This is a genomic window from Rahnella sp. AN3-3W3, from assembly GCF_003263545.1.
GTDB lineage: Bacteria > Pseudomonadota > Gammaproteobacteria > Enterobacterales > Enterobacteriaceae > Rahnella > Rahnella variigena.
Window position 1 is genome coordinate 1 of sequence record NZ_JYDG01000022.1, and the last position, 44,050, is coordinate 44,050.

At 49.9% G+C, this 44,050-nt stretch carries 41 protein-coding genes; 24 read left to right on the top strand and 17 right to left on the bottom strand.

The window, feature by feature from the left end:
- The coding region (locus UC15_RS08385) for an Ig-like domain-containing protein (protein ID WP_157960972.1) at window positions 1-3,197 on the bottom strand (3,197 nt) is incomplete at its 3' end.
- An 82-nt stretch (window positions 3,198-3,279) separates the two neighbouring features.
- Complete coding sequence (locus UC15_RS08390; protein ID WP_112288036.1) at window positions 3,280-4,638, bottom strand: TolC family outer membrane protein; 1,359 nt, start codon at window positions 4,636-4,638, stop codon at window positions 3,280-3,282.
- A gap of 1,072 nt (window positions 4,639-5,710) precedes the next feature.
- Here UC15_RS08390 and UC15_RS08395 point away from each other — a divergent pair.
- The gene (locus UC15_RS08395; RefSeq protein WP_112288037.1) at window positions 5,711-6,295 is read left to right on the top strand and encodes a hypothetical protein; all 585 of its coding nucleotides are present in this window, start codon (window positions 5,711-5,713) and stop codon (window positions 6,293-6,295) included.
- A 111-nt stretch (window positions 6,296-6,406) separates the two neighbouring features.
- On the opposite strand, the gene UC15_RS08400 is transcribed toward UC15_RS08395, so the two are convergent.
- Window positions 6,407-7,021, bottom strand: a complete 615-nt coding sequence (locus tag UC15_RS08400; RefSeq protein WP_112288038.1) for a LuxR C-terminal-related transcriptional regulator — start codon at window positions 7,019-7,021, stop codon at window positions 6,407-6,409.
- Between the two features lie 678 nt (window positions 7,022-7,699).
- Entirely contained in the window at window positions 7,700-7,966 is a 267-nt protein-coding gene (locus UC15_RS08405; RefSeq protein ID WP_112288039.1) for a hypothetical protein, read from the bottom strand.
- A gap of 144 nt (window positions 7,967-8,110) precedes the next feature.
- Between UC15_RS08405 and UC15_RS08410 the strand changes: the two genes are divergently transcribed.
- Both UC15_RS08410 and UC15_RS08415 read left to right on the top strand, forming a co-directional pair.
- Window positions 8,111-9,001 carry a LysR family transcriptional regulator gene (locus UC15_RS08410; RefSeq protein ID WP_112288040.1) on the top strand — a complete coding sequence of 297 codons (891 nt, stop codon included), beginning with the start codon at window positions 8,111-8,113 and terminating at the stop codon, window positions 8,999-9,001.
- A 235-nt stretch (window positions 9,002-9,236) separates the two neighbouring features.
- A complete protein-coding gene (locus tag UC15_RS08415; RefSeq protein WP_112288041.1) occupies window positions 9,237-9,728 on the top strand; it encodes a hypothetical protein in 492 nt (163 codons plus the stop codon).
- Between the two features lie 56 nt (window positions 9,729-9,784).
- Here the strand turns inward: UC15_RS08415 and UC15_RS08420 are convergent, their stop codons facing one another.
- Window positions 9,785-10,999, bottom strand: a complete 1,215-nt coding sequence (locus UC15_RS08420) for an NAD(P)/FAD-dependent oxidoreductase (RefSeq protein WP_112288042.1) — start codon at window positions 10,997-10,999, stop codon at window positions 9,785-9,787.
- A 320-nt stretch (window positions 11,000-11,319) separates the two neighbouring features.
- On the opposite strand from UC15_RS08420, the gene pitA reads away from it, so the two are divergent.
- Window positions 11,320-12,825 (top strand): inorganic phosphate transporter PitA, encoded by a 1,506-nt coding sequence (pitA, locus tag UC15_RS08425; RefSeq protein ID WP_112288043.1) that lies wholly within the window; start codon window positions 11,320-11,322, stop codon window positions 12,823-12,825.
- 211 nt (window positions 12,826-13,036) lie between these two features.
- Here pitA and uspB read toward each other — a convergent pair whose 3' ends face one another.
- Window positions 13,037-13,372, bottom strand: a complete 336-nt coding sequence (gene uspB, locus UC15_RS08430; protein ID WP_112288044.1) for a universal stress protein UspB — start codon at window positions 13,370-13,372, stop codon at window positions 13,037-13,039.
- Between the two features lie 339 nt (window positions 13,373-13,711).
- Between uspB and uspA the strand changes: the two genes are divergently transcribed.
- The 3 genes from uspA (at window position 13,712) to UC15_RS08445 (ending at window position 15,076) form a co-directional block, all read left to right on the top strand.
- Window positions 13,712-14,152, top strand: coding sequence for a universal stress protein UspA (gene uspA, locus UC15_RS08435; RefSeq protein ID WP_014333460.1), 441 nt, complete (start codon window positions 13,712-13,714; stop codon window positions 14,150-14,152).
- 229 nt (window positions 14,153-14,381) lie between these two features.
- Window positions 14,382-14,675, top strand: coding sequence for an ADP-ribosyl-(dinitrogen reductase) hydrolase (locus UC15_RS08440; RefSeq protein WP_112288045.1), 294 nt, complete (start codon window positions 14,382-14,384; stop codon window positions 14,673-14,675).
- A 38-nt stretch (window positions 14,676-14,713) separates the two neighbouring features.
- Window positions 14,714-15,076 (top strand): hypothetical protein, encoded by a 363-nt coding sequence (locus tag UC15_RS08445; RefSeq protein ID WP_112288046.1) that lies wholly within the window; start codon window positions 14,714-14,716, stop codon window positions 15,074-15,076.
- 76 nt (window positions 15,077-15,152) lie between these two features.
- Here the strand turns inward: UC15_RS08445 and rsmJ are convergent, their stop codons facing one another.
- Window positions 15,153-15,899, bottom strand: coding sequence for a 16S rRNA (guanine(1516)-N(2))-methyltransferase RsmJ (gene rsmJ / locus UC15_RS08450; protein WP_112288047.1), 747 nt, complete (start codon window positions 15,897-15,899; stop codon window positions 15,153-15,155).
- 9 nt (window positions 15,900-15,908) lie between these two features.
- Complete coding sequence (prlC, locus tag UC15_RS08455) at window positions 15,909-17,969, bottom strand: oligopeptidase A (protein ID WP_112288048.1); 2,061 nt, start codon at window positions 17,967-17,969, stop codon at window positions 15,909-15,911.
- A 336-nt stretch (window positions 17,970-18,305) separates the two neighbouring features.
- Here prlC and UC15_RS08460 point away from each other — a divergent pair, with 336 nt between their 5' ends.
- The 6 genes from UC15_RS08460 (at window position 18,306) to gorA (ending at window position 25,212) form a co-directional block, all read left to right on the top strand.
- Window positions 18,306-19,616 (top strand): 6-phospho-beta-glucosidase, encoded by a 1,311-nt coding sequence (locus UC15_RS08460; protein ID WP_112288049.1) that lies wholly within the window; start codon window positions 18,306-18,308, stop codon window positions 19,614-19,616.
- Window positions 19,617-19,634: 18 nt separating this feature from the next.
- Entirely contained in the window at window positions 19,635-20,888 is a 1,254-nt protein-coding gene (locus tag UC15_RS08465; RefSeq protein WP_112288050.1) for a PTS sugar transporter subunit IIC, read from the top strand.
- Between the two features lie 27 nt (window positions 20,889-20,915).
- Window positions 20,916-21,953 (top strand): oxidoreductase, encoded by a 1,038-nt coding sequence (locus UC15_RS08470; RefSeq protein WP_112288051.1) that lies wholly within the window; start codon window positions 20,916-20,918, stop codon window positions 21,951-21,953.
- 89 nt (window positions 21,954-22,042) lie between these two features.
- The gene (locus UC15_RS08475) at window positions 22,043-22,771 is read left to right on the top strand and encodes a GntR family transcriptional regulator (protein WP_112288052.1); all 729 of its coding nucleotides are present in this window, start codon (window positions 22,043-22,045) and stop codon (window positions 22,769-22,771) included.
- 80 nt (window positions 22,772-22,851) lie between these two features.
- Complete coding sequence (locus UC15_RS08480) at window positions 22,852-23,694, top strand: 23S rRNA (adenine(2030)-N(6))-methyltransferase RlmJ (RefSeq protein ID WP_013573521.1); 843 nt, start codon at window positions 22,852-22,854, stop codon at window positions 23,692-23,694.
- Between the two features lie 165 nt (window positions 23,695-23,859).
- Complete coding sequence (gorA, locus tag UC15_RS08485) at window positions 23,860-25,212, top strand: glutathione-disulfide reductase (protein WP_112288053.1); 1,353 nt, start codon at window positions 23,860-23,862, stop codon at window positions 25,210-25,212.
- Between the two features lie 61 nt (window positions 25,213-25,273).
- On the opposite strand, the gene cho is transcribed toward gorA, so the two are convergent.
- On the bottom strand, window positions 25,274-26,125 hold the full coding sequence (cho, locus tag UC15_RS08490; RefSeq protein ID WP_112288070.1) for an excinuclease Cho: 852 nt from the start codon (window positions 26,123-26,125) through the stop codon (window positions 25,274-25,276).
- Between the two features lie 186 nt (window positions 26,126-26,311).
- On the opposite strand from cho, the gene UC15_RS08495 reads away from it, so the two are divergent.
- Entirely contained in the window at window positions 26,312-27,220 is a 909-nt protein-coding gene (locus UC15_RS08495) for a LysR family transcriptional regulator (RefSeq protein ID WP_112288054.1), read from the top strand.
- 20 nt (window positions 27,221-27,240) lie between these two features.
- Here UC15_RS08495 and UC15_RS08500 read toward each other — a convergent pair whose 3' ends face one another.
- From UC15_RS08500 to UC15_RS08520, 5 genes are all read right to left on the bottom strand, one after another.
- Entirely contained in the window at window positions 27,241-27,882 is a 642-nt protein-coding gene (locus tag UC15_RS08500) for a hydrolase (RefSeq protein ID WP_112288055.1), read from the bottom strand.
- A 295-nt stretch (window positions 27,883-28,177) separates the two neighbouring features.
- Window positions 28,178-31,096 (bottom strand): FKBP-type peptidyl-prolyl cis-trans isomerase N-terminal domain-containing protein, encoded by a 2,919-nt coding sequence (locus UC15_RS08505; protein ID WP_112288056.1) that lies wholly within the window; start codon window positions 31,094-31,096, stop codon window positions 28,178-28,180.
- On the bottom strand, window positions 31,093-31,461 hold the full coding sequence (locus UC15_RS08510; protein ID WP_112288057.1) for a hypothetical protein: 369 nt from the start codon (window positions 31,459-31,461) through the stop codon (window positions 31,093-31,095). Before UC15_RS08510 ends, UC15_RS08505 begins: the two co-directional genes overlap by 4 nt.
- Window positions 31,462-31,891: 430 nt before the next feature.
- Window positions 31,892-32,116, bottom strand: coding sequence for a helix-turn-helix domain-containing protein (locus UC15_RS26245; protein WP_112288058.1), 225 nt, complete (start codon window positions 32,114-32,116; stop codon window positions 31,892-31,894).
- Between the two features lie 65 nt (window positions 32,117-32,181).
- Window positions 32,182-33,114, bottom strand: coding sequence for a sugar-binding transcriptional regulator (locus UC15_RS08520; protein ID WP_112288059.1), 933 nt, complete (start codon window positions 33,112-33,114; stop codon window positions 32,182-32,184).
- Between the two features lie 233 nt (window positions 33,115-33,347).
- Between UC15_RS08520 and UC15_RS08525 the strand changes: the two genes are divergently transcribed.
- From UC15_RS08525 to UC15_RS08550, 6 genes are all read left to right on the top strand, one after another.
- Window positions 33,348-34,283, top strand: a complete 936-nt coding sequence (locus UC15_RS08525; RefSeq protein WP_112288060.1) for a tagatose-bisphosphate aldolase — start codon at window positions 33,348-33,350, stop codon at window positions 34,281-34,283.
- Window positions 34,276-34,872: an AAA family ATPase gene (locus tag UC15_RS08530; RefSeq protein WP_112288061.1), complete on the top strand. Its 597-nt coding sequence runs from the start codon at window positions 34,276-34,278 to the stop codon at window positions 34,870-34,872. The genes UC15_RS08525 and UC15_RS08530 overlap by 8 nt, the downstream gene beginning before the upstream one ends.
- Before the next feature lie 205 nt (window positions 34,873-35,077).
- The gene (locus UC15_RS08535; RefSeq protein WP_112288062.1) at window positions 35,078-35,521 is read left to right on the top strand and encodes a PTS sugar transporter subunit IIA; all 444 of its coding nucleotides are present in this window, start codon (window positions 35,078-35,080) and stop codon (window positions 35,519-35,521) included.
- 65 nt (window positions 35,522-35,586) lie between these two features.
- A complete protein-coding gene (locus tag UC15_RS08540) occupies window positions 35,587-35,889 on the top strand; it encodes a PTS sugar transporter subunit IIB (protein ID WP_112288063.1) in 303 nt (100 codons plus the stop codon).
- Between the two features lie 57 nt (window positions 35,890-35,946).
- Complete coding sequence (locus UC15_RS08545; RefSeq protein ID WP_112288064.1) at window positions 35,947-37,212, top strand: PTS sugar transporter subunit IIC; 1,266 nt, start codon at window positions 35,947-35,949, stop codon at window positions 37,210-37,212.
- Window positions 37,213-37,232: 20 nt separating this feature from the next.
- Window positions 37,233-37,538, top strand: a complete 306-nt coding sequence (locus tag UC15_RS08550) for a hypothetical protein (RefSeq protein ID WP_112288065.1) — start codon at window positions 37,233-37,235, stop codon at window positions 37,536-37,538.
- Between the two features lie 47 nt (window positions 37,539-37,585).
- Here UC15_RS08550 and UC15_RS08555 read toward each other — a convergent pair whose 3' ends face one another.
- Window positions 37,586-38,485 (bottom strand): LysR family transcriptional regulator, encoded by a 900-nt coding sequence (locus UC15_RS08555; RefSeq protein ID WP_112288066.1) that lies wholly within the window; start codon window positions 38,483-38,485, stop codon window positions 37,586-37,588.
- A 115-nt stretch (window positions 38,486-38,600) separates the two neighbouring features.
- Between UC15_RS08555 and UC15_RS08560 the strand changes: the two genes are divergently transcribed.
- Both UC15_RS08560 and UC15_RS08565 read left to right on the top strand, forming a co-directional pair.
- A complete protein-coding gene (locus UC15_RS08560) occupies window positions 38,601-38,783 on the top strand; it encodes a 4-oxalocrotonate tautomerase (RefSeq protein WP_095923902.1) in 183 nt (60 codons plus the stop codon).
- A 154-nt stretch (window positions 38,784-38,937) separates the two neighbouring features.
- Window positions 38,938-39,885 (top strand): DMT family transporter, encoded by a 948-nt coding sequence (locus tag UC15_RS08565; RefSeq protein ID WP_112288067.1) that lies wholly within the window; start codon window positions 38,938-38,940, stop codon window positions 39,883-39,885.
- A gap of 125 nt (window positions 39,886-40,010) precedes the next feature.
- Here UC15_RS08565 and msrA read toward each other — a convergent pair whose 3' ends face one another.
- On the bottom strand, window positions 40,011-40,553 hold the full coding sequence (gene msrA / locus UC15_RS08570; RefSeq protein ID WP_112288068.1) for a peptide-methionine (S)-S-oxide reductase MsrA: 543 nt from the start codon (window positions 40,551-40,553) through the stop codon (window positions 40,011-40,013).
- A 220-nt stretch (window positions 40,554-40,773) separates the two neighbouring features.
- Between msrA and UC15_RS08575 the strand changes: the two genes are divergently transcribed.
- Both UC15_RS08575 and UC15_RS08580 read left to right on the top strand, forming a co-directional pair.
- Entirely contained in the window at window positions 40,774-41,409 is a 636-nt protein-coding gene (locus tag UC15_RS08575; protein WP_095923905.1) for a carbonic anhydrase, read from the top strand.
- Between the two features lie 163 nt (window positions 41,410-41,572).
- Complete coding sequence (locus tag UC15_RS08580; RefSeq protein WP_112288069.1) at window positions 41,573-42,700, top strand: GNAT family N-acetyltransferase; 1,128 nt, start codon at window positions 41,573-41,575, stop codon at window positions 42,698-42,700.
- 8 nt (window positions 42,701-42,708) lie between these two features.
- On the opposite strand, the gene UC15_RS08585 is transcribed toward UC15_RS08580, so the two are convergent.
- Window positions 42,709-44,050 (bottom strand): ABC transporter ATP-binding protein (locus UC15_RS08585; RefSeq protein ID WP_112288071.1); only part of this gene is annotated, 1,342 nt, incomplete at its 5' end.

Below are 44,050 nucleotides of genomic sequence, written 5' to 3' on the forward strand. Positions count from 1 at the left end.
GCAGTGATATCCACCAGAACCGAACCGCTGACGCTGCTGCTGTTGCCCGCCACATCTTTCACCGTGGCATTCACGGAGTACGTGCCGTCGGTCAGCATCGAGGCGTCCGCCGCCGGAACTGAGGTGCTCCAGGTGCCGTCGGTGCCAACGGTCGCGGTGTAATCTTTGCCGTTCAGGGTGAGGGTTACCACCTGACCGGCTTCAGCCGTTGAAGTCCCGCTCAGCACCACATCCGCGCCCGCTTCCGCGCTGTTCAGCACATTGTCACCGGCGATGGTATTGATGGTGATGGCTGGAGCAACGGTATCAACCGTCACATCCTGAGCTGCGCCCACGCTGTTGCCCGCCGCATTGGTCACGCTGACGCTGACTGTCGCGTCACCGTCTTTCAGAGTGCGCATATCCGCAGCAGGAACTTTCACGCTCCAGCTGCCGTTGTCCTGCACGGTCGCGGTATAGATGTGGCCCGCGAAGTTCACGGTCACGGTCTGACCGGCTTCTACGTTTTGGGTCGAACCGCTCAGCGTCAGGTCTGCCGCTTTTTCTGCTGCGTTTATGATGTCGTCTGCAGCAATCGTATCAATCGCAATGGCGAGGCTGCTCAGATCAACGGTCACGTTACTGGAGATGGTCACAGAGTTGCCGGAGACATCAGAGCCGCTGACGCTTATGGCAATCTGACCCGCTGGCCAGTTCGCCACGTCCGCTGCCGGAACCGCCGCAGACCACGCGCCATTCGCGCCCACGGTCGCCTGATAATCGACGCCGTTGATGGTCACGGTGACCGAACTTCCTGCCGCGATATCGGTGCTGGTGCCGCTGATAATCTGGTTCTGCTGGATCTCGATGCTGTTGACGATATCGTCGCCAGCCACCGTATCAATGCGCAGACCCGGCAGACCGGCGTCGATATTGATCTCGCGATCGGCGCTGCCGGTGTTGCCGTGCTGATTAGTAACGCTGGCGGAAATTGTCAGGTCGCCATCGCCGAACTCTTTCAGGTCTGCGGACGGCACGCTGACGCTCCAGCTCAGGTCGTTCTGCACTGTCGTGGTATAGACATTGCCACCCACGGTGACAGTGACGACATCGCCCGCCGCCGCATTGGTGACTTTGCCGCTGATGGTCTGATCGGCGTCAATTTCAGTGGCATTAATAATGTCGTCGCCTGCCGTGACTGCAATGGTGACATTCGGCAGAACGGAGTCGACAACTACGTTGTGTGTGGCTGAACCGCTGTTACCTTCAGCGTCAGTGATGCTGGCGGAAAGGGTATAGGTTGCTTCGCCGAGTTTTGAAACATCGGTGGCCGGAACGGTGACCGTCCAGTTACCGCCGGATACGGTTCCGGTGTAGGTAATGCCGTTCAGCGTCAGGGTAACCGGCGTGCCATCGGTACTGTTGCTGGTCCCGCTGATTTCCAGCGCTTCGCCCTTTTCAATGGCATTAATGACGTCGTCGGTGGCAACGGTATTAATTGCCAGTTCCGGCACTTCTGAAGCAACCAGTACTGATGTTGACTGCGAGCCCGTGTTACCCGCTTTATCAGTGATGCTGACGTTGACTTCGTAACTGCCATCCGCCAGTGAACTGAATACGGACGCCGGTAAACCGACACTCCATGAGCCATCAGCCGCCAGCGTGGTTGTGTAAGTCTGACCATTGATGACCAGCGTCACGGTGTCGCCTGCTTCTCCACCGGTACTGGTGCCGCTGACGATTTGCGCCTGAGTTTGCTCTGCGCTGTTGAGGATATTGTCACCGGCGATGGTATTGATGGTGACGACCGGAACCGTGGTATCGACCAGTACATCGTGCGTGGTGGAGGTGCTGTTCCCCGCCGTATCGCTGACCGAGGCGCTGACAGTGACATTTCCGTCTTTGAGTACGCCCGCATGGGCAGCAGGGACATCCACCAACCAGTGACCATTGGCATCAACGGTTGCGCTGTAGGCGATACCGTTAAGCAGCAGCGTCACAACCTGCCCGGCTCCGGCATCCGACGTCCCGCTGAGCGTCAGTGGCTGACCTGCTTCTGCGGCATTGAGAATATCGTCTCCCGCGACAGTGTTAATCACCAGCGCAGGAGGATGGGTATCAACCGTTAAGGTCGAGCTGGAAGTAATGGTATTGCCCGCGCGATCCACGCCGCTGACCTGAACGGTATACACGCCGTCGGCAAGGGCCTGCGCATCCGCAGCCGGGACATTGACCGACCAGCTGCCGTCTGCCGCCACGGTGGTCTGCCAGCTTGAACCATTGAGGGAAACCGTCACGGTGGTTCCCGCGGCCAGATTCGCGCTTTGGCCAGACATGGAAACATCTGCGCCCGCTTCTGCGGCATTCAGCACGTTATCTCCGGCCAGCGTATCGACACTCAGTGACGCTTTTTCGGTCACGATGTTGAGCGTAATGGAACCCGCGCTGGTGCTGGAACCATTGCTTTCCTGAACCACAATGTAGGTATGAGATCCCGCAGACTGAGGCGCGAGCTGTGCCGTCCACTGTCCGCTGGCATCGACCAGCGTCGTCGCGATAATTTTTCCGCTGGCATCCACAATAGAAATTTCAGCCCCCGGATTACCGGTGCCGGTGAAAGTAGGACGCACGTCATCGGTCACAGCCTGATTGGCAAGAATGCCCTGGCTGTCACCCTGCGTATCCGTCACCAGGAAAGTTGGACGGGCGACTTCGACATCTTTCGTGTTATCAATGACTTTTGTTTTTTCGTCACTGCCGCCGCTGTGGCCCAGCAACGCACCCACGGCACCTGCACCCAGCACGCCAGCCAGCAAGTATGGCCATTCAACACTGACTTCCGTGGTGCTGAGCAGTAAAGGTTCGAGGCCTGCGAGGGGCGTTTCAACCGCATTAACCGTAAAGGCAGCTGTATCATGCGCCGCTGTTGCATCGGTGAAATTAATTTCGGTCAGTTGCTGATTTTCATCCTGGAAAACCAGTTTATTTTCATTATCCTGACCGATATTCTCAAAATATCCTACACAACGGATGACCGAGCCATCCTGCATATGAATAATCAGGTCATTACCGCTTCGTTCATAGCTGGCGACATTTTTCACCGAGTCATGAATAACCACGATGCCCGATTCATTCATTGCGAGTGCCGTATTTCCCTGGGCAGTGAATTCGTTCTTCAGCGACGTTTTGCGAGAGATAATATCTATGCTTCTGCTCATGATATTGTCCTTAATCCTTGTCTGTAATGTGAGGTGTTGTTTCAATGCTAAAAAACATTTTTGTTGTTGATTTAACTGCAGGTTATTTCAGATCGGGTAACGACTGTTTCTCGCCCTGACTAATTCCAAGCTGAGGCAATAAGTTATTTACCGCCGTCGTGTAATTAATCAGTGAATACCAGCTGTCGTATTTGGCGCTGACTTGTGAAAACTCAGCCTGGAAGACGTCCTGCTCTACGCTGAGTAAATCATTCAGCGTACGCTGGTTAAGTTTATATTCGCTTTTGTACACATCGCGCGAGCGGATGGAATCCTGCAACTGTGCTGCGCTGGCCTGCACCTGCCCTTCTGCACCCGCCCAGTTGGCATAAGCTACTGACGCTTTTTGCAAGATATCCAGCTTGGCCTGATCAACGAGCGTCGCAGCAATATTTTTGCGTCCTTCTGCCTGACTCACGCGTGCAGAAACGGCCCCGCCCTGATAGAGCGGCGCATCCACATGTAACTGGATTTGATTATTCCAGTACGGATTATTATTCGTTTCGTAACGCGTCCGGCTGGCCTGTAAACTCAGCGTCGGTAAATAATCCGATTTGGCTTTACTGACTTCATAAGAGGCAGATTCTTGCTGTGTCTGTGCAAATAAAACGGTAGGAATTTTCGAATAATCGATATTCTCCGGCACAACCGGATTATCAAAATCACTGGCGGTAAATGGCTGATAATATTTAGCCTTCACACCGGTCAGCGATTCTAATTGCGCTTTGGCCGCCGATAAACTCGCCTGATATTGTTTCAGCGTTGAACGCATCCCTGAAATACGTGATTGCGCCTGCAATACATCGGAACGGGTACTGAGTCCCGCGTCTGCACGTAATGAAGACATTCTTCTGACGTCTTCCAGGGCACGAATATTTTCCTCAACCGTGCGGGTGAGGTCCTGATATTTTAATACGTCCAGATACGCGGTAGCGGTTTGTTCGGCCACGTCAGACATTGTCGCCAGTAATTTATAGCGATAGCTTTCCTGCGTTGATTTCTGCTGGCTGACATTGGCATTTGTTTTGCCAAAATCATAAACCAGCTGAGAAAGCGTAAGACCATAGGCAGCCGCATTATTCAGGCTGTTAGAAAAATCCTGCTGGGTTGAGTTGCCGGTATTCGCCGTCAGACCCACCTGCGGATACCACGCACTTTGCGCTTCCCGGATCTGCGCCTGACCGATACCCAGCTGATAGGCTTGCTGCGTAACCGAAGGACTGCGAGAAAATGCCTGCAAGATAGTTGATTTCAGATCAACAGAATCAAGCCCTCTCATCGCAGGTGCGTTAGCCCACTCGTTGACATTTTCTGAAACATTTGCAAAGACCACGCCAGGGAATGTCAGTAACACCCCCAAAATGCTTAACGGTATGGCAATAATCTTAGACCACTTTTTCATCTGACACTCCTGTCATTATCCTTAGGGAGAACGTCCTCGTACAGCCATTGCACAGTCCTCCAGCCCCCTGTTTCCTGTGATTCCGGTCTCATTATTACAATCTTCGCGCTGCAGAAAAAGTGGTCAAAAATTACGTAAGTAAGCAGAAATACATTCACGAAGGTGGAAAAATCCTAATGCTTACATTCATTAGGTGAATGTGATTAATGTTATAAATCAGTATGTTGTTTTTAGTAAAAAAGGGAAAAATCTGATCGTCTGAAAGGCGGATTTACAGTGAAAATTGGCATCATTTTGATTGATAGCTTTACAAAACTCAGTCATATCTTAGGATAATTTGCAAAATCCTTACAAATAAATCCCTGTTATTTCCCCTTTAACAGGCATTCGTGACCGTAATCTGATGGAAAAGGAGAGAATAAAAACAAATTTTCACCTACAGATTAAAAGCAACATTTTATTAACAATAATTTAAATACAATGTAAAAACATCTTGCCGTCTCGCGCAATAATGATTAAACATCATCTGACAATCCTCCTTAAGTATTAGCCAACCGGTTATCGTCATTGCGAGATAAAATGGACAACCTTTGCAGAGATTTCATCCGATGTTCTTTCGAAAGTTTCATGAAACGAAAATTCATGGCCTTATCTGAAGGGCATTTTTTTGATGAGGTGATCTTCAAAACAACGATTTTAACGTCTGTTAAATCAGTTAAATTAGTAGTGAGGCGGGTCGCAGCCGGTTTCTTTTCTGGTGTCTATGAGTGTCAGTTTTTGTACATTAACTTAAGAATGTTTAAGTATTAAACGAAGAAATTAAAAATATTCCTAGATACGTAATCTATTTTGTCAGCAATAGAAAAAATACCATCTATTATCAGTCAGTTGCACTATGGGTTTCACAAAGTTTATTTACTTGATAATAAGATGATCATATTTGGTTACGTTGACGATTGCATTCTTACCCGATAGTATACCGGAAAGCTTATTTGGTAATAATAACGGAGATGTATTATCAGGTATACGCAATGATCTCTACGGAAGCCGATGCATTTAAAGGAATGGATTAATGATGCGCATTGCACTTATTGACTCATGCACATTGACATATGTAGGGTTAAAAAACCTCTTTTCTTTAATCCGCACAACTTCAGGTATTACGTTCAATCATATCAGTGCGGAAGATGCGCTGGATAAACATGCTGAAAACTTCGACGTTTATATCCTGGAACCAGGTGAGATCAGCTTCGAGTTTAATATTGATAAATTCATCTATAATTTAAAATCTAAAACACAGCAGGAAAGCAAAGTCATCATCTTCAGTGATAATATCATTGTTAACAGCAAGTTAGCTGACTTTTGCGTATGTAAAGAGAACTCATTCTCGAAAGTATATTTCTTCTTTGACAGCTTATTGAAACGGAAATACGACTCAATCAAACCTTTTCTTGAGGACTATTTGCTCAGTAAAAACGAAGTCATTCTGCTCCGCTGCCTGTCAAAGAACCAGCGAATGAAAAGCATTGAGAAAATCACGGCAATTCCAATTTCTAACCTTTATTACTACAAATACAGCGCGATGAAAAAGCTCGGTCTTAAAAGTACCAAAGAGCTGTTTCACTACCTTAATCGTGTGCTCAATCATTCTGTATGACAGCCGGGCCTCGGTATCTCATCTATAAAAAAAGCTATCGTTTATCGATAGCTTTTTTGCCTTATAAAGACGACTTTTCGAAGTATCCGGGTAAGAAAATCTGCGCCCTGATCACTGCATCAGATACTTGTACAAATCTATCGAATTTTTAAGCCCCAATTTTTTCATGGCATTTCGCTTGTGGGTACTGATCGTCTTACTGCTCTTCCCCATTTTTTGCGCTACACCCGAATTGGTCTTCATGCTTTTAATCTCACATAACACTTCGCGTTCCATTGAGGTCAGACACATTCTCGCCGGATGAAATACTTCATTTTTCTTTCTGTTTAAATAGGGGCTGATTGTCATCTGATAATTAAGGTCAACAACACCGGTAATGAGCATCTTTCTCAGCACCGTCAACTCTTCCTGTTCAGAGATGAGCATATCAATGTTCTCTTCAACCAGGCGTGTCAGTCTGTCGTATTGTTCAATTTTAGTGATTACAATGACGCGCGGTGGCTTGTATAAAAAACCCGTTCTCCGGATGAACTTAATCACAGAGTTGAAGTTTTCTACGTTATTATTTATCTCAATAATAATGCAGTCTACGCTCATGCCAATTCCAGATTCGTAGAACTCATTCAATGAAGAAAACAAGTTAACTTTTGAATTGACATGATTAAGGATCGACGAGAGCGTCAGCATCTCATAATAGCCAGAGTGGATAACAACTGTTTGTTTCATTTATCATTCCATTGGTAGTACTTTCCGTTGTAATTCTTTTCTGAGGAAAAATCCTAATCCTCCTAAACACGGGCTAATCTTAGTGAGGCTGTTTTGACATGTCGATAGCGAGGGGGTCTGGCGGGCGGACTTAGGAATTTTCTAAACTTATTAGATAAATCTGTAAAAAACCAAACAACTAAAAATTAAACACCAGCATTTAACATTTTTTTAGCATAAAACCCCAATCAGAAGTGATAAGTAGTCGCATTCTCTGTTTATATTTGCTTTCAACTATTTTTCCAGTCTGATTGACATGGATTACATCGCTATTATTTTGATGGAGAAAATGGCAAATAATCACCAATACTCAATGATCACTAAACATCTCGCTCTTTTTACTCATTTTGCTTAGGAATTTTCTAGTTTCTTAAGTGAAAAAAATCAGAAGGCAGGATTGATTAATTTTGAGCACAAAATAACAAATCTATTACCTCATCCAGGCGGTTCTGCCGTGAAAGTGATGGGGGTTCTGATATCGCAGGGGCTGAGGCGGGGTGTCTCACTGATCAGACAGAATGCAAAGGGCGCAGTAAAGTGCCCTTTGCATTCGAATACATTCACCAAATCAATTATAAGAACTACTTTTATACGCTTTGGATATTTTGGTTATCCTTTTGAAATAATTTTGTTCCACTTTTAATGAGTAAATTCTTTCCCTTCCAGTAATTCTTGCATTAGCCTTAACTCGTCCTTGTAGATATACCGCAACTGATTTCCATCAGAATAAATATCCTGGGCTCCCATGAAAACCAGACATGGGAATGACTCTGGCGCAGATTCAGAAAGGGCGATGTCCAATTCTTCATCAGTGAGAATCGAGGTATTCATAGGGTTATGGTTAATATTCAAATAATCTTCCACGAACCATTTTTCAAATGTTGGTTTATCAGTCAGGACTTTCATTACACCTTCTTTTCAATAGCACGGTAACGGGTGTTATTAGGCATTCCTCTGGGATAAGACACAATAGAGGTTTTTCGAAGTCGTGCTTTGAATTTTTTATATCACCTGAACTAAGTACTTGATCAAAAGAAGAATAACTGAAAAATGAACAATAAATTTGACTATAATCTCATCAAAACGCTGGTGCTGGTGTATGAAACCCGAAGCATGAGTAAATCCGCGCAAGCATTAGGAATATCATCGCCCACGCTGACCTATGCATTAAATAAACTCAGGGATTATTACGATGATCCCTTATTCATCAAATCTGTTAAAGGACTAAAAGCCACGCCGCTGGCTAACCAGCTTTATCCCTCCTTTAAAAATATTGATGAAGAAATATCCCATTCTTTGATGGTAAGTACTGAGGATCCCCCTGAAATTTCTAACGTTATTATCAGAACCAATACGATGATTGAATATTATTTGATTGATAAGTTATTAAAAAATAAAAAGTTTCCCAAGGAGTTAAATTTTACCTTTAATAACCGTATCATGCTGGAAGACCAGCGAAGTACCGCACTGGTATCAAGAGAAGTCGACATCGATATCGGCTCAGCCATCAGGCATAACCACTCGTTCATTTCAACAAAGATTGCTCAGTCACGGATCGTGGGTTTGTGTCGGAAAGGACATCCCCGTATAAAAAACCAATTGAGCGACAAGCAGTGGATGGCAGAAGAGCATATCGTTCTCAGCTCTGCCGAAACCAGCGCTTACCTTCCTGAGAAGCTGTACGGATTGTCTCATCAGAGGAATATCCGTTACAGATCTAACTCGCTGATTAATATGCTTTACTGTATTGAAAAAAGTGATGCTGTGATGTTCTTTCCGGCATTCCTGCTCAAGCACATCCCCGTACACTTAAACGTGCGCAATGTCGAAATCCCCTGGATGGAGGAAGATACTATTGATATTTATGCTTATATTCACAGTAAGGCGAAAAATGACGAGAGACTGGAATGGATTATCCATTTGCTGAAGGATAGAAAATAAATTATGACGGAGTCTGCTGTAAAATATCTTATAGCCTGGAGGCACCACTCGTAAAACTGGACATCAAAAAATCCGATCAATAATGAGCAATTCAGTTTACTAAAAACAATTTTCATTTAACTACATACAATTCTGGAGTGGAGCTTTTAAATTTTTGGCAGCTATTATGGTGTAATCATATATTCACTTCCAATAGGGTGAATTCAAACCTCCCTCAATTTATTAGAAGATTAATATGATTACAATTGAAAGAAGCATTCTCAGAAAAGGCCACATCGGTTTTAAAGTTGCTGCATACCAGCAGCTTGATCATATGCGTACGCTGCACTCATCCTTTCAGAGGGAAGCTGACTGGGCCGGATTTTACGTGGCCAAAACTAAAAATGTGGCGGCGGGATATCGTGTTGATTACCAGCATCCCTACGGGCATACGGTCACGCTTATCCATGATATGAAAGTGCTTATATGTAAAGGACCGGAACTGGAGAACTCAAGTATTACCGGTTTTGCTAAAGCCAGAATGATTATAGATGCCCTGCCAGAGGACATGAAAACATCTGTCATGAAACTGAACAGCCCCTTAATTCCCGCGCTGGGGAGGCTGGGATTTTGTTATCAGGGCCCTCATGATGATGAGGGTGGAATTGAAATCATCATCCCGAACAGGCTGATTGCGTTTGTGGCAATGCATGAGAAAATTGATTTTGGCGTTAACAAATACTTTTAATAAGACGAAAAAATGAGGAGCAGCTGGGAAAATTCTCCGACTGCTCAGATATCCATTTAGGGCTGATTCACTGCGAACGACCGCGCCACCAAATCTTGCGCACACGCCCACGCCGAACTCCAGGCCCACTGGAAGTTATACCCGCCGAGCCAGCCGGTCACATCCACCACTTCGCCGATGAAATACAAACCGGGGACTTTCGCCGCCGCCATCGTTTTAGATGACAACTCTTTGGTATCGACACCGCCGAGTGTCACTTCTGCCGTGCGGTAACCTTCGGTGCCATTCGGCTGCACCTGCCAGTTTTGCAGCTGTTCCACCAGTGCGGCCTGTTGCGGCACGTTAAGCTGTTTGAGCGTCACATCCGGAAGCTGTCCCAGCGTTTGCAAGCATTCGACCAGACGCTTCGGCAACTGCATCGCCAGCGTATTCTTCAGGCTCTGATTCGGATGCTCCTGACGCTGCGTATTCAAAAACGCCGCCAGATCGACATCAGGAAGTAAGTTAACACTTACAAACTCACCAGGCTGCCAGTAGCTTGAAAGCTGTAAAACAGCCGGACCGGAAAGGCCACGGTGAGTAAACAGAATACTTTCGCGGAATACGGTACCGTCTTCGGCGGTCAGCACCGCAGGAACGGAAACGCCGGAAAGCGTCTGTAAATGTTCGAGAAGCGGCTTATGCAGGGTAAACGGCACCAGACCAGCACGGGTCGGCAACACTTTCAGGCCAAACTGCTCCGCCAGACGATAACCAAACGGCGAAGCGCCGAGTCCCGGCATGGAAAGTCCGCCGCTGGCAACAACAAGTGAGTGAGTGCTCACAGTTGAGCCGTTCACGTTGATAACAAAGCCTTCTTCCGTTTTCTGAACGTCGGTGATTTCACTTCTCAGACGCACATCAACGTTACCCGCTTCGCACTCTTTATCAAGCATCGCCACAATCTGCTGCGCGGAGTCATCACAGAAAAGCTGGCCGAGGGTTTTCTCATGCCAGGCGATATTGTAACGGTTGACCATATCGATGAAATCCCACTGGGTGTAACGCGCCAGTGCAGATTTACAGAAATGCGGATTTTCAGAAAGATAAGCCGCCGGCTCGGCGTAAAGGTTCGTGAAGTTGCAGCGTCCGCCGCCCGACATCAGGATTTTACGTCCGGTTTTTTTGCCATTATCCAGCAGCAGAACCCGGCAGCCACCCTGTCCGGCCTGTGCCGCACAGAACATACCTGCAGCACCTGCACCAATGACGACCACATCAACCTGTTCCACTTTTGGCCTCTCTTTATGAATATTCGACTACGTTTTAGATAGGGTTTCCCCTTCTGAGCGGGCGTGCTGCCCACTGAGTGGCGCGAATTGTAAGGGACAGGCGCGTCTTAAACCAGTCAGACAGCTTGCTTTCTGAACGTCGTAAGTAAATGTTTCAAGCGACAAAGGAGGAATAAGATTTTGATAAATAAAAATTTAATTGAAACCGACGCGATTATTGAACTGTTTTTAGTCAAAAAAATGTCATATTTTCCTTTTCCCCTCACCCTGTTCTCGCAGATAATGCGCGGCGTTCATGACCACTAACTGGCGTAACAATTATGCTGCATCTATTTGCCGGGTTGGATATTCATACCGGTTCGTTGTTGATTCTCGCGTTACTGTTTGTTCTGTTCTACGAAGCGATTAACGGCTTCCATGATACGGCCAACGCAGTAGCAACCGTCATCTATACCCGGGCAATGCGTTCGCAATTAGCGGTCGTGATGGCAGGGGTATTTAACTTCTTTGGCGTTCTGCTGGGTGGTTTGAGCGTGGCCTATGCCATCGTCCATTTACTCCCAACCGATCTGCTGCTCAATGTAGGTTCCGCACATGGTCTTGCCATGGTGTTCTCTATGTTACTGGCGGCGATCATCTGGAACCTCGGCACCTGGTATTTTGGTTTGCCGGCGTCCAGTTCCCATACCCTTATCGGCGCCATCATTGGCGTAGGGCTGACCAATGCATTAATGACCCACACTTCCGTGGTCGATGCATTAAACATCCCTAAAATGATTGGTATTTTTGCTTCGCTGATTATCTCTCCGCTGGTCGGGATGATTATCGCCGGTACCATGATTTTCCTGCTGCGCCGTTACTGGAGTGGCAATAAGAAACATGCCCGTATCCACCTGACACCGGCGGAACGTGAGAAGAAAGACGGCAAGAAAAAGCCGCCATTCTGGACACGTACCGGTCTGATTCTGTCGGCTATCGGCGTGAGTTTCTCTCACGGCGCTAACGATGGTCAGAAGGGTATCGGTCTGATCATGCTGGTGCTGATTGGTGTGGCGCCAGCGGGTTTTGTGGTGAATATGAACGCGACCGGTTACGACATTACCCGTACCCGCGACGCCGTGACTCACCTCGGCCAGTATTACCAGCAACATGTTGATGCCGTGCCGCACGTGGTTGCACAGACCCCAATGGTGCCTGCACCGGACGTCAATATCGCACCGACCGATGAGCCTAAAGTGTTCCACTGCGACAGCAGCCACGCACTTGACGCTATCGGCCGCGCGCAAACACTGCTGACCAATCTTCAGTCTTACAGCGACCTGGCACCGGAAGAACGCAGCCATATGCGCCGTCTGCTGATGTGTGTTTCTGATACTGCGGATAAAGTGGCCAAGCTGCCGGAAACCTCTCCTGCGGATAAACGCTTCCTCGGCGAGCTGAAAACAGACATTCTGCAAACCGTTGAATACGCACCAATCTGGATCATCATTGCTGTCGCTTTGGCGCTGGCACTGGGTACCATGATTGGCTGGAAACGCGTGGCGACCACCATCGGTGAGAAGATTGGTAAGAAAGGCATGACGTACGCACAAGGCTTGTCTGCACAGCTGACCGCGGCCGTTTCTATCGGCGTTGCCAGCTATACGGGTATGCCGGTTTCCACCACACACGTGCTGTCTTCTGCGGTGGCAGGGACCATGATTGTGGATGGCGGCGGTGTGCAGTCGAAGACCGTGAAGAACATTGCAATGGCGTGGATCTTAACCCTGCCAGTGTCGATTGTCCTTTCCGGCGTGCTGTACTGGCTTGCGCTGAAGCTGATCTGATAGCTTTCTGAACGGCATTAAAAAGGCGACCCTGCTCAGCACGGTCGCCTTTTTTGTTTCCTTTTCCACACATCCTCCCTAATTCATAACCAAAGTAACTGGAGTTGCAGCAAGGCAGCAAGCGAGAGAATCCCGATGCGCTGACACAAGTCAGTGATTCGGGTGAACGAGAGCCGCTAACGCCGCTGCAGCTTCAAGTACGAAGGGTATGCTAATACCAGATCAGCATCGCTAACATACTGATTAAAATTAATCCGACCAGTGCAGTTGTCAGCATAAACTGACCGCGGACCCGTTCACAACGGCGGATAAACTCAGGATCGTGATGTTCAACATAGCGCTGAGCATAAATGTAACGCACCAGTCTTATTTGTTTGCTGGGCTGACCGTGCGACGTGAAGAATCCCCCGCCATCAACGTACTGATACAGCAGCGGATCGCACCCCCGCAGTACCACCAGCAATGCGCGCAAAGAAGAGTAATAGCGCAGCATATTCACGACACACACAAAACATAAAGCCCAAAACAGCGCAACGGGACTGATCATGATTCCCCCTCAAGGCGAACTGACACCGCGCAATGCACCGGTAAAATAGCGGCGCATACCCGACGTTTCGCCCTGCCTTTCCGCAATTTCACACCCCCGGGCAAACTGCGCCCGCCCTCTTTTCGTACCACAGAAGATTGCCAAAGCAGGAGAAGCCTGCATTATTGAGTGTAGGAAACGAATCCCGAACTGTTCATATTATTTCTATCTATAGATGCCCGGATTTCGAAATGGGATCTGTATGCTTGATTTCTCTGACCATTTTGGCGCTATACTGAAGTCATGACATTCGCATGATGCTGATATTGCTATTAACCGACTTATGGAAGGAGTTTTCTTATGGCTTACAAACACATACTGATTGCTGTTGACCTCTCACCTGAGAGCAAAGTTTTAGTCGAGAAAGCGGTTTCCATGGCGCGTCCGTATAACGCCAAGGTGTCCCTGATCCACGTTGATGTGAACTATTCAGACCTGTACACCGGTCTTATCGACGTCAATCTGGGCGACATGCAGAAACGTATTTCCGAAGAGACGCACCACGCGCTGAACGAACTGTCGCAAAACGCCGGTTACCCGATTTCAGAAACCCTGAGCGGCAGCGGTGATTTAGCGCAGGTGCTGGTGGATGCCATCAATAAATATGGCGTGGATTTAGTGCTGTGCGGCCATCACCAGGATTTCTGGAGCAAACTGATGTCGTCCGCGCGCCAGCTGATCAACACCGTTCACATCGACATGTTGATCGTGCCTTTGCGCGATGAGGAAGAAGAAGCGTAAGACGTATTATTGCGTTAACGCTGACATAAAAATGCCCGCAGGTGAAAACCGGCGGGCATTTTTTTATGAGATTTTAACGTGGAATTCTGGTCAATCCCTGAGCAAAAGCGTATTTTGTATATACAGAACGTTTTCATATCTGCATAAAATCAATATCTGTCTGTTTATTAAACATAATAAATTAAAATGTCAGGTATATACGGATGAAGTTTTTCATACAGGATGTATCATGAAAATCCAGTTTTCAGCGGCAGTGAAAGAGAAATTGTTCGTAAAGCACAGTGTTGTGGAGAAAGAGGTCTTCGAATGTTTTGCTAACCGTGAGGGTAATTACCTTAAGGATACCCGAGAGAAGCACCTGACGACGCCGCCCACCTTGTGGTTTATTGCTGAAACGAACAGAGGCCGTACACTTAAAATTTGCTTTGTGCCACCCTATAACGGGCTCCCGGTTCAGCTAAAATCAGCTTTCGAGCCTAACGAAATTGAAAGGCGAATTTACGCCAGTAAAGGTGCTCTTTGAAAATCGGCAGTCACGCTCCAAATTTAGAGGAAGACATTATGACGACCCGCCAGGATGCTCAGGATAATGCAGAAATGTGGGATAACCGCGAACTGGGTGCATCCGAAGAACACGCAGAAGCGGTTTCCCCGTCTGAGGCCGCTGAGTACGATGACATGATGGAACTTCAGGCAATTTCAATCAGGCTGCAAAAGTCGCTGCTCAATAACCTGAAAACTATCGCGGCACATCACCAGATTGGTTACCAGCCGATGGTCAGGGATTTGCTCACGCGCTTTGCAGAAGCTGAAATGAAAAAAATCCTAATTGAGCAGTTAAACAAGATCGACGAGGCACAACGGGATCGCGAAAAAACCGTGCCAGTCACTGAGTTTATTGAGGATTTGCGTAATCAGGCATGAACATAAGAAACCAGAACGTTATGCAGTGCTTTCTGGTTTCTTTTTCATCTCGTTGAGATATGACAACAGCAGCTTTCTATAACGGCGTATAAATATCAAACCGGTGACTCTTGGTCACAACTGCGGCCTGTGCGGCGATATCAGCCATTGGCGGAGCATAGTCCGGGCGTTTTACCACGATACGTTTAGTCGCTAAGCGGCGCGCCGGTTCCAGCAGGCCGTCGGCATCTTCATCCGGGCCGACTAATCCCTGGAAAACCCGCATCTCTTTCTTCACCAGCGCACTTTTCTGTTTGTGCGGATACATCGGGTCGAGATACACCACTTCCGGTTTAGGCGACAGTTCCGCCAGCGCAGTCAGGCTGGAGGCGTGCAGCAGCGTCATGCGCTCGCGCAGCCACGGGCCGATTTCTGCATCACGATAGCCACGCGCCAGCCCGTCATCGAGCAGCGCCGCAACCACCGGATTGCGCTCCAGCATCCGCACTTTGCAGCCCAGAGAGGCCAGCACAAACGCATCGCGGCCCAGTCCTGCGGTCGCGTCGACCACATCCGGCAGATAGCTGCCTTTGATACCGACGGCTTTCGCTACCGCTTCGCCACGTCCGCCGCCGAATTTGCGACGATGCGCCATCGTGCCGCCGACGAAATCGACAAAAATCGCGCCGAGTTTGGGCTCGTCGCGTTTGCGTAATTCCAGACGTTCAGGCGTCAGCACCAGCGCCATCACGGCATCCGGATCAGACGTCAGATTCCAGCGCTGCGCCAGAACAGATAAGGCGCCTTCATCGGCGCCTTCTTCACACAGTAAACACACACTCACAGGCAGAGGTTATCCTTTGATTCCGTAGTGGCGCAGCATAGCATCCAGCTGCGGCTCACGCCCGCGGAAGCGTTTGAACAGCTCCATTGGCTCTTCAGAACCGCCGCGCGACAGAATGTTATCCAGGAACGACTGACCGGTTTCGCGGTTGAAAATCCCTTCTTCTTCAAAGCGGGAATAGGCATCGGCCGACAGCACTTCCGCCCACAGATAGCTGTAATAACCCGCCGCATAACCGCCTGCAAAGATGTGGCTGAAGGCGTGCGGGAAGCGTCCCCATGACGGTGACGGCACCACGGCAACCTGTTTCTTGATTTCTGCCAGCGTTTGCAGGATTTGCGCGCCTTTGGCCGGGTCATATTCCGCATGCATACGGAAATCGAACAGACCGAACTCCAGCTGACGCAGGATAAACAGCGCCGCCTGATAGTTCTTCGCCGCCAGCATTTTATCCAGCATCTCTTTCGGCAACGGTTCGCCGGTTTCGAAATGACCAGAGATAAATGCCAGTGCATCCGGCTCCCAGCACCAGTTTTCCATAAACTGACTTGGCAGCTCGACAGCATCCCACGGCACACCGGAAATGCCGGCCACTCCCGGGGTGTCGATGCGGGTCAGCATATGATGCAAGCCGTGACCGAACTCATGGAACAGCGTGGTGACTTCGTTGTGCGTGAACAGCGCCGGTTTGTTGCCCACCGGACCGTTAAAGTTACAGGTGAGATACGCGACCGGTTTTTGCAGTTCGCCGTCCGCTTTACGCATGCTGCCGACGCAGTCATTCATCCATGCGCCACCGCGTTTGTGCTCGCGGGCATACAGATCGAGATAGAAACTGCCGCGCAAGTCGCCGGTTTCATCAAACAGATCGAAGAAACGCACGTCTTTGTGCCAGGTTTCTACGTCTTTACGTTCTTTGGCGGTGATGCCGTAAATGCGTTTCACCACTTCGAACAGCCCTTCCAGCGCACGCTGTTCAGGGAAGTACGGGCGTAGCTGCTCGTCGTTGATAGAGAACAGATGCTGTTTCTGTTTTTCACCGTAGAACGGCAAATCCCAGGCTTCCATTTCATCCACGCCGAAATGTTCTTTGGCGAAAGCTCGCAGCTGCGCCAGTTCCTGCTCGCCCTGCGGACGCGCACGTGTTGCCAGACCGCTCAGGAAGTCGATCACCTGTTTCGGGCTTTCGGCCATTTTGGTGGCGAGCGACATATCCGCGAAGGAATCAAAACCTAACAGCTGAGCCAGTTCGTGACGCAGCGCCAGTTCTTCAGCCATCACTTCACTGTTGTCCCACTTACCGGCATTCGGGCCCTGATCGGACGCACGGGTCGCGAACGCACGGTACATTTCTTCGCGCAATTCACGGTTTTCGCAGTACGTGATCACCGGCAGATAGCTTGGGATATCCAGCGTTAACAACCAGCCTTCCTGCTCTTTCGATTCCGCCAGCGCTTTCGCCGCGGCCAGTGCGCTTTCCGGCAGACCTTTCAGGTCATTCTCATCCGTGATGAGTTTGCTCCAGCCCATGGTGGCATCGAGCACGTTGTTGCTGTAGGTCGAACCCAGCTCAGACAGACGCGCGGAAATTTCGCCATAGCGTTTTTGTTTTTCCATCGGCAAACCAATGCCGGATAACTCGAAATCGCGCAGCGCGTTATCAATGGCTTTTTTCTGCGCCACGGAGAGCGTACTGAAATGTTCGCTGTCTTTTAAATCGCGGTATGCCTGATACAAACCGGCATGTTGCCCGGTCCAGGTGCTGAATTCAGACAGAATTGGCAGGCATTGCTCGTAAGCTTCACGCAGTTCCGGGTTGTTTTTCACTGCATTGAGATGCCCGATCGGCGACCAGATACGGCTCAGGCGATCGTCACTTTCGGCCAGCGGCTGACACAGGTTTTCCCACGTATAAGGCGCCCCCTGCGCGACGACGCGTTCAATGGTCTGGCGGCTTTCTTCGATAGCGGATTTCATCGCAGGGACAATATGTTCAGGCTTGATCGCAGAGAAAGGTGGCAGGGCGAACGGTTTTAAGAGCGGATTCGACGCGTTTTGCTGTTCAGTCATAGGGCCAGTCCTTCGTAATAGCGTTTGGGGCTGATGCGTCTGTGGCGCACCACGCCGTGAATTCGGGTCGTCTTAAAGATGACGTAACTTCTAACATGCGGTCAAGTTATGGGGAAATCAATGGGTGGCGGCGATTTCGCCCGGCGGCCATAGATATTCATGTTATCAATCACTCCCGTTCGGATTATCAGGTTGCAGCAAGACCTGCCTCGCAATTTTCATCTTTGTCTGTCTCCTGCCGCTAAACCCTATTTACAACGAGGTTATTCCTGTTAGCTTCCCGTTATCTGGCGTATGCCAGTTCACTTTTTCCACAACACAGGGAGTCAGCAGGGAATGAAAACACTCAAAATTGTCACACTGGGCGGCGGCTCAGGTTACACACCGGAACTGATCGACGGATTTATCCGGCGCTACGACGAATTGCCGGTTTCGCAGTTCTGGCTGGTGGATATCGCAGCCGGTGAGGAAAAGCTGAAAATCGTCGGTGCGCTGGCACAACGGATGGTCAAAAAAGCCGGGCTCCCGATTACCGTGCATCTGACCACCGACCGCGAAGCCGCGCTGCGTAACGCGGACTTCGTTACGACTCAGCTGCGCGTCGGCCAGCAGGAAGCCCGTATTCACGATGAGGCGATCCCGCTGAAATACGGCGTTCTCGGCCAGGAAACCACCGGTGCAGGCGGCTTTATGAAGGCACAGCGCACCATTCCCGTGCTGTTAGATTTGTGCCGCGATATGGAAAGGTTGTGCCCGGATGCGTGGCTGATCAATTTCACCAATCCGGCAGGGATTGTTACTGAGGCCATTGAAAAATATTCGAGCATCAAAACGCTGGGCATTTGCAGCGGTGCGAACAGCATGATGATGGATATCGCGAAGGTGTATGACGTCGGTCGTGAAGACGTATATGCCCGCGTGATGGGGCTGAATCACCTGATATTTGCCGATCAGATCGCCGTCAAAGGCCACGACGTCACCGCAGAATTTATTGAGAAACTGGCGCAGGGCAATGGCCAGAATCAGCTGAAAAACATTCCCGATACCGGATTGCCACCGGCCTTTATCCGCGCGCTTGGCCTGTATCCCCTTTCCTACCTGAAGTATTTCTATCTGCAGCGTGAAATGGTGGCGCACAGCGTAAAAGACAGCCAGACGCACGGCACACGCGGAGAACAAACGCGTGAAATAGAACGCCAGCTTTTTGAACTCTATAAAAACCCGCAGCTTGAGAGCAAACCGAAAGAACTGGAAAGCCGGGGCGGTGCGTATTACTCGGATACTGCCTGTTCGATCATCAGCGCGATTTATAACAACCGGCAGGAGATCCACGTCGTCAATACGCTCAATCGCGGAGCAACGCCCGATCTCGACGAAAACAGTGTGGTAGAAACGAACGCAATGATAGATCGTCGGGGTGCGCATCCTCTGGCTTACGGGCGTTTGCCGGTGAAAATCCGTGGCCTGATCCAGAGCGTCAAAGCCTTTGAGGAACTCACCATCGAAGCCGCCGTCACTGGCGATTATTCCACCGCATTAATGGCGCTTTCGGTGCATCCGCTAATGCCGTCAGTGGATATTGCCGAAAAAATTCTCGACGAATACCTCGTTGTAAACCGGCCTTTCCTGCCGCAATATCCACAATAATCACGGGCATATCACATCATGATGAAATTCATAGAATCACGACTGGTGCCGTGTCTGGTTAAAGTCGGTGATAACGTTATTCTGGTCGCCGTGCGCAACGGCATTACGCTGACGCTGCCGTTTATTATTTCCGGCAGTATTTTCTTAATTATCGCCAATCTGCCGATCCCCGGATGGACAGAATATTTAGGGCAGTTTGGCACCGCGCTGAATGCACCGGTTCTGGTCACGTTCGGGATCATCGGTTTAATTTCGGCCATGGGCATCAGTTATAACCTGGCGAAACATTATAAGCTTGACGGACTGACCTGCTGCGCCATTACTGTCGCCGTATTCCTGATGGCGCAGTTAAATGATGACTACACGCTTAACGTCGATAATCTCGGCGCTGCGGGGTTATTCTCCGCCATTATTCTTTCGATCCTCACCGTCTATATCATTCGCTTTTTCATCGAACATAAAATCTATATCCGGCTGCCGGATAACGTGCCGCCGGCTGTGCTGCAATCTTTTGTCAGCGTGATCCCGGCGATTGTCTGTCTGGCGCTGGTGTGGTTTGTACGGGTGATCCTGCATTTTGATATCAACGCATTCTTCACGCTGATCCTCAGCCCGCTGGTCATCGGACTTGGCACACTGCCGGGCATGTTAATTTTGGTGTTTCTTATCTCGCTGCTGTGGTGTTGCGGGATCCACGGCACCAACGTGCTCTCCGGCATTACCGCGCCGATATTTCTTAAGTTTATTGTCGAAAATACTCAGGCTTATCTCAGCCACCAGCCGATACCACATATCTTCGCTGAAGGATTTTATAACTTCTTTATTTGCACCGGCGGTTCAGGCGCGACGATGGGGCTGGTTCTGGCGATGATGATGTCGAAAAGTCGTTATTATAAATCGCTGGGTCGCATGTCTTTTGCACCCTCGCTGTTTTGTATTAATGAGCCGGTCATTTTCGGCGTGCCGATGGTGTTTAATCCGCTGATGATGCTGCCGTTAATTATCACGCCGATGCTGTTATGCACCCTGTCGTATTTTCTGATGACTTTTAACATTATTGGCCGCCCGGTATTACAAATTCCCTGGACGATGCCGCCTTTGCTGAACGGATATTTCGCCACCGGCGGCAATATTCCGGCGGCTTTGTGGTCAGGCGTCATGATTATTATTTCGACAATCATTTATTATCCCTTCTTCCGGCTGATGGAAAAGAAACAGCTGGCACTGGAAGAAGCGGGTATTCCAGTTAATGCAGCGCAGGTCAGTGCATAAACACCAATCACAATGGAAGGAAACGTCATGAAGATAAACTGTGCATTTGCAGGATTTGGGAAAAGCGCGACACGTTACCACTTGCCTTACGTTTTACAGCGACGCGACCTGTTTCAGGTTAAAACCATTTTCGATATCACCCGTCGCCCGGACATTGAAAAAGAGGAGGCGTATCAGGGCATCCGTTTCACCTCTGATCTGAACGATATTCTGCACGACGAAAGTATTACGCTGGTGACGCTGTGTACGCCGCCGCAAACCCATTATGACCTGGCAAAGCGGTGCCTTGAGCACGGGAAAAATGTCATCGTCGAAAAACCGTTTACCCGGACGCTGGCAGAAGCGCAGTCGCTATTTGCGCTCGCCGCCGAAAAAGGGCTGACCGTGATGCCATATCAGAACCGGCGCTTCGACAGCTGTTTTTTAGCGGTTAAAAAAGTCATCGACAGCGGCGTGCTCGGTAAAATTGTCGAGTTCGAAAGTCATTTCGATTACTTCCGTCCTGACGCCCCAGATGCTCCGGCAGATTATACCCACGGCGCTTTTTACGGCCTGGGCGTTCATCTTGTCGATCAGGTGGTCAGCCTGTTCGGACGACCAGATTTGGTGCATTACGATATCCGTTCGGTGAGAAATAAAAACAATCCTGACGATACCTTTGAACTGCAACTTTATTACGGCGAAACCAAAGCTATGGTGAAATGCAGCCATCTGGTGATGCAGCCTTACCCGAAATTTATTCTTCACGGGGAAAAAGGCTCCTTTATTAAACTGAATATCGATCAGCAGGAAACCTGTCTGAAAGCCGGGAATTTACCGGGCACTCCGGACTTTGGTCAGGAAACGGAATATGGCGTGCTGAAATACATTGATGACAGCGGCGAAACCATTACCGAACATGTCGATGCGGGCAACGGCGATTATGGCCGCGTTTATGATGCTGTATATGCCACGATATGTCAGGGACATGCGCCGTATGTGCCAGCCGCTGATGTGATGACCACCATGGAAATTCTGCACCGTGCCTTTGAACAGCCTTCGCCTGCATTGATCAGGCTCTGCTGAAACATCCCGGACCGGGGCGAACGCTTCCGGTCCGCGAGGCATGTGTCTATACTGCTCAAAAATAACTCTGACATGAAGAAGTTACGCTAATGGCCGCCCGTTATATTGATATCAAAAACAGCCTGAAACAGGCCATCCTGAACAAAGAATATCGTGTCGGTGACAAAATTCCTTCCGAGCGGGAACTGGCGGCTCGCTTTGAAGTGACACGCGTGACGCTGCAAAAAGCCATGCATATGCTGGAGCAGGAAGGCTTTATCGAACGCATTCATGGCAAAGGGATGTTCGTCACCAAAGTGATTGAAGACAATGTTTATCTGCTCAATAACGGCACCAGCGATTCTATTCTCGGTTTTTCGCGCGAATTTAAAGATAACGTGAAAGTCTCCAGCCGCTTAATCAGCCTGAAAACGCGTAAAGCCGGTGAATATATCGCCAGTCAGCTGGATATTAATGAAAATGACGACGTGCATTATATCCGCCGCGTCCGGCTGGTGGACAATATTCCGGTCCTGATCGAAGACTCCTATATTCCCTGTGCGGTAATAGATATTATTCCTGAGTCTGTTTTACAGAACGGGTCTTTATATGAATTTATCGAGAATAAAACCGGCCGGAAAATTAAATTCTATAACTCAGTGATCGAAGCTTCGCTGTTCGACGACACGCTTTCTGCGCTGCTGGAAAGCGAAACCGGTCTGCCGATGCTGAAAGTCTCTGGCATCACCAAACTGGAAGACGGAAAAACCTTCAACTACTCAATCAGTTATAACCGTGCGGACAAATTCAAAATCAAGAACAGCTGGGTTGGGAAGTAAGATCGCCCCTGCAACGTGAAGTATGAAGGGTGTAAACAGTTTATACTGTCGGCAATACGCCACTCCGGAACAATAAAGTTATGTTGAGTTACCGCCACAGTTTTCACGCAGGCAACCATGCCGACGTACTGAAACACACCGTTCAGAGCCTGATCATTGAATCTCTGAAAGAAAAAGAAAAGCCCTTCCTTTATCTCGACACCCACGCGGGTGCCGGGCGCTATCAGCTGAGTGGCGAACACGCCGAACGCACCGGCGAATATCTGGAAGGCATCGCGCGCATCTGGCAGCGGGACGATATTCCTGAAGAACTGGCGGCGTACATGTCTGTCGTCAATCACTTCAACCGCAATGAAAATCTGCGTTATTACCCGGGTTCGCCGCTGATTGCCCGTCAGCTGTTACGTGAAGACGACAAACTGCATCTGACCGAACTGCACCCGAGCGATTTCCCGCTGCTGCGCAGTGAATTCCAGAAAGATGACCGTACCCGCGTTGCGCGTGCCGACGGTTATCAGCAGCTGAAAGCTCAGTTGCCACCACCTTCACGTCGTGGCCTGATCCTGATGGACCCGCCGTACGAAATGAAAACCGATTATCAGGACGTGGTAAAAGGCATTCAGGAAGGCTACAAACGTTTTGCCACCGGCACTTACGCGCTGTGGTATCCGGTGGTGATGCGTCAGCAAATCAAGAAAATGCTGCGTGATCTCGAAGCGACCGGCATTCGCCGTATTCTGCAAATCGAACTGGGCGTGCGCCCGGACAGCGATCAGCGCGGTATGACCGCTTCCGGCATGATCGTCATTAATCCGCCGTGGAAACTCGAGCAGCAGATGAACAACGTTCTGCCGTGGCTGCTCAAAGTGCTGGTGCCATCCGGTACCGGTCATACTACGGTTAACTGGGTTGTGCCTGAGTAAGTAAAGCTTTTCCCCTCGCTGAGGCCTTTTTCAAAGGTCTCAGCTATCAAACCTATTGCAATCATTGATCCAATCTTTTCCACAACACGTTAAACTCTTAACCAAATTTTGAGATTAACGACGCTGAATCAGTGTCTCCATTTTTCACAACTTACGGATAAAACGATGACCAAACATTATGACTATCTGGCAATTGGCGGCGGCAGCGGCGGTATCGCATCAATCAACCGTGCAGCCATGTATGGGAAAAAATGCGCGCTGATCGAAGCTAAAGAGCTGGGCGGCACGTGCGTCAACGTGGGTTGTGTCCCGAAAAAAGTGATGTGGCACGCCGCGCAAATCGCTGAAGCGATCCGCAACTACGGCCCGGATTACGGCTTTGATACCACCGTGAACAGCTTCAACTGGAAAACTCTGGTCGCCAACCGTACCGCTTACATCGACCGTATCCACACCTCGTACGACAACGTGCTGGGCAAAAATAAAGTGGACGTGATCAAAGGCTTCGCGCGTTTTGTCGACGATCACACCGTTGAAGTCAACGGCGAGAAGATCACCGCGGATCACATCCTGATCGCCACCGGCGGTCGTCCGAGTCATCCAAATATTCCGGGTGCAGAATACGGTATCGATTCAGACGGTTTCTTCGATCTGACCGAAATGCCAAAACGTGTTGCAGTAGTTGGCGCAGGTTACATCGCGGTAGAAATCGCCGGTGTGATGAACGCGCTGGGTGCCGAAACCCATCTGTTCGTGCGTAAACACGCCCCGCTGCGTACTTTCGATCCGCTGATCGTTGAAACGCTGGTTGAAGTAATGGAAACCGAAGGTCCGGAGCTGCATAAAGAGTCCATTCCGAAAGAAGTGGTGAAAAATGCCGACGGCAGCCTGACGCTGAAACTGGAAAACGGACAAGAATTTGAAGTCGACAGCCTGGTGTGGGCGATTGGCCGCGAACCGGAAACTGACAACTTCAACCTGAAGGCGACTGGCGTGAAAACCAACGATAAAGGTTACATCGTCGTCGATAAGTTCCAGAACACCAGCGTTAAAGGCATTTACGCCGTGGGCGATAATACCGGTGCGGTAGAACTGACTCCGGTTGCCGTTGCTGCGGGTCGTCGTTTGTCTGAGCGTCTGTTTAACAACAAACCTGACGAACATCTGGATTACAGCAACATCGCGACCGTCGTGTTCAGTCACCCGCCAATCGGTACTGTCGGCCTGACCGAACCACAGGCGAAAGAGCAGTTTGGCGAAGACAACGTGAAAGTGTACAAATCCGCATTTACCGCGATGTACACCGCCGTCACGCAGCACCGCCAGCCGTGCCGCATGAAGCTGGTGTGCGTCGGTGCTGAAGAGAAAATCGTCGGCATCCACGGTATCGGCTACGGCATGGACGAAATGTTGCAGGGCTTCGCGGTCGCACTGAAAATGGGCGCAACCAAGAAAGACTTCGACAACACCGTCGCCATCCATCCGACCGGTGCGGAAGAGTTTGTTACCATGCGTTAATTCGCCAGTCGGTAAAAAATAAAGGCCTGAGATTTTTGATCTCAGGCCTTTTTTCTTGCCGTCAGTCCAGCAAAATCACTTTCGAACTGTCCGTCTCGAATAGCGGCCTGCAGAGAATTTTATAACTGTCACGGTCAAAGTGCGGCACGGCGATATCAAAGGCTTTCGCGGCCTCCAGCGTTTTTACCGTGCCCAGATAGAACCAGTGATTGATGACGTGATAATCCGTCTGACCATTGGCTTCTTCGACGATAGCGATCCGTCCCGGATACGGCCAGCTGCGGATTTTCAGGGTGCTTAGCGCGCTTCTGAGACGCGTCTGATGGGCTTCCGGCGTTTCTTTACCGCAACAGACGCCGGCACATTTGCCCAGTGAGAAGCGGAAACAGGCGCGATTTTTTGACAGTTTTTCCAGCCCCAGCGCGCCATAACACAGCTTTTCCTGATCGGCGATATCCCGGATTTTTTCGACTGCCGACATTTTAGTTTTAAACAGGCCAAATAAATCTTCACTGTGGGAGAAATCCACGTCATCGCTGAACACAATGCTGGCCGTCAGCCCCTGAAGCCGGATGGAACACAGTTTGCGGGCGGTACGCAGACGCTTATTGAACAGCGGACGACGGGTTTTAATCAGGTCAGATTCCAGCAATAACGCACCGACTTCACCGATCGTTTCAATGTGTTCGATATCGCGGGTCATATGCAGAAGTTTGGCTTCGGCAGGATTGCGAAAGTGCGACATCACGCGGCTACGGATATTCACGCTTTTGCCGATATACAGCGGAAAAGCCTTATCGTCACCGTAAAAAATATAGACACCGCTGCTGCCGGGTAAATTTTCTAAGGTATGGCGAAGATGTTCAGGGTACTGATAGAGCTCGGTAAAAAGCTCTTTTTCGGGATTCCACAAAATAGCTGACCTGCTTTGACCGGATAAACGTTGTATAGAAAACAAACGGATAATACTGGTAATGTATACAGTCATCAACCTCTGGTTAACTATTTGTTGCGTTATACCTCTAAACAATACGAAATGGGGTAGCCATCACTACCGGAAATGTTTTCCGGTATTCAACCCTTTTTAGTGGGAAAAAGAATGCGATTAAACCTTGAAGCCCTGCTGATCCTCGACGCGTTAGACCGTCACGGTACGTTTGCCGCGGCGGGTGCCAGACTGTTTAAAACCGCATCGGCACTGAGTTATACCGTGCAGAAAATGGAAAGTGATCTGAACATTAAACTGCTGGATCGCTCCGGCCATCGCGCCACTTTTACCCCAACAGGTCGTCTGATGCTGGACAAAGGCCGCGTGCTGTTGCGCGCTGTCAGCGAACTGGAGCAACAGGCGCAGTACGTTGAAAGCGGCTGGGAAAGCAAACTGACCATCAGCCTTGATGCCTCCGTACCCTTCGCGCTGCTTACGCCGCTGATTGACCGCTTTTACGCAGAGCATCAGCATACCCAATTATTATTCCGCCACGACGTGCTCGGCGGTTGCTGGGAAGCACTGAGTTATGGCGAAGCTGACATCGTATTTGGTGCCGTACAGGAACCTCTCACGCGCAGCGGCATTGAATATCGTCCGATCGGCTGGCTGGAATATGTGTTTGCCGTTGCGCCGCATCACCCGCTGGCCTCGATGCCGCAACCGCTGGTGCGCGAGCAAATCCGCCAGTATCGCGCCGTGGTCGTTCACGATACGTCCCGCCACAGCACTGGCGCTGATTTGCGCGTGCTCGATGAGCAGAAAATGCTGAGCGTTCATGACTTTAATGCCAAAGTTCATGCACAAATCGCCGGGCTGGGTTGCGGCTATCTGCCACGTTATCTGGCCGCGCCCCATCTGGAAAGCGGCGCGCTGGTTGAACGTCGCCTCGATTCGGAAACCCGCCGCGATCAGGCCTTTATGGCCTGGAACGACAATGCCACCGGCAACGCTGCCATGTGGTGGCGGGAGAATTTGCAGGATTTCGACGGACTGAGCACCGTCTATAGCCCGGAATAACCGGGCTATACATTCAGGCATTAACTCTGACGCTGTGGCGCTTTGTGCACCATGGTGTAGGCATAATCGACGCCCATACCGTAGGCACCGCTGTGCTCGCGCACCAGATCCATGACTGCGTCGTAAGTCTCTTTACGTGACCAGTCGCGCTGGTATTCGAGCAGAACCTGCTGCCAGGTCACCGGCACCGCACCGGCCTGCACCATACGGTCGATGGAACGTTCGTGAGCATCCACGCTGGTGCCGCCGGAGGTGTCGGTCACCACATACACTTCATAGCCTTCTTTCAGCGCCATCAGCGCCGGGAACGTCAGACACACTTCGGTCCACAATGCAGAGATAATCAGTTTTTTACGGCCCGTGGCTTCTACCGCTTTCACGAATGCCGCATCTTCCCAGGAATTCATCGAGGTACGCTCAATCGGCTTCACATCAGGATGAACCGCCAGCAGTTCCGGCCAGATATAGCCGCTGAAGCTTTCCGTTTCGACTGAGGTGTAAATCACCGGCACGTTAAAAACTTTGCCCGCTTTAGCCAGAGCGACCGTATTATTTTTAAGCTGCTGGCGATCGATATTGGCGACGCCGAATGACATTTGCGGCTGATGGTCGATGAAAATCAGGGTGGAATTCTGTGGGTCCAGCAGATCGAATTTAGACATTTTCATTTCCTCTCAGAGTGCATTGTTGGGTTGTGTTTTTGTATTTAACGTTGTGTTGTTGTGCTGCTGGAATTAACAATAGGACAGGACTTCAAAAGCAGATAGCGGAAAGAATTTGGCAACTTGTTCAGATTTTTTTGACAGGAGTCAGCCTATATCAACAGTCGTCAATACAGCTTTTTTTTTTCAGTCAGACAGGAACAACAAAATCTTTTTTGTAATCCGCAAAATCGACGCTGAAGAAACAAAAAAGGCAGGTGATTTGATCATCACCTGCCTTTTTTATCCGACCAATTTAGTTGTCTTTAACGCCTAATATTTTGATCTTCATGATGGAAAGCGAATTCGGCGGAATTTTTCCCGGAATGCCGTCTTTGCCATACGCCAGTTCAGGCGGAATGTAGATTGTGGCTTCACCTTGCAAGCCAAGCTTAAGCACAACCTCCTGAAGAACTGCCGGAATTTCCGTCACAGCGGCGCTGATCACATTGTTGTCTTTTTCACTGGCAATGACTTTACCGTCACCCAACGTCTCAACAATCTGCAGACGAATACTCTTATCCATCGTAACTTTTGGCTGTGAGCCCGGCTTGGTGATGAGATAAATGAAGCCTGATTTTGCTTTAACTGCACCTTTGACTTTGCCCGCTTTATTCAGGATTTTCTGGTTATTCTCTTCATTCGAGGATTTTTGCTTTTCCTGACGTGAGCGAATATCAGTATCCAGACTGTTCAGCGACTCTCTCATGTCGGCTGTTGACATGCTGGACAGCTCATTCATCCGGTCAACAAAGCCTTTGATAATCACATTGCGATCAATTTTCTCACCGGCAGAAACCACCTGTTCGATTTTTGAATTCGCGGCTTGCCCCAGCAAATACCCGACAGAATAAGAGCGTCCGGTTTTCTTACTTTCTTTCGCCTGCAGTGTTTTTAGTTCTGCGTCACTGAGCCGTTCTCCGCCAGATTGTGTAACGGCAGCGATGCTGTGTGAGGCGAGATCTTTTTTGGTTTTTTCCAGTTCAGCTGTCAGCTTACTTTTTTCTTCGGCGGCGTTATTCGCAGCCTGCTGACTTTCAGTGAGCTGGCTGGTCAGGCGTTTAACTTCCTCAGAAGATTTTGAGAGTGCCGCCTGAGATATCTGATAATCGCTCTGCGATTTTTTGTTCGTGACCTCAGAAGCCGCCAGTTTTTCACTCTGGTCAGCACTTTGTTTCTGCAAGTCGGCCAACTGAGTTTTCAACTGCGCTGCGTCATCCGCGGCTTCTTTGAGGGTTTTCTGCAAGGCCAGGTAGTCAGCCTGTGACTTTTTATTGGCAGCTTCTGACGCTGACAATTTGTCATTCTGCTCAGCGCTTTGTTTTTTCAGGTCAGTCAGCTGGGTTTTAAGCTGGGCATTCTCATCAGCAGTTTGATTGACGCTTTTCTGCAAGGCCAGATAATCAGCCTGTGATTTTTTGATGACCGCTTCAGACACAGACAGTTTGTCATTCTGCGAAGCGTCCTGTTTTTGCCTGTCCGCCAGCTGGTTTTTCAGCTGAACATTTTCATCAGCGGCCTTTTTAAGGGTTTGCTGTAAAGCCGCATAATCAGCCTGAGATTTTTTAGCAGCAGCATCTGACACAGACAGTTTGTCATTCTGCGTAGCGGCTTGTTTTTGCACTGCTGCCAGCTGGATTTTCAGCTGAGCATTTTCTTCAGCGGCCTGTTTGAGGGTTTTCTGCAAAGCCATAGAGTCAGCCTGAGATTTCTTATTAACCGCGTCTGACGCTGACAATTTGTCATTCCGCGCAGCGCCCTGTTTTTGCAGGTCTGCAAGCTGCGACTTCAACTGCGCATTCTCGTCTGCAGCCTTTTTAAGGTTTGTTTGCAGAGTCTGATTTTCATTCAGTGATTTGTTATTTGCAGCCACGGCAAACGCAATTTTTTCGTTCTGGCTGGCACCCTGTTTCTCCAGGGTGGACAGTTGAGTTTTCAGTTGCGCATTTTCAGCGGCAGCTTGTTTTGCGGTCATTTGCAGTTCAACCACATTGGCTTGCGATTTGTTGCCTGTACTTTCTAAAGCGTGCAATTTTTCGGCTTCTGCCTTGGATTGCTTTTGCAGCGTCTCGAACTGCGTTTTGAGCTTATGATTTTCTTCTGTCGCCTGCTGTAATGTCGCATTCAGCACCGCGAATTCTGCCAGCGATTTACCGTTGGCGCGTCCAGAGGAGACCAGTTGTTCGATGCGCGCGGAGGATTGCTTTTTCACGGTATCAAGTTGCGTTTTGATCTGCGCATTCTCAGTGCTTAATTTCTTAAAACTCGCCTCAAGGGTAGCAATTTCCTTCTGGGCTTTTTTGGTCGCCAGCTGAGAGGTGGCCACTTGCTCGGAGGCTTTTTTCGCTGAGCCGTCCTGACTGGTTTTAAACGCCGTTAGCTGGGCTTTCAATGCGGCATTTTCACTCATTGTCTTTTTCAAAGACTGCTGAATATCAGCCATTTCGTCTTTTGATTTTTTTGTCATTGTCTGGGCGACTGATAACTTTTCGCTCAGGCTTTCGGCTTGTTTCTGGCTACCCTGAAGCTTCTGCAACTTAGATGCCATCTGCTGGTTTTCTTGTTGTGTGTTTTTCAGCAAATTTTGCAGTTTTTTCAGTTCATCCTGCGCTTTCTTCTGCGCAAGCTTTTGGTCTGCAGATGGTGAGGCAACGGCAGGTTTGGCTTTTAATGCCTCGATCTGAACTTGTAGTTGTTGGTTTTCTTTTTGCGTATCCGCGAAGGATTTCTGCAAGGCAGCATATTGATCACGTGATTTTTCTGCTGTGGATTTTGCCGTCTCGAGGGATTTTTTTAGCTGCTCGTTAGCCTTGATATCGGCCTTGCTCTTCATCTCGCTGACATCTGCTGTGGCAGAGGGAACACGCACAGGCTGAGGTGTTTTAGGGGCTTTTTTTACCGGAGCCGGAGAAGGTTTAGGCCGCGACTGCGACGGCGGCGCGACGGCTTTTTCAACAGGTGTTTTTGGGACGACGATATCTTTTGGAGGCTGAATCAGCGGAGTGGAAGTCTTATTTTTTTCCGCAAAAACAGACGATTCCGGAGCAGAAATTAAATTTTCACTCTGCAACTGATCTAAAAGGCTCAGATTAGCATCAACGGAATCTTCAGCATGTGCCCCCTGTATGTTGATCAGTAACAGAATCAGGAAGAAAGACTTCACTCGCGCCATCATATTTTATTCACTTCCTGAGAGCGCTCGTCCATGCTCTTAAAGGTCGCACCTTTAACTCTTGCGCAGATAAGTTTCAATTTTGAGTCCAGTTCGATGTTCAGAATTTCCTGCGCATCTTTGTTTATCAGACCCTTATTCGTTTTGTAAACATCATAAGATTTTGTCAGCTGATTAAATTGTTGCTGATAAATATCAAAATCATGAGGAGAAAGACGCTGTAATGCTTTGAATTCGTTAACACAGGTATTATTCGTACCTTTATTAACTGACGTGTCTTTAATTGTAGGCACATTATTTTTCGTGCTACATGCACTCAATGCGATTAACGCAATGAGAGTCAAAGACATTGAGCAAGGCTTATTCATGTAGATTATCCTGTAGGGTTTTACTGCTAGAACAAATTATTTTCCCAGCAAAAGACCCTGTGGAACACCCACTTTCACTGAAATTATTATTTAGCAAAACCACTAATAGACAAAAAGCCATTATAATCAATATATTGCACTAATAAAAAGAAAATCAGACTTCTTTTTTATGCTAAAAAATAGAAGAAATTTTCGATTTAACGATGCCTCAGCCCATGAAAAAGGAGGCAAAAACTGACATATATCATCATTCATTTTCAGAAAACTCAGGGAATAAGTAAATACTGATTCACATTTTCGGATAAAACGGAATGCCCCTCAATCGCGATTAGGATGATTAGTACACATCTTTATATCACGTGCAGAGGGAACAGACTGAGTATCGGATCTGTGGTTTTCAGGGTTAAAAACCAGCTGTGTGTTATGGCATCTATCTGGACAGCAGAAACTGCCCCGCAGCGGTGGATTTAAACGCTCTGGGAGGGAGGCCAAATTCGCGCCGGAAGCAGGTAGCAAAATAAGAGTGGTCATCAAAGCCGATGTCCTGAGCTATCGAGGCAATCGGTTTATTCGGATACAGCAACAGATACCTTCTTTCATTGGTGTTGTTCTCAACATAGAACAGGTGACGGCCCGTGATCCGCAAAAAAGGCATCTCCGCAAAGGAATGCCTTTTTCTTTTAAGAACGTCTGTTGAGAACGTCTTTTACATAAACAGCGTCAGAACACCGGCAATTTATCCAGAATCGCCTGAGCGGTATTCACGTCCGTCACTAACGAATTGATCATCCCTGAACGCACCGCGCCAATAATCCCCGCCGCTTTTTCCGGCGTGGCCGCCACGCCGATGGTCAGCGGTGTTTTGCGCAACTGTTCAACCGAGGCCGCGATCATCCGCTCCTCACCTTCCCAGTGCAATAATTCTCCGGATTCAGTGAAGTAATGGCGCAACACATCACCCGCCGCATCGCTCAGTGCCTGCTCGCCCGGCGTGGCGGTGGTGGATTCACTGGGCTTGGGTGTATGTGTCAGTCCTACGCCGACAATCGCCGCATCAAGCCGGTCCCACAGCCCGATAATTTCCTTCACGCTCGGGTCTGCGAGAAACGCATCGCGTAATTCCGCAGATGAAAGATAAGGCGCGTGCAGAAAATATGGCGTGCCTTCCATCTGTTCCGCCGCACGACGCACGAATTCGGTTATCTGAAAATGCGGTGCCGATTGTTGCATACCGCCGTTAAGTGCGACGGTCTTGATCCCCGGAAGACGCGGCATGCCAGCCAGCGTGACTTCGCGCACCGCCCTTCCCCAGCCGATGCCGAGTACCGATCCCGCGCCTAAACCGGCTTCCTGTAAAAGAGCAGCCAGCGGCGTCGCCAGTGCGCCCAGCACATTGCCCGGCGGCGCATCCACGACATACGCATGTTTCAGTCCGAGACGTTTTATCAGGTCAGATGTCATGTCTTCCGGCGACGATAATCCCACCACTTCGATGCGCACAATCCCCGCCGCGCGGGCTTTATTCAACAACCGGGAGATGGTTGCCGTTGACACATCCAGCTTGCGCGCAATCTCCACCTGAGACATATCAGACTCGTAATGCAGCTTGGCCACCAGATGCATCATGGCACGCGTTGCTGCAATATCTTGCAAAATTGGCTCTTTCAGCTTGAAATTCCTTTCAGTAATGAATTACACTCAAATCGTCGATTGAGGGATTATTGCGCAACACCTGTGAAAATGCAATGTGCCGGATCGGGCGTCAGGCCTTGTAAAACGGCGTGTTACGCGATTTTCCGCCCCTTTTCTTCAGAGGGCAAAGACAGAACGTCCAGTGTAATCGAGATTTTTTCATCTGTAATAAATTTCACGCAAAGGAGAGTTCCATGTCAAAAATGTCTACTTCAGAATTACGCAGCTATCAGCAGATTTGTGGCAAGAACGGCGCGATGCTGGTGATCGCCTGTGACCAGCGCGGCGCCATGCGCAGCCTGCTCGCCAGCGACCCGCAGCAACAATCCGCCATTTCAGAACATGAGCTCGGGCTGATTAAAGCCGACATCACCCAATATCTCGCCAGCAAAGCCTCCTGCGTTCTGGTCGATCCGGTCTGCGCCGTGCCACAACTGGTGGACAACGGCATTATTGCCCGCGATACCGCGCTGCTGATTGGTCTCGATGCGTCGGGCTGGGACATTTCGCCGGAAGGCTACCGACTGTCACGGCTGGTGGCGAATGTCGACGCGCGTCGTGTGCGTGAACTCGGCGCGACCGGCGGCAAAATCATGGTGTATCTGCGTTCTGATCAGGAAGCGGCAAACCGTCATAACATCGATATTCTGCGCCAGTGTATTGAAGATTTCGCCCGCGAAGATCTGCTGCTGGTGGTGGAGTTCCTGACCTATAAACTCGACAACGAAACCGAGGAAGAATATAAAGAAAAAGTCCCGTCCCTGATTTATGGCGGCACAAAGATTTGCCTGGAATGCGGCGCGAAAGTGCTGAAACTGCCTTATCCGGGCTCAAAACAAGCCTGTGCTGATATCACAACACTGGCCGGCGACGTGCCGTGGGCCGTGCTTTCAGCGGGCGTGGATCATTCCACCTTCCTCAAACAAGTGGCGGATGCCATGAGCGAAGGCGCATCAGGCGTTATCGCAGGGCGTTCATTGTGGAAAGACTGTATTTCTCTGGATCGCAACGCGACGAAATCCCGTCTGGAATCGCTGGCGGTACCGCGTCTGAACGAACTTCAGGCCGTCATTCAGCAGTATTTCCATGCACCGGCACATTACCCAACACAACAGGTGGAACATGTCTGAAAACAGAAGCGCCTCACGAAATGGCTTTACCGGCAAACGCGTCATCCTGGTGAACGGGATCCCGGCGTCAGGTAAAAGCTGGCTCGCCGTTGAGCTTTCTGCATACAGCGGCTGGTTACAACTGTCGCTTGATGGCATCAAAAATCCATTTCTTCAGCGATTAGAGAATGTTGACCGCCCTTTTAACCGCGTGCTCGGGCTGGCAAGTTATCAGGTTATCTGGGACATCATCGGCGGCGCGCCCGAAGGCAGCACCTTTATTGTCGATGCGTGGTTTGGTTTTCAGCCCAAAGACGTGTTGCAGGATTATCTGCAACGGGCGGGCGTCACGCAGGTGGTGGAAGTCTGGTGTCAGATTGATGCTGAACTGGCGGCGGAACGTTTTTCCTCACGACTGGGCGAACGCTTACCGGGACATGTCGGGGCAGAATATATTCCCGAATTAAAAATTCTCGCTGGAAATGCACGACCAATAACCACGGGGCCAGTTTATTCTGTTGACCAGAATGTTATTGGACAAAATAAGCCTGTGAATATTGTTGATATTCACGAGTGGATAATGAATTCATTCGACACCCAACGACAATAAATACTGACCAGAGGAAATATTCATTAACTGAAAAGTAAGCTAATTCTGATATCAGGACTTCGTTAATACATTACTATCATTTATTCCTACACGTCGCCTGAAATTATTATCTTTCACTGATGACTAACAGGACTGGATAGATCACAGTTTTTATTTTAATTAAATATCATACTGAGAAAAGACACTATTCCTATGCAGAGGTATTATGTTAAGCGACTGGATTAATGAAAGTAACACTACGATTATTACCAAAATTGATGACTGGAAAAGTGCCGTGGCATTGGCCGTGCAACCTTTAATAAATTCGGGTGCGGCCGAAAGCCGCTATCTTCAGGCAATATATGACATGCACCGGGAAATCGGGCCTTATTATGTATTGGGAGAAGGTATTGCCATGCCGCACGCCAGGCCGGAAGAAGGCGTGATCAGAACGGCACTGTCTCTGGTGATTGTTTCAGAAGGCGTTGAGTTTGGCAGTGAAGATAATGACCCGGTTTACGTCATCTTCGCGCTGGCCGCCGTGGACAGCCATTCGCACATTGAAATGATTGCCAGCCTTTCTCATCTTTTCTGTGATGACGAAGCCGCACAGAGGCTAAAAACCAGTAAAAACAAGCAGGAAGCGTTAGACATCATCCGACAATTTTAAACGTGAAGTGAAAAGAGATAAACATAACCCTTTATGAACACCTACAAAGAACGTAAGGAAAAATGATGAAAAAGCTATCAATCCTGGCGGTATGCGGTGCGGGTCTGGGCAGCAGTTTTGCCTGTGAAATGAGTATCGAAGCGGCACTGAAAGATTTGGGTGTGGAAGCCGATTTATCACATTGTGATATTTCCAGCGCCACGTCATCCCGGGCCGACATAATTATGACCGGCGAAAATTTCCGTTCGCAATTTCAGCATTACACGATTAACGCCAATATTATATATCTGAAAAGACTGGTTGATAAAAACGAAATCAAAACTAAGCTGACACCGGTGTTACAGGAAATGGGACATCTGGCTGTCTGATAATAAAAAATTTTAACTCCAACAGAACAATTACCGTGAACTCTACAGGGGACGCTTATGTCTTTCCTTCACTTTATTGTCAATGATGTATTAGGCCAGGCATCAATATTAATATCACTGATCGCCATGATTGGTCTGATTGCATTAAAGAAAAGCATCGGGCAAGTTATTACCGGCACATTAAAAACGCTTCTGGGTTTTCTGGTATTGCTTTCCGGCGCCAGTATTATTGTCAATGCACTGACCTTTCTGGGTGAAATATTCCAGAAAGGGTTTCATATGCGCGGCATTGTTACCGACGTCGGTTCTATTGCCGGTATCGCACAACAAACCCTCGGGCGTGAAACCGCATTAATTATGGTACTGGCGTTTATCGTCAATATCCTGATTGCCCGCCTGACCCGCTTCAAATACATCTTCCTGACCGGCCAGGCGTCACTGTGGATGGCGACGGTATGTTCCGTGATCGGCTACATGGGCGGCCTGCGTGGTACGGAACTGATCCTGACCGGCGGGATAATTGCGGGCGTCATGGCGGTCGGAATGCCGGTGCTGGCACAACCGATTGTGCGTAAAATTACCGGCTCTGATGACATTGCGCTCGGTCATTTCTGCACCATCGGTTATATCGTGCAGGCGGGCGTGGCGAAAATTACCGGCGATGTCAGTAAAAGCACCGAAGACTTTGAACTGCCGCAATCCTTCTCTTTCCTGCAGGACACCTACCTGTCGATGATGGTGGTGATGATCCCGATTTACCTGATCCCGGCGATTGCCGCGGGCCCGGAAGTCGTCGCGCCTTACGCCAACAGCGTTAACTATCTGGTCTATTCGTTCCTGCAATCCATTCAGTTTGTGGTGGGCGTTTACGTACTGCTGTCGGGTGTCCGCCTGCTGCTGGCAGAAATTGTCCCGGCTTTCCGCGGTATCGCCCTGCGTATTGTGCCGAACGCCATCCCGGCGCTCGACTGTCCGGTGCTTTTCCCTTACGCACCTAATGCCGTCATTATCGGGTTTATCTCCACCACTATCGGCTCTGTTATCGGCATGTTCCTGTTCCCGAGTCTCGGGCTGGCGATGATTTTACCGGGGATGCTGACTAACTTCTTCGCGGGCGGCACGGCGGGCATCTTCGGTAATGCGGTCGGCGGACGACGCGGCGCGATTATCGGCGGTATCTTCCACGGCCTGTTTATCACCCTGCTGCCTGCATTATTACTGCCGCTGCTCGGTAAGTTTGGCTTCTCGAACGTGACGTTCAGTGATTCGGACGTCATCAGCGTCGGGCTGGTATTCGGTCACATTCTCAACTTCTTCCACTAAGCGAGCCGGAGGTTATGGTTATGGACACACGTATTGAGCAAATTTTAGCGCAACACCTGCCGCCACAGGATTCGGCGAAAGCGCTCAACGAGCTGGGAAAACAGTATCAGGAACAGGAGGATCTGGACGGCGCGATTGCCTGCTGGGAGCAGAGTATGGCGTGCTATGGCAAGCCGGGATTTGCGCAAGCGCAGCTGATGAAAGCCTATAACGCGCGGCGGCGGCAGTGTTCTGAAGCCGGTGACGGTAAAGGACTGGAGCGATATTCTGAAAAAATCGATGCGCTGATGCAGCAAAGCAAAGATGCGATACGCTACGGATTCTGAGGCACCTAAAAGCCAGGACAAAAGTTCTGGCTTTTGTTTTCCGGCGACTATGCCTGACTGTTTTCACCCAGCCGTTCGATAAGGAAATCAATCACGCTGCGTAGCTTGGCGGAGGGGCGACTGTCCTGATGATAAATCAGGTACAACGGCGTCGGTTTATATGACCACTGCGGCAGTACAGGCACCAGACGGCCTTGCGCAATATCGTCTATCAATACGTAATCAGGTTGCAGAACAATGCCGCAGCCGCTGAGTGCGGCAATCCTGAGCGCGTTGCCCTGATTAGACATAAAGCGCCCGTTGATAAAGGCCTTAAACGTCTCGCCCTCTGGCCCGGTCAGGTCCCAGCGGTCCTGATGCAGCCAGTAAGACATCCCCAGACAACTGTAATTACCCAACTGGTCAGGATGTTCCGGTATGCCGTGCTGTCGGATATAGTCTGGCGAAGCGGCCAGTATTCGGCGATATGGCCGTAAAGGACGCGCGACCACACCCGGTTCGCATACCTCGCCGATCTGAATACCCAGCTCGTAATTTCCCTCCGTCAGATTGGGCACCCGGTTATCCAGATTCAGCATGACGTTTACGTCGGGATTGCGGGCCATATAAAGGCTCAGTTCCGGCACCAGACGCTGACCGCCGAAGCTCACCGGGGCAACCATACGCACCAGTCCTTTAGGCGCGGACTGTAATTCCATCGCACTATTCTCAGCGAGCGCGACTTCCGATAAGACCCGGCGGCAGCGTTCAAAATAGAGTTGCCCGACTTCCGTCAGTTGCTGTCGCCGGGTCGTGCGATGCAACAGACGTGCGCCCAGCCGCTGCTCAATCTTCCGGATTTGCTTACCCACCATCGTGGGCGAGACGTCGCTGGCTATCGCCGCTGCCGTGAAACTGCCACATTCCACCACTCTGACAAACATCTCCATCCCGGACAATTTGCTCATGATTAACAACCCACAGGTTTCAATTCATTCAACTTAACACATATTTATTCTTCTCAATCCTTACGTAGAATAGGTTTTGCCCCGCTGTGAGGGGCCTAATCAATAAGGATTTACTATGCCGATGATCCGTTTAGAAATGCTGCCAGGCCGTACTGCTGAACAAAAACGCGACTTTGCCCGCGAAGTGACCCGCGTCGCGGTGGAAACCCTTAAATGTAAGCCTGAAAGTGTCGATGTGGTGATCACTGAAATTCCTAAATCACATTGGGCAAAAGGGGGAGAACTGATGGGGGATTAATTTCCCCGGTCTGAAAATGTCAGTCGGCAGCTGTTTATTTTTAATGTGCTGACTGACGAAATAATCGTGTTGTGCCAGACGTATTTCCGCCTTAATTCGTATCAGCCTCCCGCTTTAATAAAATCAGAACGTAACTCAACCGGAACATAAAGAAATGAAAAATTCTTATTCTGCGGGCGTTTTCTGCTGCCTGATCGCCACCCTTTCATGGGGTGCGACTTTCCCGATGATGACCAGTGCGCTGAGGCACCTCGATCCTTATACTTTTACCACGTTGCGTTATGGGTTCGCCGCTATCGCGTTAGTGACTGCACTGAGATTACGTGAAGGAAAAGAGGGGCTGAATCTGAAAGGTGAACGCGCCGGTCTGGCGTGGGTATTAGGTTCAGCAGCCTTTGTCGGTTTTGGCTTTTTTGTTTTTCTCGGCCAGCAAATGGCCGGGGAAAATGGCGCGCTAACCACGTCAATTATGATGGCCACCATGCCGATGCTGGGTATTCTGGTCAATGGCGTATTACGCAAAATTGTCCCGCCCGCCGTCTCTATCGGTCTGATTATGATGTCTTTCTTCGGGGTCATGACCGTGATCACCAAAGGGCACTATGCCAGCCTGTTTGATTCCCCTTCCAGCTACAAAGCCAACGCCCTGATTATTTTCGGCGCACTTTGCTGGGTTTTTTACACCGTAGGCGCGTCGTTTTTCCCGACCTGGTCACCGCTTAAATACACCGCCCTGACGAGCGTTCTCGGGATGTCCAGCGTGCTGGTATTAAACGCGCTGCTGTATATCACTGGCCTCGTGGCAGTACCCGCCGTTAGCGACTTCGAGTATGTGATCCCACATGTCTTTTACACCGCTTTTGTCGCCAGTTTTATCGGCATCCTGTGCTGGAATATTGGCAATAAAATCCTCACACCACTTAACGGGGTGTTGTTTATGGATGTTGTCCCGATCACGGCTTTCTCTATTTCAGCCCTGACCGGCATCAAGCCCGGCACACCTGAAATTGCCGGTGCCTGCATCACCGGTTTTGCCCTGATCCTCAACAATCTCTATCTGCGTTACCGCACACCTAAACGGGTAGTTGTCCGCACTCAATAAAGCCACACATTGCGATGTCATCCCGATGAAGTCCCGGAAACAAAAAAACCAGAACAGAGGTTCTGGTTTTTAATGTGGTCTTTTACTGTGAACTTTTACTGTGAACTTGCTGCCAATGTTGGCAATTACGGGTTCAGGGATTTCGTCCGCTGCGCAAAACTCTTACGCAGTTTTTGTAATTTCGGCGGGATCACCGCCATGCAATAACGGTTCTGCTGTCCGGCGCCGTCCCAGTAATTCTGGTGATAACCTTCAGCTACGTACACTTCACCGAGCGGTTCGATGCTGGTGACAATCGGATCACTGTGATCGTGCTGCGCGCGCAGGATTGCCGCTTCGGCCTCTGCTTTTTGCTGCTCATTCGCCGGAAAAATCGCCGAACGGTATTGCGTGCCGACGTCGTTACCCTGGCGGTTTAGCTGGGTTGGATCGTGCGTCACAAAGTGGATATCCAGCAAATCACCGTAGGTCAGTTTTTCAGGGTCAAACCCCACACGGATGGCTTCCGCATGGCCGGTCGTACCGGTACAAACCTGTTCATAATTCGGGTTCGGACGACGCCCGCCGGTATAAACGCTTTCCACCGACTCCACGCCGATGACGTCTTTAAACACCGCTTCTGTACACCAGAAACAGCCGCCACCGAAAATAGCGTATTCGATTGTCATACTGACTCCTTCACTCAGGGTATTGAGTAAATATGGGGACGGATAATGCTGAGATAAAGGTATGGCATTAAAAAAACAGAATGTGAAATGCTTATCGCCGGAAAATTATATTATTTTGCTACCGCTTATTTCCCTGTAAATAGTGTTGATATTGTGTCTGATTGATCTGCCTTTTTTTTCGTGGCAGACTCACTGGCATTGAAATACATGGAATTCCCCTATGAAAGACGTAATTGAAGGTTTCCTCAGATTCCAGAAAGAGGCGTTTCCGCAACGCTCTAAGTTATTCAAAGAACTCGCATTAAACCAAAATCCTAAGACCCTGTTTATCTCCTGTTCTGACAGCCGGTTAGTGCCGGAATTAGTCACGCAGCGTGAACCGGGCGAACTGTTTGTTATCCGTAATGCCGGTAATATTGTGCCGCCATTCGGTCCGGAACCGGGCGGCGTTTCCGCTACGGTTGAGTACGCGGTTAAAGCACTGGGCGTGAAAGATATCGTCATCTGCGGGCACTCAAACTGCGGCGCCATGAGCGCCATCGCTAACTGCACCTGTCTCGATCACATGCCTGCGGTTGCGCACTGGCTGCGTTATTCTGATGCCGCGAAAGCCATCAATGAATCCGTCGAACACGAAAACCCTGAGGCACGCGTCAACGGTATGGTGCACCAGAACGTGGTGGCTCAGCTGAGTAACCTGCGCACGCATCCTTGTGTCGCGGTCGCGCTGGCGAAAGGGGAAATCACCCTGCACGGCTGGGTGTATGATATTGAATCGGGTTGCATCGAAGCCTTTGATGCGAAAAGCGCCTCCTTTATTTCGCTGTCAGATAACCCGGAAGTCCGCGCCAGTTAATTGTCCGTTAAATAAAACATCCGGAACATTTTTAAATAATGTTCCGGATGATAAATCAGCGACTTAAGTCTTATTATATTATTATCTTAACCTCTGCCGTAATATCCCCCTGCCTGAACGACAGTTAACCGATTTCTCTTTTACGCCACAGCGAGAATAATTGATGCCTGTTATCACGTTAGACCGTCTGGCCGATTGTCCTGCTGCTCAGTGGGATGCGCTGGTGCCTGCGCAACAGCCGTTCCTCAGCTATGCCTTTTTATCGGCGCTGGAAGACAGCGCCAGCCTGGGCCCAAATTCAGGCTGGCGTCCGCAGCACCTGACCTGGCAGGAAAACGGCAACATCCTCGCCGCCATTCCCGGCTACCGCAAACGTCATTCCTATGGCGAATACGTGTTTGATCAGGGCTGGGCAGATGCCTGCCAGCGTTCCGGGATTGCTTATTACCCGAAATGGCTCGGCGCGGTGCCGTTCAGCCCGGTGACCGGCGCACGATTGCTGGGCGATGAACCGGCAGCAGTCAGTCTGTTGCAGGCGATACCAGATTATCTTGAAGAAAACGGTCTGACCGGCGCACACATCAATTTTACCGATGAACGCGCCAACCGGCTGATCGGAGCAGAACCCGTCTGGCAGCACCGGCAAGGGTTGCAGTATCACTGGCAAAACCGTGATTATCGCGATTTTCAGGATTACCTCGACGCGCTCACGTCGCGCAAGCGTAAACAGTTTCGCAAAGAGCGCGAACAGGTAGCGGCGCAGGGCATTGATTTTGTCTGGCTGGGAGGCGCGCAGGTCACTGAAGCGCAATGGGATTTCGTCTATGCCTGCTACAGCAATACCTATCACATTCGCGGTCAGTCGCCGTATCTGACCCGCGCATTCTTCAGCCTGCTGGCGGAAAGAATGCCTGAGGCGATCCGCGTGGTATTCGCGCAACAAAACGGTCGCGACGTAGCGATGGCGTTCAGCTTAATCAGCGGCGATACCTTCTACGGGCGTTACTGGGGCTGTCTGGCAGAATTCGACCGGCTGCATTTTGAAACCTGTTTCTATCAGGGGATGGAATACGCGATTGCCAGCGGCCTGAAACGGTTTGATGCGGGCGCACAGGGCGAACACAAACTGCTGCGCGGCTTTGAGCCGGTGATCACCGACTCATGGCACTATTTACGTCATCCGGGTTTACGTGATGCCGTGGAAGATTTTTTAGTAGAAGAACGTGCCGGCGTGCAGCGCTGGGCGGACGAAGCCCGTGAAGTGCTGCCCTACCGGCACGACGTCTGTTAAGTTCGGCCTTAATCCATACCGACAAATCCGCCGGTCTGATGTTGCCACAGGCGCGCATAAAGCCCGCCGTGCGCCAGCAGTTCGGCGTGATTGCCCATCTCGACAATCTGCCCTTTTTCCAGCACCACCAGCCGGTCCATTTTGGCAATCGTCGATAAGCGGTGCGCGATGGCAATTACGGTTTTGCCGCCCATGAGCGTCTCCAGACTTTCCTGAATCGCCGCTTCCACTTCGGAATCCAGCGCTGACGTGGCTTCGTCCATGATCAGGATCGGCGCGTTTTTCAGTAATACGCGGGCAATCGCAATACGCTGACGCTGGCCGCCGGAGAGTTTAACGCCGCGCTCACCGACATGGGCATCCAGCCCGGTTCTGCCCAGCGAATCATAAAGCTGCGGAATGAATTCATCGGCACGCGCCTGGCGGATTGCCAGCTGCAACTCTTCTTCCGTTGCTTCCGGCCTGCCGTACAGCAGGTTATCGCGGATAGAACGGTGCAGCAGCGAAGTGTCCTGCGTGATCATGCCGATTTGCGCTCGCAGGCTTTCCTGCGTGACCTCAGCAATATTCTGCTGGTCAATCACAATGCGGCCACCGTCGATGTCATACAGGCGCAGCAACAGGTTCACCAGCGTGGATTTCCCCGCGCCGGAAGGGCCGATCAGGCCGATCTTCTCGCCGGGGCGGATCGCCAGATCCAGATTGGGGATCACCCTGCCGCCTTTGCCAGAATTCTCTTTGCCAGAATTCTCTTTGCCATAATTCTCTTTGCCGTAATTCTCTTTGCCGTAATTAAACTGAATGTGATCAAAGTGGATCGCACCCTGATCGACTTTCAGCGCTTTCGCCTGCGGTTGATCGGTGACGGTCAGCGGTTTCGCAATGGTGTGCAGGCCATCCTGAACCATGCCGATATTTTCGAAAATACCGTTCACCACCCACATGATCCAGCCGGACATATTCACGATACGGATCACCAGACCGGTCGCCAGCGCGATGGCCCCGACGCTTATCAGCGACTGCGTCCACAACCACAGCGCCAGACCCGTGGTGCTGACAATCAGCAAGCCATTGAGTGTAGTAATCGATACGTCCATGCCGGTGACCAGACGCCCCGCCAGCTGAGTTTTCTCAGTCTGTTCGGTAATCGCTTCGCGGGCGTATTTCTGCTCCAGATCGGTATGCGCGAACAGTTTCAGCGTGGTGATATTGGTGTAACCGTCAACAATGCAGCCCATCAGTTTCGAGCGCGCTTCCGACGACTGCACCGAACGTTGTTTCACGCGCGGCACGAAATAACGCAGACAAACACCGTAACCGAATATCCAGATAATCAGCGGGATCATCAGC

What these genes read in the sequence shown, in the direction of transcription:
- UC15_RS08390 (WP_112288036.1), bottom strand. Translation starts at nt 4,638, where the DNA reads ATGAAAAAGTGGTCTAAGATTATTGCCATACCGTTAAGCATTTTGGGG.
- UC15_RS08395 (WP_112288037.1), top strand. Translation starts at nt 5,711, where the DNA reads ATGATGCGCATTGCACTTATTGACTCATGCACATTGACATATGTAGGG.
- UC15_RS08400 (WP_112288038.1), bottom strand. Translation starts at nt 7,021, where the DNA reads ATGAAACAAACAGTTGTTATCCACTCTGGCTATTATGAGATGCTGACG.
- UC15_RS08405 (WP_112288039.1), bottom strand. Translation starts at nt 7,966, where the DNA reads ATGAAAGTCCTGACTGATAAACCAACATTTGAAAAATGGTTCGTGGAA.
- UC15_RS08410 (WP_112288040.1), top strand. Translation starts at nt 8,111, where the DNA reads ATGAACAATAAATTTGACTATAATCTCATCAAAACGCTGGTGCTGGTG.
- UC15_RS08415 (WP_112288041.1), top strand. Translation starts at nt 9,237, where the DNA reads ATGATTACAATTGAAAGAAGCATTCTCAGAAAAGGCCACATCGGTTTT.
- pitA (WP_112288043.1), top strand. Translation starts at nt 11,320, where the DNA reads ATGCTGCATCTATTTGCCGGGTTGGATATTCATACCGGTTCGTTGTTG.
- uspB (WP_112288044.1), bottom strand. Translation starts at nt 13,372, where the DNA reads ATGATCAGTCCCGTTGCGCTGTTTTGGGCTTTATGTTTTGTGTGTGTC.
- uspA (WP_014333460.1), top strand. Translation starts at nt 13,712, where the DNA reads ATGGCTTACAAACACATACTGATTGCTGTTGACCTCTCACCTGAGAGC.
- UC15_RS08440 (WP_112288045.1), top strand. Translation starts at nt 14,382, where the DNA reads ATGAAAATCCAGTTTTCAGCGGCAGTGAAAGAGAAATTGTTCGTAAAG.
- UC15_RS08445 (WP_112288046.1), top strand. Translation starts at nt 14,714, where the DNA reads ATGACGACCCGCCAGGATGCTCAGGATAATGCAGAAATGTGGGATAAC.
- prlC (WP_112288048.1), bottom strand. Translation starts at nt 17,969, where the DNA reads ATGACTGAACAGCAAAACGCGTCGAATCCGCTCTTAAAACCGTTCGCC.
- UC15_RS08460 (WP_112288049.1), top strand. Translation starts at nt 18,306, where the DNA reads ATGAAAACACTCAAAATTGTCACACTGGGCGGCGGCTCAGGTTACACA.
- UC15_RS08465 (WP_112288050.1), top strand. Translation starts at nt 19,635, where the DNA reads ATGATGAAATTCATAGAATCACGACTGGTGCCGTGTCTGGTTAAAGTC.
- UC15_RS08470 (WP_112288051.1), top strand. Translation starts at nt 20,916, where the DNA reads ATGAAGATAAACTGTGCATTTGCAGGATTTGGGAAAAGCGCGACACGT.
- UC15_RS08475 (WP_112288052.1), top strand. Translation starts at nt 22,043, where the DNA reads ATGGCCGCCCGTTATATTGATATCAAAAACAGCCTGAAACAGGCCATC.
- UC15_RS08480 (WP_013573521.1), top strand. Translation starts at nt 22,852, where the DNA reads ATGTTGAGTTACCGCCACAGTTTTCACGCAGGCAACCATGCCGACGTA.
- gorA (WP_112288053.1), top strand. Translation starts at nt 23,860, where the DNA reads ATGACCAAACATTATGACTATCTGGCAATTGGCGGCGGCAGCGGCGGT.
- UC15_RS08495 (WP_112288054.1), top strand. Translation starts at nt 26,312, where the DNA reads ATGCGATTAAACCTTGAAGCCCTGCTGATCCTCGACGCGTTAGACCGT.
- UC15_RS08500 (WP_112288055.1), bottom strand. Translation starts at nt 27,882, where the DNA reads ATGTCTAAATTCGATCTGCTGGACCCACAGAATTCCACCCTGATTTTC.
- UC15_RS08505 (WP_112288056.1), bottom strand. Translation starts at nt 31,096, where the DNA reads ATGATGGCGCGAGTGAAGTCTTTCTTCCTGATTCTGTTACTGATCAAC.
- UC15_RS08510 (WP_112288057.1), bottom strand. Translation starts at nt 31,461, where the DNA reads ATGAATAAGCCTTGCTCAATGTCTTTGACTCTCATTGCGTTAATCGCA.
- UC15_RS26245 (WP_112288058.1), bottom strand. Translation starts at nt 32,116, where the DNA reads ATGCCTTTTTTGCGGATCACGGGCCGTCACCTGTTCTATGTTGAGAAC.
- UC15_RS08525 (WP_112288060.1), top strand. Translation starts at nt 33,348, where the DNA reads ATGTCAAAAATGTCTACTTCAGAATTACGCAGCTATCAGCAGATTTGT.
- UC15_RS08530 (WP_112288061.1), top strand. Translation starts at nt 34,276, where the DNA reads ATGTCTGAAAACAGAAGCGCCTCACGAAATGGCTTTACCGGCAAACGC.
- UC15_RS08535 (WP_112288062.1), top strand. Translation starts at nt 35,078, where the DNA reads ATGTTAAGCGACTGGATTAATGAAAGTAACACTACGATTATTACCAAA.
- UC15_RS08540 (WP_112288063.1), top strand. Translation starts at nt 35,587, where the DNA reads ATGAAAAAGCTATCAATCCTGGCGGTATGCGGTGCGGGTCTGGGCAGC.
- UC15_RS08545 (WP_112288064.1), top strand. Translation starts at nt 35,947, where the DNA reads ATGTCTTTCCTTCACTTTATTGTCAATGATGTATTAGGCCAGGCATCA.
- UC15_RS08550 (WP_112288065.1), top strand. Translation starts at nt 37,233, where the DNA reads ATGGACACACGTATTGAGCAAATTTTAGCGCAACACCTGCCGCCACAG.
- UC15_RS08555 (WP_112288066.1), bottom strand. Translation starts at nt 38,485, where the DNA reads ATGAGCAAATTGTCCGGGATGGAGATGTTTGTCAGAGTGGTGGAATGT.
- UC15_RS08560 (WP_095923902.1), top strand. Translation starts at nt 38,601, where the DNA reads ATGCCGATGATCCGTTTAGAAATGCTGCCAGGCCGTACTGCTGAACAA.
- UC15_RS08565 (WP_112288067.1), top strand. Translation starts at nt 38,938, where the DNA reads ATGAAAAATTCTTATTCTGCGGGCGTTTTCTGCTGCCTGATCGCCACC.
- msrA (WP_112288068.1), bottom strand. Translation starts at nt 40,553, where the DNA reads ATGACAATCGAATACGCTATTTTCGGTGGCGGCTGTTTCTGGTGTACA.
- UC15_RS08575 (WP_095923905.1), top strand. Translation starts at nt 40,774, where the DNA reads ATGAAAGACGTAATTGAAGGTTTCCTCAGATTCCAGAAAGAGGCGTTT.
- UC15_RS08580 (WP_112288069.1), top strand. Translation starts at nt 41,573, where the DNA reads ATGCCTGTTATCACGTTAGACCGTCTGGCCGATTGTCCTGCTGCTCAG.